The 57,129-nt window shown below is 71.9% G+C and carries 48 protein-coding genes, 2 pseudogenes and 1 riboswitch (2 of these 51 running past the window's edge); of the genes and pseudogenes, 19 read left to right on the top strand and 31 right to left on the bottom strand.

The features are described 5' to 3' along the window. The 5 genes in view from ACIP8W_RS01885 to ACIP8W_RS01865 are tightly spaced (at most 23 nt apart) and all read left to right on the top strand, a layout consistent with a single transcriptional unit that may run on beyond the window. Window positions 1-749: the 3' end of an ABC transporter substrate-binding protein gene (locus ACIP8W_RS01885; protein ID WP_402148314.1), read on the top strand. Its footprint begins 1,111 nt before the window's first position; 749 of the gene's 1,860 nt are visible here — the last part of the coding sequence; its start codon lies off the left edge, out of view; its stop codon occupies window positions 747-749. Window positions 750-759: 10 nt separating this feature from the next. Further along, window positions 760-1,845: an ABC transporter permease gene (locus ACIP8W_RS01880; protein ID WP_401957741.1), complete on the top strand. Its 1,086-nt coding sequence runs from the start codon at window positions 760-762 to the stop codon at window positions 1,843-1,845. Further along, window positions 1,842-2,753: an ABC transporter permease gene (locus ACIP8W_RS01875; RefSeq protein ID WP_402148316.1), complete on the top strand. Its 912-nt coding sequence runs from the start codon at window positions 1,842-1,844 to the stop codon at window positions 2,751-2,753. Before ACIP8W_RS01880 ends, ACIP8W_RS01875 begins: the two co-directional genes overlap by 4 nt. Continuing rightward, the gene (locus tag ACIP8W_RS01870) at window positions 2,750-3,724 is read left to right on the top strand and encodes an ABC transporter ATP-binding protein (RefSeq protein WP_401957736.1); all 975 of its coding nucleotides are present in this window, start codon (window positions 2,750-2,752) and stop codon (window positions 3,722-3,724) included. The genes ACIP8W_RS01875 and ACIP8W_RS01870 overlap by 4 nt, the downstream gene beginning before the upstream one ends. A gap of 23 nt (window positions 3,725-3,747) precedes the next feature. Further along, window positions 3,748-4,734 (top strand): ABC transporter ATP-binding protein, encoded by a 987-nt coding sequence (locus ACIP8W_RS01865; RefSeq protein WP_401957802.1) that lies wholly within the window; start codon window positions 3,748-3,750, stop codon window positions 4,732-4,734. On the opposite strand, the gene ACIP8W_RS01860 is transcribed toward ACIP8W_RS01865, so the two are convergent. From ACIP8W_RS01860 to rimP, 8 genes are all read right to left on the bottom strand, one after another. Then, the gene (locus ACIP8W_RS01860; RefSeq protein WP_401957734.1) at window positions 4,731-5,687 is read right to left on the bottom strand and encodes a bifunctional riboflavin kinase/FAD synthetase; all 957 of its coding nucleotides are present in this window, start codon (window positions 5,685-5,687) and stop codon (window positions 4,731-4,733) included. The two genes, ACIP8W_RS01865 and ACIP8W_RS01860, sit on opposite strands and share 4 nt — an antisense overlap. Before the next feature lie 318 nt (window positions 5,688-6,005). Continuing rightward, window positions 6,006-6,905, bottom strand: a complete 900-nt coding sequence (truB, locus tag ACIP8W_RS01855; RefSeq protein ID WP_401953567.1) for a tRNA pseudouridine(55) synthase TruB — start codon at window positions 6,903-6,905, stop codon at window positions 6,006-6,008. After that, entirely contained in the window at window positions 6,902-7,390 is a 489-nt protein-coding gene (gene rbfA, locus ACIP8W_RS01850; protein ID WP_401953570.1) for a 30S ribosome-binding factor RbfA, read from the bottom strand. Before rbfA ends, truB begins: the two co-directional genes overlap by 4 nt. 39 nt (window positions 7,391-7,429) lie before the next feature. After that, window positions 7,430-7,738 (bottom strand): DUF503 domain-containing protein, encoded by a 309-nt coding sequence (locus ACIP8W_RS01845; RefSeq protein WP_401953573.1) that lies wholly within the window; start codon window positions 7,736-7,738, stop codon window positions 7,430-7,432. 138 nt (window positions 7,739-7,876) lie between these two features. After that, entirely contained in the window at window positions 7,877-10,981 is a 3,105-nt protein-coding gene (gene infB, locus ACIP8W_RS01840) for a translation initiation factor IF-2 (protein ID WP_401953575.1), read from the bottom strand. Between the two features lie 149 nt (window positions 10,982-11,130). After that, entirely contained in the window at window positions 11,131-11,421 is a 291-nt protein-coding gene (locus tag ACIP8W_RS01835) for a YlxR family protein (RefSeq protein WP_401954078.1), read from the bottom strand. Window positions 11,422-11,504: 83 nt separating this feature from the next. Further along, a complete protein-coding gene (gene nusA / locus ACIP8W_RS01830; RefSeq protein ID WP_402148318.1) occupies window positions 11,505-12,587 on the bottom strand; it encodes a transcription termination factor NusA in 1,083 nt (360 codons plus the stop codon). Between the two features lie 2 nt (window positions 12,588-12,589). Continuing rightward, on the bottom strand, window positions 12,590-13,087 hold the full coding sequence (rimP, locus tag ACIP8W_RS01825; protein ID WP_401953580.1) for a ribosome maturation factor RimP: 498 nt from the start codon (window positions 13,085-13,087) through the stop codon (window positions 12,590-12,592). A gap of 153 nt (window positions 13,088-13,240) precedes the next feature. Between rimP and ACIP8W_RS01820 the strand changes: the two genes are divergently transcribed. Genes ACIP8W_RS01820 through ACIP8W_RS01810 form a run of 3 tightly spaced genes read left to right on the top strand, consistent with a single transcriptional unit; the run spans window position 13,241 to window position 15,206 of the window. Beyond that, window positions 13,241-13,822 carry a hypothetical protein gene (locus ACIP8W_RS01820; RefSeq protein WP_401953583.1) on the top strand — a complete coding sequence of 194 codons (582 nt, stop codon included), beginning with the start codon at window positions 13,241-13,243 and terminating at the stop codon, window positions 13,820-13,822. Further along, window positions 13,819-14,259 (top strand): ferritin-like domain-containing protein, encoded by a 441-nt coding sequence (locus ACIP8W_RS01815; RefSeq protein ID WP_401953585.1) that lies wholly within the window; start codon window positions 13,819-13,821, stop codon window positions 14,257-14,259. Before ACIP8W_RS01820 ends, ACIP8W_RS01815 begins: the two co-directional genes overlap by 4 nt. Window positions 14,260-14,291: 32 nt before the next feature. Further along, window positions 14,292-15,206 (top strand): aminoglycoside phosphotransferase family protein, encoded by a 915-nt coding sequence (locus tag ACIP8W_RS01810; protein ID WP_401953588.1) that lies wholly within the window; start codon window positions 14,292-14,294, stop codon window positions 15,204-15,206. Window positions 15,207-16,147: 941 nt separating this feature from the next. Here the strand turns inward: ACIP8W_RS01810 and ACIP8W_RS01805 are convergent. From ACIP8W_RS01805 to ACIP8W_RS01755, 11 genes are all read right to left on the bottom strand, one after another. Continuing rightward, on the bottom strand, window positions 16,148-17,839 hold the full coding sequence (locus ACIP8W_RS01805; protein WP_401953590.1) for a proline--tRNA ligase: 1,692 nt from the start codon (window positions 17,837-17,839) through the stop codon (window positions 16,148-16,150). 75 nt (window positions 17,840-17,914) lie between these two features. After that, a complete protein-coding gene (locus ACIP8W_RS01800) occupies window positions 17,915-18,496 on the bottom strand; it encodes a GNAT family N-acetyltransferase (RefSeq protein ID WP_401953593.1) in 582 nt (193 codons plus the stop codon). A 40-nt stretch (window positions 18,497-18,536) separates the two neighbouring features. Further along, window positions 18,537-19,382, bottom strand: coding sequence for a GNAT family N-acetyltransferase (locus ACIP8W_RS01795; RefSeq protein ID WP_401953595.1), 846 nt, complete (start codon window positions 19,380-19,382; stop codon window positions 18,537-18,539). Window positions 19,383-19,614: 232 nt separating this feature from the next. Continuing rightward, on the bottom strand, window positions 19,615-20,769 hold the full coding sequence (ispG, locus tag ACIP8W_RS01790) for a flavodoxin-dependent (E)-4-hydroxy-3-methylbut-2-enyl-diphosphate synthase (RefSeq protein ID WP_401953598.1): 1,155 nt from the start codon (window positions 20,767-20,769) through the stop codon (window positions 19,615-19,617). A 173-nt stretch (window positions 20,770-20,942) separates the two neighbouring features. Further along, window positions 20,943-22,244 carry a M50 family metallopeptidase gene (locus tag ACIP8W_RS01785; RefSeq protein WP_401953601.1) on the bottom strand — a complete coding sequence of 434 codons (1,302 nt, stop codon included), beginning with the start codon at window positions 22,242-22,244 and terminating at the stop codon, window positions 20,943-20,945. Next, window positions 22,241-23,515, bottom strand: coding sequence for a 1-deoxy-D-xylulose-5-phosphate reductoisomerase (gene dxr, locus ACIP8W_RS01780; protein ID WP_402152514.1), 1,275 nt, complete (start codon window positions 23,513-23,515; stop codon window positions 22,241-22,243). Before dxr ends, ACIP8W_RS01785 begins: the two co-directional genes overlap by 4 nt. A gap of 100 nt (window positions 23,516-23,615) precedes the next feature. Next, window positions 23,616-24,362 carry a hypothetical protein gene (locus tag ACIP8W_RS01775; protein ID WP_402152512.1) on the bottom strand — a complete coding sequence of 249 codons (747 nt, stop codon included), beginning with the start codon at window positions 24,360-24,362 and terminating at the stop codon, window positions 23,616-23,618. Between the two features lie 114 nt (window positions 24,363-24,476). Then, window positions 24,477-26,420, bottom strand: a complete 1,944-nt coding sequence (locus ACIP8W_RS01770; RefSeq protein WP_401953610.1) for an acyl-CoA dehydrogenase family protein — start codon at window positions 26,418-26,420, stop codon at window positions 24,477-24,479. Between the two features lie 294 nt (window positions 26,421-26,714). Continuing rightward, window positions 26,715-28,160, bottom strand: coding sequence for an aldehyde dehydrogenase family protein (locus tag ACIP8W_RS01765; RefSeq protein ID WP_401953612.1), 1,446 nt, complete (start codon window positions 28,158-28,160; stop codon window positions 26,715-26,717). A 204-nt stretch (window positions 28,161-28,364) separates the two neighbouring features. After that, window positions 28,365-29,996, bottom strand: coding sequence for a PucR family transcriptional regulator (locus ACIP8W_RS01760; RefSeq protein ID WP_402201596.1), 1,632 nt, complete (start codon window positions 29,994-29,996; stop codon window positions 28,365-28,367). Between the two features lie 209 nt (window positions 29,997-30,205). Further along, window positions 30,206-32,545: an ATP/GTP-binding protein gene (locus tag ACIP8W_RS01755; protein ID WP_402201595.1), complete on the bottom strand. Its 2,340-nt coding sequence runs from the start codon at window positions 32,543-32,545 to the stop codon at window positions 30,206-30,208. Between the two features lie 297 nt (window positions 32,546-32,842). Here ACIP8W_RS01755 and gabT point away from each other — a divergent pair, with 297 nt between their 5' ends. Further along, window positions 32,843-34,177, top strand: a complete 1,335-nt coding sequence (gene gabT, locus ACIP8W_RS01750) for a 4-aminobutyrate--2-oxoglutarate transaminase (RefSeq protein ID WP_402201594.1) — start codon at window positions 32,843-32,845, stop codon at window positions 34,175-34,177. Between the two features lie 475 nt (window positions 34,178-34,652). After that, window positions 34,653-35,285, top strand: coding sequence for a phosphatase PAP2 family protein (locus ACIP8W_RS01745; RefSeq protein WP_402153108.1), 633 nt, complete (start codon window positions 34,653-34,655; stop codon window positions 35,283-35,285). Window positions 35,286-35,363: 78 nt separating this feature from the next. On the opposite strand, the gene ACIP8W_RS01740 is transcribed toward ACIP8W_RS01745, so the two are convergent. Beyond that, window positions 35,364-35,822: a hypothetical protein gene (locus ACIP8W_RS01740; protein ID WP_401954080.1), complete on the bottom strand. Its 459-nt coding sequence runs from the start codon at window positions 35,820-35,822 to the stop codon at window positions 35,364-35,366. A gap of 193 nt (window positions 35,823-36,015) precedes the next feature. Between ACIP8W_RS01740 and ACIP8W_RS01735 the strand changes: the two genes are divergently transcribed. Next, the gene (locus ACIP8W_RS01735; protein WP_402201593.1) at window positions 36,016-36,543 is read left to right on the top strand and encodes an NADAR family protein; all 528 of its coding nucleotides are present in this window, start codon (window positions 36,016-36,018) and stop codon (window positions 36,541-36,543) included. Window positions 36,544-36,589: 46 nt separating this feature from the next. Here the strand turns inward: ACIP8W_RS01735 and ACIP8W_RS01730 are convergent, their stop codons facing one another. Continuing rightward, complete coding sequence (locus ACIP8W_RS01730; RefSeq protein WP_402153113.1) at window positions 36,590-37,336, bottom strand: DUF4190 domain-containing protein; 747 nt, start codon at window positions 37,334-37,336, stop codon at window positions 36,590-36,592. 163 nt (window positions 37,337-37,499) lie between these two features. Between ACIP8W_RS01730 and ACIP8W_RS01725 the strand changes: the two genes are divergently transcribed. Both ACIP8W_RS01725 and ACIP8W_RS01720 read left to right on the top strand, forming a co-directional pair. Then, window positions 37,500-38,525, top strand: coding sequence for an adenosine deaminase (locus ACIP8W_RS01725; RefSeq protein WP_402201592.1), 1,026 nt, complete (start codon window positions 37,500-37,502; stop codon window positions 38,523-38,525). A 2-nt stretch (window positions 38,526-38,527) separates the two neighbouring features. Continuing rightward, the gene (locus ACIP8W_RS01720; RefSeq protein WP_402201615.1) at window positions 38,528-39,256 is read left to right on the top strand and encodes a glycerophosphodiester phosphodiesterase; all 729 of its coding nucleotides are present in this window, start codon (window positions 38,528-38,530) and stop codon (window positions 39,254-39,256) included. A gap of 4 nt (window positions 39,257-39,260) precedes the next feature. Here the strand turns inward: ACIP8W_RS01720 and ACIP8W_RS01715 are convergent, their stop codons facing one another. From ACIP8W_RS01715 to ACIP8W_RS01705, 3 genes and pseudogenes are all read right to left on the bottom strand, one after another. Further along, on the bottom strand, window positions 39,261-41,717 hold the full coding sequence (locus ACIP8W_RS01715) for a SpoIIE family protein phosphatase (protein ID WP_401953635.1): 2,457 nt from the start codon (window positions 41,715-41,717) through the stop codon (window positions 39,261-39,263). A gap of 99 nt (window positions 41,718-41,816) precedes the next feature. Continuing rightward, a pseudogene (locus tag ACIP8W_RS01710) lies at window positions 41,817-42,298 on the bottom strand (HXXEE domain-containing protein). A gap of 188 nt (window positions 42,299-42,486) precedes the next feature. After that, entirely contained in the window at window positions 42,487-43,935 is a 1,449-nt protein-coding gene (locus ACIP8W_RS01705; protein WP_401953639.1) for a gamma-aminobutyraldehyde dehydrogenase, read from the bottom strand. 179 nt (window positions 43,936-44,114) lie between these two features. Here ACIP8W_RS01705 and ACIP8W_RS01700 point away from each other — a divergent pair, with 179 nt between their 5' ends. The 4 genes from ACIP8W_RS01700 (at window position 44,115) to ACIP8W_RS01685 (ending at window position 47,891) form a co-directional block, all read left to right on the top strand. Next, window positions 44,115-44,648 (top strand): Lrp/AsnC family transcriptional regulator, encoded by a 534-nt coding sequence (locus ACIP8W_RS01700; protein WP_402201591.1) that lies wholly within the window; start codon window positions 44,115-44,117, stop codon window positions 44,646-44,648. A gap of 180 nt (window positions 44,649-44,828) precedes the next feature. Further along, the gene (locus ACIP8W_RS01695) at window positions 44,829-45,557 is read left to right on the top strand and encodes an ABC transporter ATP-binding protein (protein WP_401953645.1); all 729 of its coding nucleotides are present in this window, start codon (window positions 44,829-44,831) and stop codon (window positions 45,555-45,557) included. Next, entirely contained in the window at window positions 45,539-46,708 is a 1,170-nt protein-coding gene (locus ACIP8W_RS01690) for a hypothetical protein (RefSeq protein WP_401953648.1), read from the top strand. The genes ACIP8W_RS01695 and ACIP8W_RS01690 overlap by 19 nt, the downstream gene beginning before the upstream one ends. Before the next feature lie 58 nt (window positions 46,709-46,766). Continuing rightward, a complete protein-coding gene (locus ACIP8W_RS01685) occupies window positions 46,767-47,891 on the top strand; it encodes an LOG family protein (protein WP_401953651.1) in 1,125 nt (374 codons plus the stop codon). Between the two features lie 42 nt (window positions 47,892-47,933). Here the strand turns inward: ACIP8W_RS01685 and ACIP8W_RS01680 are convergent. Continuing rightward, window positions 47,934-48,464: pseudogene (locus ACIP8W_RS01680) on the bottom strand (glycosyltransferase); the annotation flags it as partial. Window positions 48,465-48,505: 41 nt separating this feature from the next. Here ACIP8W_RS01680 and ACIP8W_RS01675 point away from each other — a divergent pair. Beyond that, window positions 48,506-48,697, top strand: a complete 192-nt coding sequence (locus ACIP8W_RS01675) for a hypothetical protein (protein WP_402201590.1) — start codon at window positions 48,506-48,508, stop codon at window positions 48,695-48,697. A 253-nt stretch (window positions 48,698-48,950) separates the two neighbouring features. Here the strand turns inward: ACIP8W_RS01675 and ACIP8W_RS01670 are convergent, their stop codons facing one another. From ACIP8W_RS01670 to ACIP8W_RS01645, 6 genes are all read right to left on the bottom strand, one after another. Beyond that, window positions 48,951-50,054: an ABC transporter ATP-binding protein gene (locus tag ACIP8W_RS01670; RefSeq protein WP_402154406.1), complete on the bottom strand. Its 1,104-nt coding sequence runs from the start codon at window positions 50,052-50,054 to the stop codon at window positions 48,951-48,953. Further along, window positions 50,054-51,667, bottom strand: a complete 1,614-nt coding sequence (locus tag ACIP8W_RS01665) for an ABC transporter permease (protein ID WP_402201614.1) — start codon at window positions 51,665-51,667, stop codon at window positions 50,054-50,056. Before ACIP8W_RS01665 ends, ACIP8W_RS01670 begins: the two co-directional genes overlap by 1 nt. A gap of 83 nt (window positions 51,668-51,750) precedes the next feature. After that, complete coding sequence (locus ACIP8W_RS01660) at window positions 51,751-52,860, bottom strand: thiamine ABC transporter substrate binding subunit (protein WP_402201589.1); 1,110 nt, start codon at window positions 52,858-52,860, stop codon at window positions 51,751-51,753. Window positions 52,861-52,943: 83 nt separating this feature from the next. After that, a riboswitch (TPP riboswitch) is annotated at window positions 52,944-53,068 on the bottom strand. Between the two features lie 89 nt (window positions 53,069-53,157). Beyond that, window positions 53,158-54,264, bottom strand: coding sequence for a 23S rRNA (adenine(2503)-C(2))-methyltransferase RlmN (rlmN, locus tag ACIP8W_RS01655; RefSeq protein ID WP_401953663.1), 1,107 nt, complete (start codon window positions 54,262-54,264; stop codon window positions 53,158-53,160). A gap of 482 nt (window positions 54,265-54,746) precedes the next feature. Continuing rightward, window positions 54,747-55,268 (bottom strand): hypothetical protein, encoded by a 522-nt coding sequence (locus ACIP8W_RS01650; RefSeq protein WP_402201588.1) that lies wholly within the window; start codon window positions 55,266-55,268, stop codon window positions 54,747-54,749. Between the two features lie 237 nt (window positions 55,269-55,505). Further along, complete coding sequence (locus ACIP8W_RS01645) at window positions 55,506-55,874, bottom strand: hypothetical protein (protein WP_401953669.1); 369 nt, start codon at window positions 55,872-55,874, stop codon at window positions 55,506-55,508. A gap of 484 nt (window positions 55,875-56,358) precedes the next feature. Here ACIP8W_RS01645 and ACIP8W_RS01640 point away from each other — a divergent pair, with 484 nt between their 5' ends. Continuing rightward, window positions 56,359-57,129 carry the 5' portion of a cysteine desulfurase-like protein gene (locus ACIP8W_RS01640; protein ID WP_401953672.1) on the top strand. 462 nt of this gene lie beyond the right edge of the window, so only the first 771 of its 1,233 coding nucleotides appear in the window; its start codon is at window positions 56,359-56,361; the stop codon falls past the right edge of the window.

The raw sequence follows: 57,129 nt of genomic DNA, 5'->3' as shown, positions 1-57,129 counted from the left end.
TCGCGTACGACCCCGACGCGGCCGCCGCCGCGCTGGAGCGGGCCGGCTACCGGACGAACGGCGCGGGCAAGCGGCTCGGCAAGGACGGCAGGCCGCTCGGCTTCCGGATCCTGTGTCACGCCACCGATCCCAAGGACAAGGCGATCGGCAAGTACCTCCAGGAGTGGTGGGGCAGGCTCGGCATCGGGCTGAAGGTCGACTGCCTCGACAACGTCTCCGACCCCTGGCAGGCGGGCGACTACGATCTGGCCTTCGACGGCTGGTCCGTCAACCCCGATCCCGACTATGTCCTCTTCATTCATACGTGCGACGCGCTCCCCGCCACGCCCCAGGACAGCGGCTCCACCGACAACTTCATCTGCGACAAGCGGTACGACGACCTCTACGCGCGCCAGGCCGTGGAGTACGACCCGGCCGAGCGCGCGGCCCTCGTCGAGCGGATGCAATCGCGGCTGTACGACACGGGGTACATGAACGTCATGGCGTACCCGAACGCGGTCGAGGCGTACCGTACCGACCAGATCAAGTCGATCACGACGATGCCCGAGGCCGCGGGCAACCTCTGGGGCCAGGACGGCTACTGGAGCTGGTGGTCCGCCGTCCCGGCCGAGGACGGTGGCGGCTCCGGTTCCGGTTCCGGTTCCTCGACCGGGGTACTGATCGGCGTCGGCGCCGTCGTGGCGGTCGCCGCCGTGCTGGGGGGCTTCGTCGTGATGCGGCGCCGTTCCACCGCGGAAGACCGTGAATGAGGTCTGACCCATGAGCAGCGCGAGCACCCCCGACGCGGTAGGGAGCGCGGTCGACGGCCCGGTGGAGAGCGGGCCGTCCGGTTCCGTGGTCCGCGCCGACTCCGTCTCCGCCGGCGCCCGGAGCGCGTATCCGCTCCATGTGGCGGGCAAGCTGGGCGGCGCGGTCATCTCCCTGTTCGCCGTCCTGGTCACCAGCTTCTTCCTCTTCCGGATCATCCCCGGCGACCCGGTCAAGGCCATGACCCATGGCGTTCCGACCTCCGCCGAACAACTGGCGACGCTGCGCAGGCAGTTCGGTCTCGATCTGCCGTTGTGGCAGCAGTTCACCGACTACTGTGCCAAGGCGCTGACCGGGGATCTCGGCATCTCGTACCAGTTCCACGCGCCGGTCGGCGAGCTGATCGTCGAGAAGCTGCCCGCGACCCTGCTGCTCACCGGGGTCGCCGTGGTCATCTACTCGACGCTCGGCCTCTGGCTCGGCACCCGCTCCGCCTGGCGCGCCGGCGGGCTCGGCGACCGGATCAGCACCGGTGTCGCGCTGACCCTCTGGTCGGTGCCGGCCTTCTGGCTGGGGCTGCTGCTGATCATCTTCTTCTCGGTGGGCACAGGGCCGGTCCCCGGCATGTTCCCCACCGGCGGTATGCAGTCGGGCGACTCGACCGGTTTCGGGTACGTCCTCGATGTCGCGCACCACATGGTGCTGCCGGTGCTCACCCTGGTCGCGGTGGGGTACGCGCAGACGCTGCTGGTCATGCGCTCCTCGCTGCTGGACGAGATGGGCGGCGACTATCTGACGACCGCGCGGGCGAAGGGGCTGCGGGACGCGTCCGTACGCCGTCGCCACGCCGTGCCCAACGCGATGCTGCCGACCGTGACCATGGTCTTCATCAATCTGGGCCATGTGGCGGCCGGTTCGATCCTCGTCGAGACGGTCTTCTCCTGGCCGGGGCTGGGCGGGCTGTTCTACTCGGCGCTGAGCGTGCCCGATCTGCCGCTCGTGCAGGGGCTGTTCGTCGTCTTCGCCGGGGCGATGATCCTGATGAACCTCCTCGCCGACCTCCTCTATCCGCTGCTCGATCCCAGGGTGGGCCGATGACCACGGAAACCGGCCCACGATCGGCTTCCTCGCTGGTGTGGGCCCGCCGGCGCGGCTCGGTCAGCCGTTTCTGGCAGCGCTACCGCGCCCATCGCGCCGGGCTGTTCGGGCTGGCCGGGCTCTCCTCCATCGCGCTGATCGCCCTGCTGGCGCCGGTGCTGGCCGGCGGCGACGTGCAGAACGTGACCGCCGCGCCGGGCAGGGCCCTGGAGGCGCCGAGCGGCCGATTCCCGCTCGGTACGGACCAGTTCGGGCGCCCGCTGCTCGCGCTGTTCGTCTGGGGCGCGCGGGTCTCGCTGACCGTGGGGCTGCTGGCCGCCGCGCTGTCGGTGGCGATCGGTACGCTCGTCGGCATCGTCGCCGGGCACTACGGCGGCTGGTTCGCCACCGTGGTCATGCGAATCACGGACTGGTTCCTGGTGATGCCGACACTCGTGCTGGCCATCGTGCTGGCCACGGTCATGTCGCGGTCCATCTGGACGGTGATCATCGCCATCGGCGTCACCAGCTGGCCGACGACCGCCCGGCTCGTACGGGCCCAGACGATCGCCGTCGAGTCGCGTCCGTACATCGAGCGCGCCCGAGCGCTCGGTGGCGGGCACCGGCACATCATGACGCGCCATGTGCTGCCCAACGTGCTGCCGCTGGTGCTCGCGCAGACGACGCTCGGCATCTCCAGCGCCATCCTGACCGAGGCGACGCTCGCCTTCCTCGGGCTCGGCGATCCGATGGTCGTCTCCTGGGGCGGCATGCTCCAGGACGCGCGCGAGGCGGGCGCCGTCTCCTCCGGGCACTGGTGGTATCTGGCGCCGCCGGGGATCGCCATCGCGTTCGTCGCCCTCTCCTTCACGCTCTGCGGGCGCGCCATCGAGTCCGTACTCAACCCGAAGCCGGGGGTGGCCCGATGAACGCGCTGGAGGTCAGGAACCTCCGGGTGACATACGGAGCGGGCGCGGGCGCCGTCCCCGCCGTCCGGGGGGTCGATCTGACCGTCGGACCGGGACAGAAGCTCGGCATCGCCGGGGAGTCCGGCTGCGGCAAGTCCACGCTGGCCCTCGCGCTGCTCCGGCTGCTGCCGCCCTCGGCGACGCTGTCCGGGGAGATCCTGCTCGACGGCGAGGACGTCCTCACCATGCGATGGGGGCGGCTGCGCGCGGTGCGGTGGGCCGGCGCCTCGATCGTCTTCCAGGGCGCGATGCACTCGCTCAACGCCGTCCACCGCATCGGGGACCAGATCGCCGAACCGGTCCTGCTCCACCGGCGTACCACCCCGAAGGCGGCCCGTTCGCTGGCCGCAGGGCTGCTGGAGCAGGTCGGTCTGTCGGCGGGCCGGGTGGACGCGTATCCGCACGAGCTGTCCGGCGGCCAGCGCCAGCGGGTGATGATCGCCATGGCGCTGGCCTGCGATCCGCGGCTGATCGTCGCGGACGAGCCCACCACCGCGCTGGATGTGATGATCCAGGCGCAGATCCTCCGGCTGATCGAACAGCTGGTCACGGAGCAGCACATCAGCCTGCTCATGATCAGTCACGATCTGGCCGTGCTCGCCGACACCTGCGACCGGCTCGCCGTGATGTACGCGGGCCGCGTCGTCGAGGAGGGCCCGGCCCGGAGCGTGTACGACGCGGCGGTCCACCCGTACGGACGGGCGCTCTCCGCCGCCTTCCCCCGGATCGGCGACCCCGCGTCGCGTCGCGCCCCGCGCGGACTGCCCGGCGATCCGCCCGACCCGTCCGCCCTGCCCTCCGGTTGTACGTTCCATCCGCGCTGCCCGGTCGTGTTGGATCTCTGCGCCGAGCAGGACCAGGCGCTGCGGGACGCCGGTCCCGGCCGGCGCGCGGCCTGTGTCAGGACCGGCGCGGCGGTGGAGCCGTCATGACCGCCGTCCACCGGGAGCCCGCCATGACGACCACGCCCCTGCTCTCCGCCGCCGGTCTGGAGGTCGTCTTCCCCGGGCGGCGCGGCGCCCCGCCGTCGCGTGCCGTCGACGGTGTCGACCTCGCCATCGGCACCGGGGAGATCGTCGCGCTCGTCGGGGAGTCGGGCTGCGGCAAGACGACCCTCGCGCGCGCCCTGCTGGGCCTGGTCCCGCCGACCGCCGGGCACGTCGCCTTCGCGGGCGAGCCGCTGTCGTACGGCGCGCGCGCCCTCAAGTCGTACCGCGAACGCGTCCAGTTGGTCCTCCAGGACCCGAGCGGCTCCCTCAACCCCCGTCATACCGTGTACGACGCGGTGGCCGAGGGCCCGCGCATCCACCGCCGTCCGGGCGACGAGCGCGCGGCCGTCGCCGAGGCGCTGTCCCGCGCCGGGCTGCGGCCGCCCGAGCGGTTCTTCCTCCGCTATCCGCACGAGCTGTCCGGCGGCCAGCGCCAGCGGGTCGTCATCGCGGGCGCGCTCGTCCTGAACCCCGAACTCATCGTCGCCGACGAGCCGGTGGCCTCCCTCGACGCGTCCGTACGGGGCGAGATCCTGGCCCTGCTGCTGCGGCTCCGCGCCGAACTCGGCCTGTCCGCGCTGGTCGTGACACACGATCTGGGGCTCGCCTGGAACATCGCGGACCGGGTCGCGGTCATGTATCTCGGCCGGATCGTGGAGACGGGCCCGGTCGAGGACGTCCTGACGGACCCTCGGCATCCCTACACCCGGGCCCTGTTGTCCGTGCTCCCCGAGTCCGAGGGCCCTCCGGTCGTCCTCTCGGGCGAGCCCCCCGACCCGTCCCGGATCCCGGCGGGCTGCCGCTTCCACGCCCGGTGCCAGGTGCTGGCGTCGGGCGAGGCGGAGCGGGCGGGGGTGGCGGAGCGCTGCCGTACGGACGCGCTGCCGGTGCTGCGGACGCGGGAGCGGGTGTCGTGCCACTGGGCGGACACCCGGGAGCCCGACGCGCCCTAGAACCGGGCGTCGTAGGACTCCGTGAGGGCCCGGGAGCGCTTGACGTCGTCGGCGATGGCTTCCAGCAGCGCGTCGATCGACTCGAACTTCCGCATGCCGCGTACGTACGACAGGAAGTCGACGGCCACATGAAGTCCGTACAGATCCAGCCCCACCCGGTCGATCGCGTACGCCTCGACCGTCCGTTCCGTGGCCTCGAACTGCGGGTTCGTACCGACGGAGATCGCTGCGGGCATGCGCTCGCCGTCGGCGGTGAGCCAGCCCGCGTAGACGCCGTCGGCGGGGATCGCGGTGTGCGGGAGCGTCTCCACGTTGGCGGTGGGGAAGCCCAGCTCACGGCCGCGCTGGGCGCCCCTGACCACCACGCCCTCGACGCGGTGCGGGCGGCCGAGGATCTCCGCGGCGCCCTCGACCTCGCCCTCGGCGACGAGCCGGCGGGTGAGGGTGGAGGAGAAGGGTTCGCCGCCGCCCGCTTCGCCGGTGACACGGAGGTCGACGACCTCGACGTCGTAGTCGTAGGTCGCGCCGAGGTCGGACAGGACGGCGACATTGCCCGCGGCCCGGTGGCCGAAGCGGAAGCTGGGGCCCTCGATGACGCTCCGGGCGTGCAACTTGTCGACCAGCACCTTGACGATGAAGTCGGCGGGCGAGAGCTGCGAGAACTCGACGGTGAACGGCAGGATCAGCAGCGCGTCCACCCCCAGCTCCGCCATCAGCTCGGCACGCCGGTGGTACGGGGCGAGCAGCGGCGGGTGGCTGCCGGGGCGTACGACCTCGCTGGGGTGCGGGTCGAAGGTGACGACGACCGCCGGTACGCCCAGCTCACGTGCCCGCTGCACGGCCCGGCCGATGATCAGCTGGTGTCCGCGGTGCACCCCGTCGTAGGAGCCGATGGTGACGACGCTGCGCCCCCAGTCCTGGGGGATGTCCTCCAAGCCACGCCAGCGTTGCACTGTGACCGCTCCTCACCCGAACCCATGTACGTGATTTCCAGATACGCAGCTCTAAGACTGCCATGCCCGGGGCGTGCGGTCCGCATCGGCACCGGCGAAGCCGGCCAACCGTCCACAGGCCGAACGCGCCCCCCGTGCACCCCGTGAAACACTCCGTGCGCCCGGCTGTTGGGGTGAATGAGGGGGACCGGATGGATAGACCCCTGTCGGAGGGGGATCGTGGAGCGGGCAGGCGTGCCTGCCCGCTCCACGGTGGAACAACCCTGAGGAGTCGGCCCGTCGGCCGTGCGGCCGTCAGCCCGTCAGCCCGTCAGCCCGTCAGGCGAAGACCGCGAGGCTCTTCGCCCGGCCGTTCTGGTTCTCGACGAGGACCAGGAAGCGCCCGTCGGGACCGAAGACGGCGACGGGCCCGGTGGCGAACTCCGGCATGTCGAGCCGTACGCCGTTGAGCAGCAGCCCGGCCCGCTTCTCGTCCACGTCCCAGCGCGCGAACGCGGCCGTGGCCGCCTCGGCGACCGGCATGACGGTCAGCTCCTCCTGGAGCTGGTCGAGCGTCCGCGCCGCGTCCAGCCCGTACGGGCCCACCCGGGTCCTGCGCAGCGCCGTGAGATGGCCGCCGACGCCCAGGCCGGCGCCGAGGTCACGGGCGATGGCGCGGATGTACGTACCGGAGGAGCAGACCACGGAGACGACCAGGTCGAGGACGGGGGTGCCGTCCTCGGCGACGGCCTCACGGACGTCGTACAGCCGGAACGAGGAAATCGTCACCGGCCGGGCCGGGATCTCGAACTCCTCGCCGCCGCGCACGCGCGCGTACGACCGCTTGCCGTCGATCTTGATGGCGCTGACCTTGGAGGGCACCTGCATGATCGGGCCGGTCAGGGCCTCGATCCCGGTGTCGATGGCCTCGCGCTTCACGGCGGAGGCGTCGGTGGAGGAGATGATCTCCCCCTCGGCGTCGTCCGTGATGGTGTTCTGGCCGAGCCGGATCGTACCGAGGTACTCCTTCTCGGTCAGCGCGAGGTGTCCGAGAAGTTTCGTGGCCCGCTCCACCCCGAGGACGAGAACGCCCGTCGCCATGGGGTCGAGGGTGCCCGCGTGGCCGACGCGCCGGGTCTTTGCGATCCCGCGCATCTTGGCGACGACATCGTGCGAAGTGAAGCCCGACGGCTTGTCCACGATGACAAGCCCGTCGGGCGTCGTGCTGTGCTGACTCATTCCGCGGCGGCACCGTTCGTACCGGTGGCACCGTCGGCGTCGTCGGGGGCGTCGTCCTCGGAGGCGTCGTCGTCCTTGCGGTACGGGTCGGCCCCGGCCGCGTACGACTTCCCGGTGGACACCTGACGTACCTCCGCGTCCTTGGCGCGCGCCTTGTCGAGGAGGTCCTCGATGGTGCGCGCGTTGTCCGGGAGGGCGTCGGGGACGAACGCCAGGGTGGGGGTGAAGCGGACGCCGGTCTGACGGCCCACTTCGGAGCGGAGGACGCCCTTGGCGCTCTCCAGGGCGGCGGCGGAGGCCGCGCGCTCCTCGTCGTCGCCGTAGACCGTGTAGAAGACCGTGGCCTCCCGCAGGTCACCGGTGACACGGGCGTCCGTGATGGTCACGAAGCCCAGTCGCGGGTCCTTGATACGCCGGTCCAGGGTCTCCGCGACCACGACCTGGATGCGATCGGCCAACTTGCGGGCCCGCGCGTTGTCGGTCACCGGTCCGTCACTCTTCCTTCTGGGTTCTTGTCGTACAGGTCATTCTGTCGCCGGTCGGTCCTCGTCGCTGTGGAGCCGCCGCCGTACCGACAGCAGCTCCACCTCGGGCCGTCCCGCGACCATGCGTTCGCACCGGTCGAGCACGTCCGTGAGGTGTTCCCACTCCCCGGACACCACCGCGAGACCGATCTCGGCCCTGCGGTGGAGGTCCTGGGCGCCGGTCTCCGCCACGCTCACCGCGAACTTCCGCTGGAGCTCGGCGACGATCGGCCGGACGACAGAGCGTTTCTCCTTCAACGACCGTACGTCGCCGAGGAGCAGGTCGAAGGACAGTGTCCCCACATACATGCGGATCCGGATGTCCCGCCGGTACGGGTTCGGAAGGTCTGCCGACAGGTGGCAGGAGCATCAGAACCGTACACGGAACGGCCGGGGCCGGTCGACGGAATTACGTCCCGTCGACCGGCCCCGGACGGCAGATGTGCGTCAGCCTCGCGGCTTCTCGCGCATCTCGTACGTCGCGATGACGTCGTCGATCTTGATGTCGTTGAAGTTGCCGAGGTTGATACCGCCCTCGAAGCCTTCGCGGATCTCGGTGACGTCGTCCTTGAAGCGGCGCAGACCCTGGATGTTGAGGTCCTCCGCGATGACCTTGCCATCGCGGACGAGCCGGGCCTTGGTGTTGCGCTTGACCTCGCCGGACCGGATGAGAACACCCGCGATGTTGCCCAGCTTGGACGAGCGGAAGACCTCGCGGATCTCCGCCGTACCCAGCTCGACCTCTTCGTACTCCGGCTTGAGCATGCCCTTGAGGGCCGCTTCGATCTCTTCGATCGCCTGGTAGATGACCGAGTAGTACCGGACGTCCACGCCTTCGCGCTCGGCCATCTGCGCGGCACGCCCCGCGGCGCGCACGTTGAAGCCGATGACGATGGCGTCGGAGCCCATGGCCAGGTCGATGTCCGACTCCGTGACCGCACCCACACCGCGGTGCAGGACGCGGATGTCGACCTCGTCGCCGACGTCGAGCTGGAGCAGCGAGGACTCGAGAGCCTCCACCGAACCGGACGCGTCGCCCTTGATGATGAGGTTGAGTTCCTGCACCAGACCGGCCTTGAGGGCCTCGTCCAGGTTCTCCAGGGAGAACCGGACGCCCCTGCGGGCGAACGCCGCGTTCCGCTCACGAGCGGCGCGCTTCTCGGCGATCTGCCGGGCGGTGCGGTCCTCGTCGACGACCAGGAAGTTGTCGCCGGCACCGGGGACGTTGGTGAGACCCAGGACCATGACGGGCGTCGAAGGCCCGGCCACGTCGACGTTGTTGCCGTTGTCGTCGAGCATCGCCCGGACTCGGCCGTACGCGTCACCGGCGACCATCGTGTCGCCGACGCGCAGCGTGCCGCGCTGGACGAGCACGGTGGCGACGGCGCCGCGACCACGGTCGAGGTGGGCCTCGATGGCGATACCCTGCGCGTCCTGTTCCGGGTTGGCCCGGAGGTCGAGCGAGGCGTCCGCGGTGAGGACCACGGCCTCCAGCAGGCTGTCGATGTTCAGGCCCTGCTTGGCGGAGATGTCGACGAACATGGTGTCGCCGCCGTACTCCTCGGCCACCAGCCCGAACTCGGTGAGCTGACCGCGCACCTTGGTCGGGTCGGCGCCCTCGACGTCGATCTTGTTGACCGCGACCACGATCGGCACGTCGGCCGCCTTGGCGTGGTTCAGCGCCTCGATCGTCTGGGGCATCACACCGTCGTTGGCCGCGACCACCAGGATCGCGATGTCGGTGGACTTGGCACCACGGGCACGCATGGCGGTGAACGCCTCGTGACCCGGGGTGTCGATGAAGGTGATCTTGCGCTCTTCACCGTTGACCTCGGTGGCGACCTGGTACGCGCCGATGTGCTGCGTGATACCGCCGGCCTCGTCCGCGACGACGTTCGTCTTGCGGATCGCGTCCAGCAGCCTGGTCTTACCGTGGTCGACGTGACCCATGACGGTGACGACCGGCGGACGGGAGACGAGTGCTTCCTCGCCGCCCTCGTCCTCGCCGAACTCGATGTCGAAGGACTCGAGAAGCTCGCGGTCCTCCTCCTCCGGGCTGACGATCTCGACGATGTAGTTCATCTCGCCGGCGAGGACCTGGAGGGTCTCGTCGGAGACGGACTGCGTGGCCGTGACCATTTCGCCGAGGTTCATCATCACGGCGACGAGCGACGCCGGGTTGGCGTTGATCTTCTCCGCGAAGTCGGTGAGGGACGCACCGCGCGACAGCCGGACCGTCTGGCCCTGGCCACGCGGCAGCATCACGCCGCCGACCGACGGGGCCTGCATGGCCTCGTACTCCTGGCGCCTCTGCCGCTTCGACTTACGGCCACGACGGGCGGGCCCGCCGGGACGGCCGAAGGCGCCCTGTGTGCCACCGCGGCCACCGGGACCACCCGGACGCCCGCCGAAGCCGGGACGGCCACCGCCGCCACCGAAACCGCCGCCACCGGGACGACCCGGGGCACCGCCGCCGCCACCGCCACCGGGACGACCGGCGAAACCGCCACCGCCGCCGCCACCCGGGCGACCGGCGAAGCCGCCGCCGCCACCGGGACGACCGCCGCCGCCGGCACCTGCCGGACGACCGGGACCACCGGGACCACGGCCACCGCCGGGGCCACCACCGGGACGCGGGCCGGCAGCGGGACGCTGCGGCATCATGCCCGGGTTGGGACGGTTACCGCCGGGGCCGGCTCCGGGACCCGCGGCGCGCGGCGCCTGCGGACGGGGCATGCCGCCGGGGGACGGACGTCCACCGGTCTGAGCGCCGGGACCGGCCTGGGGACGGGGGCCGCCACCCTGACCGGCGCCCTGCGGACGCGGACCACCCGGGGCACCGGCGCCACCGGGGCGCGGGGCGCCGCCGGGACGGGGCGCCTGCGGGCGCGCCATGCCGGTGGAACCACCCGAGGTGAAGGGGTTGTTGCCCGGACGCGGGCCCGCGGGACGGGCACCGGGACGCGGGGCCTGACCGGGACGCGCGCCGCCCTGGCGCTGACCGCCCTGACCCTGGCCCTGACGCTCGCCGCGCTGCTCGCCCTGGCCGCCGGTGGGGCGGGTGGACGGACGCGGGCCGGGGGTCGCACCGGGCCGGGGACCGGCGGCCGGGGCCGACGGAGGCGCGGTGAACTCCGGCACCGACGGCGCCACGGGCGCCGGCTTGGCCGGGGTGGCCGCGGCGGGCCGGGGGGCCGGACGCGGGCCGGGGCTCGGCGCCGCGGCGGCGGGGGTGCTCTTGGGTGCCTCGGCCACGGCCGGCTTGGGAGCCGGGAGGCCGGGCTTGGGGGCAGCCGGACGGGCCGCCTGCGCCGGGGACGGCGGGGCCGGCCTGGCGGGGGTCGCCTTGCGGGGCGCCCCGGGCTTCGCTGCGGACTTACCGGCGTTGCCGGCGGGGCCCTGCAGTGCATCGGTCAATTTGCGGACAACCGGCGCCTCGATCGTCGACGACGCCGAACGGACGAATTCACCGAGCTCTTGGAGCTTGGCCATGACGACCTTGCTCTCCACGCCGAACTCCTTGGCGAGTTCGTATACCCGGACCTTAGCCACTTCGCTCCTTTTAGGTCCGGGTTACCGCCGGACCGTCGCTACTTCATGGGCGTACTCATCGCGTACTCATCGAGTGCTCATCGCAATCTCGACCTACTTCCAACTCGCGAGGTACCTGAACCGCACGGGGACCCGTGCCGTACTTCTTCCTACAGCGCTGTCCGCGCTGTGATCGCCTCGACGGCCCGGCGCAGCTCCGCACTGTCGAGCGGACCCTGGAGCCGGAAGGCCCGTGGGAACGCCCGGCGGCGGACCGCCAGATCGAGGCAGTTCAAGGCGGGATGCGTGTACGCACCCCGGCCGGGCAGCGTACCGCGTGGATCGGGAACACAGTGTTCGCCGATCACCACGATGCGCAGCAGATCGCTCTTGGCCGCTCGCTTCCGACAGCCCAGGCAGGTGCGCTCAGGGCAGGCGCGGTCGCTCGTCCGGCCAGACACCTTCAAGTCTACCTCCCCACGCCGACCTCACCCCTTTGGGGTAAGGCTCGAACGCTCAAACGTCAACGATGACTCCCGGATCGTTACCGACGGGTACCGCCATCACGGTCACCACGGTGATCGTTACGGTCCCGGTCGCCCCGGTCGCCCCGGTCGCGGTCGTCGCCGCGGTCGCGCTCGCCCTCCGGCAGCTCCGTGTCCGGGCGGATGTCGATGCGCCAGCCGGTGAGCCGGGCGGCGAGCCGGGCGTTCTGCCCTTCCTTGCCGATCGCCAGCGACAGCTGGTAGTCCGGCACGGTCACCCGGGCGGAGCGGGTCGCCATGTCCACGACCTCGACCTTGCTGACCCGGGCGGGCGACAGCGCGTTCGCGACCATGTCGGCCGGGTCGTCCGACCAGTCGACGATGTCGATCTTCTCGCCGAGCAGCTCGGCCATGACATTGCGCACACGCGCGCCCATCGGGCCGATGCAGGCGCCCTTGGCGTTGAGCCCGGACCGCGTCGAACGGACGGCGATCTTGGTGCGGTGCCCCGCCTCACGGGCGATGGCCGTGATCTCGACGGAGCCGTCGGCGATCTCGGGGACCTCCAGCGCGAAGAGCTTCTTCACCAGGTTGGGGTGGGTACGGGACAGCGTCACCGAGGGCCCGCGCACCCCCCTGGCCACGCGCACCACGTACGTACGCAGCCGGAGCCCGTGCGTGTACTCCTCGCCCGGCACCTGCTCCTGGACGGGCAGGATGGCTTCCAGCTTGTCGTCCAGCCTGACCAGGACGTTCTTCGGGTCCTTGCCCTGCTGGACCATGCCGGCCACCACATCGCCCTCGCGGCGCGCGTACTCGCCGAAGGTGACGTCGTTCTCGGCGTCCCGCAGCCGCTGCTGGATGACCTGGCGGGCGGTGGTGGCGGCGATCCGGCCGAAGTCCGACGGGGTGTCGTCGAACTCCTTGGGCTCCTGTCCCTCCTCCAGATCGGCCGGGTCCTCCTTGGCCCAGACCGTCACGTGCCCGTTGTCCCGGCTGAGCACGGCACGGGCGCGCCGATGGCTGCCCTCCGTGCGGTGGTAGGCGATGAGGAGGGCCGATTCGATCGCCTCGACCAGCAGATCGAAGGGGATCTCCTTCTCTTGTGCCAAGCCCTTCAGGAGCTTCACATCGATGTCCACGGCTACGCCTCCTCTTCCTTCTTGTCCTTGCGGTTGAACTCGATCTCCACACGCGCCTTGGTGATCTCCGTGAACGCGATCCGGCGGGCGGTGGGCTTGCGCCCCTTCACACCCGGCACTTCGAGATCGAGTCCCTCGTCGTCCACGCCGAGGATCCGGGCCACCAGCTCGTCGCCCTCGGTGGGCTGGATCCTGGCCAGCCTGCCGAGGGCGCGCAGATAGTGGCGGTGCTCGGTCAGCGGGCGTTCGGCGCCGGGGGAGGTCACTTCGAGCTGGTACTCGTCCTCGCCCATCACGTCCGTCTCGTCGAGCTTCTCGGAGATGGAGCGGCTCAGTTCGGCGCACTCGTCGAGGTCGACGCCCTCGTCGGAGTCGACCACGATCCTCAGCACACGACGCCTGCCTGCCCGGGACACCTCGATCTCTTCCAGATCAAGGTCTTTGGCGCTGACGAGCGGTTCCAGCAGTCCGCGCAGCCTCTCGCTCTGGGTGGTGCTCATCCGGGTGACTCCTCGGCCGCGTGTGCTGTTGTGGGATCGTCGTGTCTCGGATCAAAGGGTATCCGGTCCCGAGGGGTGTTGCCGTCCACGCGTGGATGACCCGCGGGTACGCTCGCCTGCGGTGATGATCATCGCAAAGTCCAAGGAGAGCGCGTGAGACGCGTGGGGCGCACGGGGACAACACGGCGGCACGCCCTCATGGCCGCGGGCGCGGGGGTGGCCGGTTTACTGGCCGCCTGCTCCTCGACGGGCTCTCCGGACGGGGGTGCGGCGGCCGCCTCGGCCGCGCGGGCCGCCCGGCTGGAGAGCGCGTTGCGGCGGCGGGCCGCGAGCGCCGGCCGGGAACTGCTGGTGCTGTACGACGCCGTACGGGAACGGCATCCCGCCCAGGACGCGCGGCTGGCGCCGCTGCGGGCGGCGGTCGCGCGGCAGGTGACGGCGCTGGTGCCGGGGTCGCGTACGCCGTCCGGTACGACGGAACCGTCCGGGGAACCGGACACCCGTTCCGGCAGACCGGAAAAACCTTCCGCCTCCCCGGTGGCGGCGGCCCCCGACCCCGTACCGGCCGACCCCTCCGAGGCGCTCAGGGCGCTGGCGGCGGCCGAGCGGCGGACCGGTGACGCGCACACCGCCGCGCTGATGGAGGCTCCCCCCGAACTGGCCCGGCTGCTGGCCTCGCTGGCCGCCGCGAGCGCCGCCCACGCGTATCTGCTGACGGAAGGGTCCCGCTCATGACCGCCGCGTCCGCCGCGAGCAGTGGTGCGCTGACCGCCACGCAGGCCGCGCTCGCCGCCGAGCACGCCGCCGTGTACGGGTACGGGGTCGTCGGCGGCCGGGTCGCCGGCGACCGCCGGGCCGAGGCGACCGCCGCGTACACCGCGCATCGCTCCCGGCGGGACGCGCTGGCCAGGGCCGTACGCGACCTGGGCGGCCGGCCCGTCGTCGCGGCGGCCGCGTACGCGCTGCCCTTCCCGGTCCCGGACTCCGCCGCGGCCGTACGGCTCGCCGCCGATCTGGAGGACCGGATCGCGGGCGTCTACTCCGATCTCGTACGGGCCACCGAGGGCCCGAGGCGGCGCGAGGCGGCGGACGCGCTGCGGGAGGCGGCGGTACGCGCGGTGCGGTGGCGCGGGAGCGGCGTAGCCTTTCCTGGGCTCGCCGAGCGTGCGTGAGCCCACCGCACAGGGAAGGGAGCCCGCAGGTCATGGATGGTGAACCGCCGCGGCGCCTGGTCCGCGCCCTGGGTGAGAGGTACGGGGAGAGCGCCGCCGCCGGATGGCTCGGGCGGCTGCCCGGGGCCGTCGCGGAGGCGGTCGGCGCGCACGGTCTGGCGACCGAGCGGGTGATCGCGCCGGGCGGCAGGAGTTCGCTGCTGCTGCTCGTCCGCCGACCCGACGGCTCACCGGCCGCGCTGAAGATCGCCCCGCCGTTCGCGGCCCCCGCCGAGGAGTGCGCGGCGCTGGCCCACTGGAACGGCTGGGGCGCGGTGGAACTCCTCGACCGCGCCGAACCCCCTGTCGACGGCGCGCTGTTGCTGGAGCGCCTCCACCCCGAGATGTCGCTGCGTTCCCTGCCCGAGGCGAAGGCGCTGCTGGAGGCGGCGGGCACGGTCCGGCGGCTCTGGGTCGAGCCGCCCGGGGACCACCCCTTCGAGACGGTGGCCGAGCGGACCGCCCGCCGGGCCGAGCCCCTGCGGGCGGCGGCGACGGCGGACGGCACGCTGGCGCCGCTGGTCTCCGCCGCGCTCACCGCCCGCGAGGAGCTGTGCGGCGCCCCCTCCCCCGAGTCCTTCCTCCTGCACGGCGCCTTCACCCAGGGCAAGGTCCTCGCCGGTGACCGCGCGCCCTGGCTCGCGGTCGGCCCGTCCCCCCTGGTCGGCGAACGCGCCTACGATCTGGCCCGGCTGGTCCCCGACCGCGTGGAGGACCTGGTGGCATCCGCCTCGGGCCCGTCCTCGGCCCGCCGCCGCGTCACCAGACTGGCCGACTACCTGGATCTGGACGCGGAGCGACTGCGCGGCTGGACAGTGTTCCGCGCGGTGGAATCGGCGGTACGGAACGGGCACGCGGGCCGCCGCCAGGACGCGGAACTCCTGCTGGAGTTCGCAGGCTGGCTGTAGCCGGGCCGCCTGCGCGGGCCGTGTCCCCCACCCGCCCCTTCCCGAACCAGGGGACGCCCTGGGCCCCGAGGCTTCGCCCGGCGGACGCGGGCCCCGCCCACCACTCCAGGCACTGGCCAAGGCCCCCCGGGGGCTCCGCAACGCTCGGGCCTCGCCCGCTCGACACGAGCCCAAGGTTCCTGTGGGACAGAACCCCCGACGGTAGGGCCCACTCGGTCCCGGAACACTCCCGAGGCGGAACACGCACCAGTTGGTGCCCTCTCCTGCGCCGAAGCCCCGGCGGGAGGAGCCGTCCTGTGCCCCCCGGGGCCTCTCGGCTCGGGTACGAGCCGGGGCCAAGCCCTCGGCAATCAGGCCCGCCCCATGAGGTGAAACCTCCCGCCGTGGTCCAAGCCTGGGCGAAACCTCCGCTCTGGCCAGGGCCGAGGCGAAGCCCCCGGCGGTCAGGCCCCGCCCCCTGGGACGAAGCCCACCCATCCCGCCCCACGGGCAGTCGGGGGCGAAACCTCCCCGCTCGGGCACAAGCCAAGACCGAACCCCCGGCAAACAAGCCCACCCCCGTGGGACGAAGCCCCACCCATCCCGCCCCACGGACAGTCGGGGGCGAAACCTCCCGACCGGGCCGGAGCCTGGGCCGAAGCCCTCGGCAAACAGGCCCGCCCCGTGAGGCGAAGCCCCACCCCGTGGGCCCGACCCGGGGCCGGAGCCCCCGCTCCCGGGGTCCAGGGGCGAGCCCCTGGTTCGGGAAGGGGCGGGGTGGGGAAAAGCCCCCGGCAGGCCCACCCGGGCCCCCGCCTCACGGGGTGCCCTCGCGGACCGGAGCGGCCGAGACGTCGCCGCCAGAGCCATCAAGGCCCCGGCAGAGGCCGTCAAGGCCACCCGGGCCGCCAGAGCCAAGCGCGCCGTCAAGGCCACCCGGGCCGCCAAGGGCAAGCGTGGCGTCAGGCCGTCAGGCGGGTTACCGCTTCCGCTACCGTCAGCTCCTCGCGTTCGCCCGTACGACGGTCCTTCAGTTCCAGGACGCCCTCCGCCGAGCGCCGGCCCGCGACCAGGATCTGCGGGACGCCGATCAGCTCGGCGTCCGTGAACTTCACGCCCGGGGAGACCCCGGGGCGCTCGTCGACCAGGACGCGCAGGCCCGCCGCCGCGAGCTGCTCGGAGACGTCGAGCGCCAGCTCCGTCTGGAGCGCCTTGCCCGCCGCGACGACGTGTACGTCCGCCGGGGCGATCTCGCGGGGCCAGCACAGGCCCTGCGCGTCGGCGCTCTGCTCGGCCAGCGCGGCCACGGCGCGGGAGACGCCGATGCCGTACGAGCCCATCGTCACCCGGACCGGCTTGCCCTGCTGGCCGAGTACGTCGAGCTGGAAGGTGTCCGCGTACTTGCGGCCGAGCTGGAAGATGTGGCCGATCTCGATCGCGCGGTCGAGCCTGAGCCCGGTGCCGCAGGACGGACAGGGGTCGCCCGCCTCGACGACGACCACGTCGAGGTAGTCGTCGACCTCGAAGTCACGGCCGACGACCACGTCACGGGCGTGCGTGCCCGGCTTGTTGGCGCCGGTGATCCACGAGGTGCCGGGCGCGATGCGCGGGTCGGCGATGTAGCGGATCTTGAGGCCCTGGGGGCCGACGTAGCCGCGTACGAGATCGGGCCGGTCCACGAAGTCCTCGGCCGTGACCAGCTCCACCACCGCGGGGGCCAGGTGCTCGCCGAGCTTGCCGAGGTCCACCTCGCGGTCGCCGGGGACGCCCACCGCGGTGATCTCGCCGTCGACCTTGACCAGCAGGTTCTTCAGCGTGGCGGAGGCCGGGACGCCGAGGTGCGCGGCGAGGGTCTCGATGGTCGGGGTGTCGGGGGTGTCCAGCTCCTCGACGGGGCCGTGCTCGGTGGCGACGGCCTCCGGGGCCTGGAAGGTCACGGCCTCCGTGTTGGCCGCGTAGTCGCAGGCGGGGCAGTCCACGAAGGTGTCCTCGCCCGCCGCGGCGGGCGCGAGGAACTCCTCGGACGCCGAGCCGCCCATCGCGCCGGAGACCGCCGAGACGATACGGAAGTCGAGGCCGATGCGGGCGAAGATCTTCTGGTAGGCGGCGCGATGCAGCCCGTACGACTCGACCAGGCCCTCGTCCGTGGTGTCGAAGGAGTACGAGTCCTTCATCTGGAACTCACGGCCGCGCAGCACACCGGAGCGCGGACGGGCCTCGTCGCGGTACTTCGTCTGGATCTGGTAGAGCATCACCGGCAGGTCCTTGTAGGACGTGCACTGGTCCTTGACCAGCTGGGTGAAGATCTCCTCGTGCGTCGGGCCGAGCAGATAGTCCGCGCCCTTGCGGTCCTTGAGGCGGAACAGCAGGTCGCCGTACTCGTCCCAGCGCCCGCTCACCTCGTACGGCTCCTTGGGCAGGAGCGCGGGGAGCAGCACTTCCTGGGCGCCGATCGCGTCCATCTCCTCGCGGACGACGCGCGAGATGTTGTCGAGGACCTTCTTGCCCAGCGGCAGCCAGCTCCAGATGCCGGCGGACGTACGGCGGACGTATCCGGCGCGGACGAGCAGCTTGTGGCTGAGGGTCTCGGCGTCCGCCGGGTCGTCGCGCAATGTCTTGACCATCAAACGGGACATGCGCTGGACCTGGGACATGGGGAGCACTCCTGCGTTCTGCGTTCTCTGGCTGTTGTGTCAGGAGGTTAGCCGGGGCGTGCGGGCAGGCGGAAATCAGTTGGGTACGGGGCCGGGCCTGCGCAGCGGCAGAGCGGCCCCCATCACGACGTACGGCTTGGGCGCGCTGGGGAAGTGGACCTGGCGGGCGAGGTCCGCGTAACCGAGCGAGCGGTACATCCGGCGGGCCGGGCTCTCGATGTCGATCGCGGAGAGGATCGAGCGCGGCTGTACGGCGCTGTCCGTGATCGTGGTGATCAGGGCGCGGCCGATGCCCCGGGCCTGGAACTCGGGGTGGACGTGGAGTTCGGTGATGACGAAGGAGTCGTCGAGCCAGCCGTCCGAGGCCGTGGGGTGCAGATACGGTTCGACGACCGTGGACCACCAGTGGGCACGGTTGTTGGGCATGCCGTACACGAATCCGACGAGCCGCCCGGACCCGGTGGTGGCGCCGAGGGCGCGGCAGCCGTACTGGAGGACATGGCGCAGGACGATATGGCGGCGCACCCCGACCTCGTCGTCGCTCAGCCCGAAGGCGAGGGCCTGCACGGCGAGCGCCTCGTCGACGCGTGCGGCGAGATCGACGGGACCTACCTGTACGTCGGGGGTCCGGGGGCCGCCTCCGGAGATGCTCAGCATGGCCGAACCCTACTGGTCGCCGGTCGCCGGGCACGGTCCATCAGAAGAGCACGCTCATGAACGCGCCCACCTCACGGAAGCCCACGCGGCGGTACGCGGCCCTCGCGGGGGTGTTGTAGTCGTTCACGTACAGGCTGACGACAGGCGCGACATCGGCCAGCGCGTACCGTACGACGGCGGCCATGCCGGACTCGGACAGGCCCCGGCCCCGGTACGCGGGGTCGACCCAGACCCCCTGGATCTGGCAGGCCGCGCGGGTGGCCGCGCCGATCTCGGCCTTGAAGACGACCCGGCCGTCCTCGATACGCGCGAACGAGCGCCCCGAGCCGACCAGTTCGGCCACGCGGGCCTGGTAGAGCAGCCCGCCGTCGCCCGCGAGGGGCGAGACGCCGACCTCCTCGGTGAACATGGCGACGCAGGCGGGCATCACGATGTCCAGCTCGTCCTTGCGGATCCGGCGGACGAAGGGGTCGGGCGCGACCGTGGTGGACAGCTGCTCGGTGACCATCAGCGGCTGGCGGGCGCGGATCTCGCGGGCGGGGCCCCAGTTCGGCTCCAGCAGCCGCCACAGCTGGGCGGTGGCCTCGGCCGGGCCGACTATGGAGGAGCAGCGGCGGCCGGTTCTGCGGGCGCGGTCCGCGAAGGCGCGCACGGCTTCGGGGGTGGCGCAGACGGGGACGAGATTGGCGCCCGCGTAGCAGAGCGAGCGCAGCCGCCCGTCCGTGTACCAGCCCCACATCTCGCCGCCGAGGCGCCAGGGGTCGAGCCCCGCGACCTGCACGCGGGACGTGACGAATGCGTTGGCGACGGGCTCGCTCTCCAGGATGGCGAGCGCGGCGCCGAGTTCGCTGGGTTCGAGGACCCGGGTGGTGGTCTGCGTCAACACGAGGGGGCCTCACCGTACGGCTGCTGATCTCCGCACTGTACCCGGCGACTCTGTGGTACGCCGCCCCTGGCGTCCAGATCCGGTATCGCCGCAGGCCGGAGCGCGGTTACGGCCGGTTACAGTCCGTTATGGGGAGGGGTCGGGAGGTATACCGAAACGGCTCGGAACGTACGACAGGTCCCGTGGCTGCCGACGACCGCCGCGGGACCTGTCACACGTACACCTCCAGGGATCAGCTGATGGAGACCTGGGGCTCGCCCGAGGCGATGCCGTCCTTCTCCATCTGCTCCGCGATCTTCAGGGCCTCCTCGATGAGGGTCTCGACGATCTTGGATTCGGGGACGGTCTTGATGACCTCGCCCTTCACGAAGATCTGGCCCTTGCCGTTGCCGGACGCGACACCGAGGTCGGCCTCACGCGCCTCACCCGGACCGTTGACCACACAGCCCATCACCGCCACCCGCAGCGGGACCTCCATGCCCTCCAGCCCCGCGGACACCTGGTCCGCCAGCTTGTACACATCCACCTGCGCCCGCCCGCAGGACGGGCACGAGACGATCTCCAGCCGGCGCTGCTTCAGGTTCAGCGACTCCAGGATCTGGATGCCGACCTTGACCTCCTCCGCCGGAGGGGCGGAGAGGGACACCCGGATCGTGTCGCCGATGCCCTCGGCCAGCAGCGCGCCGAACGCGACGGCCGACTTGATCGTCCCCTGGAAGGCGGGACCGGCCTCGGTGACGCCCAGGTGGAGGGGGTAGTCCGACTGCGCGGCGAGCTGACGGTACGCGTTGACCATGATCACCGGGTCGTTGTGCTTCACCGAGATCTTGATGTCGCGGAACCCGTGCTCCTCGAACAGCGACGCCTCCCACAGCGCCGACTCCACCAGCGCCTCGGGCGTCGCCTTCCCGTACTTCCGCAGCAACCGCGCGTCCAGCGATCCCGCGTTCACCCCGATACGAATCGGCGTGCCCGCGTCCCCCGCCGCCTTCGCGATCTCCTTCACCTTGTCGTCGAACTGCTTGATGTTCCCCGGATTCACCCGAACCGCCGCACACCCCGCGTCAATCGCCGCGAACACGTACTTCGGCTGGAAATGAATATCCGCGATCACCGGAATCTGTGACTTCCGCGCAATCACCGACAACGCGTCCGCGTCGTCCTGCGTCGGACACGCCACCCGTACGATCTGACACCCCGACGCCGTCAGCTCCGCGATCTGCTGGAGGGTCGCGCCCACATCGGACGTACGCGTCGTCGTCATCGACTGCACCGATACCGGCGCGTCCCCACCGACCGCCACCGACCCGACCTGGATCTGGCGGCTGACCCTTCGATCTGCGAGCTTCGCCGGAACGGACGGCATTCCGAGAGAAATTGCGGTCATCTGCTGTGCAACCCCAAGGTGGTGGAATCGAGGTCCCGAGATCGGCGGGCTCCAGCACCCGAGATTACGCCACCGCGCACGGCCCGAGCACATCCACGGGGGAAACCCTCCAACGGTGAGCGGCCGGACACGAAAGGTGTCCGGCCGCCATGAGCACCGGGGAACGGGAGTGATCAGCTGATCTTGACGGGGTTGAAGACGTCCGCGACCAGCACCAGCAGGGTGAAGCAGATGAAGACGCCCGCGACCACGTACGCGACCGGCATCAGCTTCGCCACATCGAACGGCCCCGGGTCGGGGCGCTTGAACAGCCGGGCCAGCCTGCGCCGTACGGACTCCCACAGCGCACCCGCGATATGCCCGCCGTCCAGGGGCAGCAGCGGCAGCATGTTGAAGAGGAAGAGCGAGAGGTTGAAGCCCGCGAGCAGGAACAGCATCATCGCGATCTGATTCTGCGCCGGGATGTCCAGCGTCATCACCTCGCCGCCGATCCGGGCCGCGCCGACCACGCCGACCGGCGAGTCGTCCTTGCGCGGGCCGTTGCCGACGGCCGCGTTCCACAGGTCGGGGATCTTGGAGGGGAGGGAGACGATCGAGTCGACGCCGTTCTCGATCATGTCCCCCATCCGGCCCACGGAGTCGGTGAAGGAGAGCGGGACGATCTCGGTGGCGGCGGCGAAGCCCAGATAGCCGGCCGGGACGTACTTGTCGGGGACGATCTCGCCCTTGGAGTCCTTCTCCGCCACCATGTTCTTGGCGAGAGTGGCCTGGAGGACCTGCTCCGTGCCGTCGCGGTCGACGGTGATGGTGGCGGGACCGATCGTCCCGCGGATCAGGTTGGAGAGCGTGGCCCAGTCCGCGACACGCTGTCCGTTGAAGGCGACGATCTTGTCGCCCTTCTTCAGTCCGGCCGCCTGCGCGGGCGAGACCGGGTCGCCCTTCTCGCAGGCGTTACGCTGCTCGCTCTGCGAGATCACGCACTTCTGTACGCCCGCGACCTGGGTGGTCTGGGTCTGGAAACCGAAGCTCATCGCCACGCCCATGAAGATCACGGTGGCGAGGATCAGATTCATGAACGGGCCCGCGAACATCACGATCACGCGCTTCCACGGCTTGCGCGTGTAGAAGAGCCGCTTCTCGTCGCCGGGCTCCAGCTCCTCGTAGGCGGCGGAGCGCGCGTCCTCTATCATCCCGCGCCACGGCGAGGTGGACCGTGCCTCGATCCGGCCGTCCGCGCCCGGCGGGAACATCCCGATCATGCGGATGTAGCCGCCCATCGGGATCGCCTTGATCCCGTACTCCGTGTCGCCCTTCTTGCGCGACCAGAGGGTCGGCCCGAAGCCCACCATGTACTGCGGCACCCTGATGCCGAACATCTTGGCCGTGGAGAGATGGCCCAGTTCGTGCCAGGCGATGGAGAAGAGCAGCCCGGCGGCAAAGACAAGGATGCCGAGGACCGTCAACAGAATCGTCATGCGCGAGCCTCCGCTGGCTGTTCTTCACCGAATGTGGCTGCTGTCTCACGAGCGCGGGCGCGGGCCCAGCTCTCTGCTTCGAGGACGTCCGCCACGGTGAGCGAGGTTCCCTCGCCCACCCTCGATCCCGAGACATGTTCCGCGACGACCTCGGTGACCGTATCCATGATGCCGTTGAACGGCAGCCGACCCGCCAGGAACGCCTCGACGCACTCCTCGTTCGCGGCATTGAACACCGCGGGGGCCGTGCCGCCCAGGGTACCGACGTGCCGGGCGAGCCCCACCGACGGGAAGGCTTCGGTGTCGAGCGGGAAGAACTCCCAGGTCGAAGCCTTGGTCCAGTCGAAGGCCGGCGCCGCGTCCGGCACCCGCTGCGGCCAGCCGAGACCGATGGCGATCGGTCCGCGCATATCGGGCGGGGTCGCCTGGGCCAGGGTCGAGCCGTCGTTGAATTCCACCATCGAGTGAACATACGACTGAGGGTGGACGACCACCTCAATACGTTCGAAGGGAATGTCGTAGAGGAGGTGCGCCTCGATCACTTCGAGGCCCTTGTTCACCAGGGTCGCGGAGTTGACCGTGATCACCGGGCCCATGGCCCAGGTGGGGTGCGCGAGGGCGTCCTCCCTGGTGACCCCGGCCAGCTCGGCCCGCGTACGGCCGCGGAAGGGCCCACCCGACGCCGTCACCACGAGCTTGCGCACCTCGGAGCGGGTCCCGGCGGCCAGCGCCTGGAAGATCGCGGCGTGCTCGGAGTCGACGGGGATGATCTGGCCGGGCTTCGCCACGGCCTTGACCAGCGGCCCGCCGACGATCAACGACTCCTTGTTGGCGAGCGCGAGCGTCCGGCCCGCCGTGAGGGCGGCGAGGGTGGGGGCGAGCCCGATGGAGCCGGTGATGCCGTTGAGCACGGTGTGGCAGTCGGAGCCCGCCAGCTCGGTGGCCGCGTCGGGCCCGGCGAGGATCTCGGGGAGCGGCTCGCCCGTCCCGTACCGCGCGCCGAGTGCCTCCCGCAGCGCGGGGACCGTCTCCTCGCGCGCGACCGCGACGGTACGGACCCGCAGCCGCCGCGCCTGGTCGGCGAGCAGCTCGGGGCGTCCGCCCGCGGCGGAGAGCGCGGTGATGCGGAAGCGGTCGGGGTGACGGAGGACCAGGTCTATGGCCTGCGTGCCGATGGATCCGGTGGAGCCGAGGACGACGATGTCACGGCGACCTTCGAACGGATCGAAGGCGATGTGTGGATCGGCGAGAGGGGCTTGGCTGTCACTCATGCCCCCATTCTTGCCTCATCGGTGAGACCTTCCGACAACATTCCCTCCCCAGGAGCCTCCCCTCTGCGTCCGGGGCCCGCCCTGCGTCCGGGGCCCGCGCTCACCTCGCGGCCCGGAACTTCTGCCACTGGGCGCGGACGAGGTCGTCGGGGACTCCCCCGACATCCTCGGTACCGAGGATCTCGGCGCGGAAGGAGAGCGTGGTGGAGCCCGACCGTACGACGGTCAGATACTCGTACAGCTTGAGTACGCCTTTGACATCGCGCACCGTGAAGCGGTACGCCGTGGCCTCGTCCCCCACGTCCGGCGCCCGGTCCGGCTCCACCTTCAGATACGCCGCCCGCGCCGTCGCCCGCACCTCCGTGAACCCGTCCGCGCACTCCCGCCCGGCCTCGCGCAGCGCCGACATCACCCCGGCCGCGCCCCCGTCGGCGTACGAACGCAGTTGTACGGAGACGGTGACGCCCAGCGTCCCACCGGGGACCTCGGCCCTGCGGTGGACCTCGGCGGCGGGCTCGAACGCGGTGGCGCCCCCGGCCAGGCTGACGAGGGGCTGGCAGACGGCGGGCTCCGCGGTGTAGTCCTCGCCGAGGGGCGCGCCGAGGGCGTACTCGGAAACGGTGTACCGGCCGACCCGCTCGCCGTCGGTGAGGGACGCGGCGGTCAGCAGCGCCTGACCGAGGGGCGCGGGCGGGGCGGGGACTGCGGAGGCCGACGCCTTGCCGTCGACGGTGGCGCCGTCCCGGTCGCCCTCCCCGCTGCACCCGCCCGCCCCCACGAGCACCACCCCGGCCACCACCCACGCGCCCACGCCCCGCAGGCCCGCGGCCTTCCCGTACCTGAACACTCTTGCCCCCGTCGTGAGTTCATCGCGCTCGGCTACTGATTGTGCGCCATTTCGCGCCGGGGGCCGGGATGGGCGCGGCGGACACAGTCACCGGCCGGGGGACCGCACCGCCGTTCAGCGGATCGGGCGGTGCACGTTCTCCCGTGTCGAGGAACCCGGGGTCGCGTCCGCGATCCAGGGGCCGTCGTCGCTCGGGTCGATGATGCCCGCCTCCAGCCAGGTATACGTACCGGCCAGGACGCCGTCCACGACCTTGCGGTCGAGGTCGTCGGTGTTGGACCAGAGCCGGGTGAACAGTTCCTCGACGCGGATACGGGCCTGTCGGCAGAAGGCGTCGGCCAGTTGGTACGCCTCGCGGCCGTGGTCCCCTTGCGTGCGCAGCAGTTCGGCGCGGACGCAGGCCGCGCTCATCGCGAACAGTTCGGCGCCGATGTCGACGATCCGGCCGAGGAAACCCTGCTTGGTCTCCAGCCGGCCCTGCCAGCGCGACATGGCGTAGAAGGTGGAGCGGGCGAGTTTACGCGCGGCTCGTTCCACGTACCGCAGGTGTACGGCGAGATCCGGGTATCCCGTGGGGTGGAACTCCGCGTACGAGCCGGGCAGTTGGCCGGGGCCCGCGACCAGTTTCGGCAGCCAGCGGGCGTAGAACCCGCCCGCCCGCGCCCCCGCTCTCGCCTTGTCCGAGAGGGACTTGTCGGGGTCGATGATGTCCCCGGCCACCGCGAGATGCGCGTCCACGGCCTCGCGTGCGATCAGCAGGTGCATGATCTCCGTGGAGCCCTCGAAGATCCGGTTGATCCGCAGATCGCGGAGCATCTGCTCGGCGGGGACGGCCCGTTCGCCTCGGGCGGCCAGTGAATCGGCGGTCTCGAAGCCGCGGCCGCCCCGGATCTGGACGAGTTCGTCGGCCATCAGGCAGCCCATCTCGGAGCCGTACAGCTTGGCCAGGGCCGCTTCGATGCGGATGTCGTTGCGGTCCTCGTCGGCCATCTGGGAGGCCAGGTCCACGACCGCCTCCAGCGCGAACGTGGTGGCCGCGATGAACGAGATCTTCGCGCCCACCGCCTCGTGGCGGCCGACCGGCTTGCCCCACTGTTCGCGCGCCGCCGACCATTCGCGGGCGATCTTCAGGCACCACTTGCCCGAGCCGACGCACATCGCGGGCAGCGAGAGCCGTCCGGTGTTGAGGGTGGTCAGGGCGATCCTGAGACCGGCGCCCTCGGCGCCGATGCGGTTCGCCGCCGGGACCCTGACCCGGTGGAAGCGGGTCACACCGTTCTCCAGGCCGCGCAGCCCCATGAAGGCGTTGCGGTGTTCGACCGTGATCCCCGGGGAGTCCGCCTCGACGACGAACGCCGTGATGCCGCCCTTCCCGCCGTCCGTCTTCGGCACCCGGGCCATCACCACCAGCAGATCGGCGACGACCCCGTTGGTGGTCCACAGCTTCACCCCGTCGAGGATGTACGCGTCACCGTCCGGTACGGCCGTCGTCGCCAGCCTGGCCGGGTCGGAGCCCACATCCGGCTCGGTGAGCAGGAAGGCGGAGATGTCGGTACGGGCCAGCCGCGGCAGGAAGGTGTCCTTCTGCTCCTGGGTGCCGAAAATCTTGAGCGGCTGGGGTACGCCGATCGACTGATGTGCCGAGAGCAGCGCGCCGACGGCGGGACTGGCGGAACCGATCAGTGCGAGCGCCTTGTTGTAGTACACCTGGGTGAGGCCGAGCCCGCCGTACTTCGTATCGATCTTCATACCGAGCGCGCCCAGCTCCCTGAGGCCGTTGATCACCTCGTCGGGGATCCTGGCCTCGCGCTCGATCAGCGCGCCGTCGACACGCGTACGGCAGAACTCGCGCGCCTTCGCGAGGAACTCCTCACCCCTTCTGACATCCTCGGGCGCCGGCAGCGGGTGCGGATGGACGAGGTCGAGGCGGAAGCGGCCGAGGAACAGTTCCTTGGCGAAGCTCGGCTTGCGCCAGCCCTGCTCACGAGCGGCCTCGGCGACCTGACGCGCCTCCCGCTCGGAGACCTTGGGCGATGTCCCGGGTGGGGGATCACCCATGGAGGAGGACGGTGCTGAAGAGGCTGATGGGGCGGACATGAGGAGCTCACCTCGCCGCGGCGTCGGGGTCCGGTGATGTTTTCACCGGTTGATCCAATTGATCCGGTTGATCGGGTTGATCGGGTTGATTTCGACGGGCACCACATCATCGGCGCCACGCATCGGCACTACTCGTCCGTATTTACCCGATCCCCGCCGCCCGCACCAGTCGTGGGGCCCGTACCGGCTGTGGAGCCCCCTACCGGCCGTGGAGCCTCCGGCGCGTACCGGAGGCTCCGCACAACCGGACGGCTTCTACAGGTCCAGGCCCGTCAGCACCAGCACGCGCTCGTACGTGTAGTCCTCCATCGCGAACCGGACGCCCTCGCGCCCCACCCCGGACTGCTTGGCGCCGCCGTACGGCATCTGGTCGGCGCGGTACGACGGGACGTCACCGATGATCACACCGCCGACCTCCAGCGCGCGGTGGGCGCGGAACGCGGTCTGCAGGTCATGGGTGAACACCCCGGCCTGGAGCCCGTACTTCGACTCGTTCACCGCGCGGAACGCCTCCGCCTCGCCCGCCACCCGGCGGAGCGTGAGGACCGGTCCGAAGACCTCCTCGCGGGCGAGGCTGGTGGCGTCGGGAACCTCGGACAGGACGGTCGGCGTGTAGGACGCCCCGTCCCGCTTGCCTCCGGTGAGCAGCCGGGCACCCGCCCGTACCGCCTCCTCCACCCACGACTCGACCCGCTTGGCCGCGTCCTCGCTGACCAGCGGCCCCACATCGGTGGTGGCGTCGGCGGGGTCGCCGGTGCGCTGTGCCTCGACGGCGGCGACGATCTTCGGTACCAGCCGGTCGTACACCGAGGCGTCCGCGATCACGCGCTGTACGGAGATGCAGGACTGGCCGCCCTGGTAGTTCGAGAACGTGGCGATCCTGGTCGCCGCCCGGTCCAGGTCCTGCTCGCTCGCGTAGTCCGCGAGGACGACGGCCGCGCCGTTGCCGCCCAGCTCCAGCGTGCAGTGCTTGCGCGGGACGGAGTCCATGATCGCGTAACCGACCTTGTCGGAGCCGGTGAAGGAGATCACCGGCAGCCGCTCGTCCTGGACGAGCGCGGGCATCCGGTCGTTCGGCACCGGCAGTACGGACCAGGAGCCGGCCGGCAGGTCGGTCTCGCCCAGCAGCTCGCCGAGGAGCAGCCCGGACAGCGGGGTCGCCGGGGCGGGCTTGAGGATGATCGGGGCGCCCGCCGCGATGGCCGGGGCGATCTTGTGGGCGCAGAGGTTGAGCGGGAAGTTGAACGGCGCGATCCCGAGGACGGCGCCGCGCGGGAAGCGGCGCGTCAGCGCGAGCCGGCCGGCGCCGCCCGCGTCGGTGTCGAGGCGCTGGGCGTCGCCGCCGTTGAACCGGCGCGCCTCCTCGGCGGCGAACCGGAAGACGGAGACGGCGCGGCCGACCTCGCCGCGGGCCCACTTCATCGGCTTGCCGTTCTCCGCCGAGATCAGCAGGGCGATCTCCTCGGTGCGCTCGGCGAGCCTGCGCGAGACATGGTCGAGGGCCGCGGCCCGTACGTGCGCGGGCGTCCCGGCGAACTCCTCCAGCACGGCGTGCGCCGCCGCGACGGCCTCCTCGATCTGGGCGTCGGTCGGTACGGAGACGGTGCCGACGAGCCTGCCGTCCCAGGGCGAGGTGACCTCGAAGGTGTCCTCACCGGTGGCCTGGCGGCCGGCCAGCCAGAAAGCGTGGGTGGAAGTCATGGTGAGTCCGGGCCCTTCGAAAGAGACGGGGGTGTCGGTACCCACGGTAGGCGTGCGGGGGCGGCTGGGGTTTTGTCCGGGGTGGAGTGGTGGGGCGCGGTGTCTGCTACATGATGGTGCTGTCGCTGTACGGGACGGGGGCTGCCTCCCTCCCGTACGGGCGACCGGGCCGCTCCCGTACGGCGACGGGCCGGGCTCCCCGCCTCAGGCCGGGCCGCCCGTCGTCTTCAGGGCCAGCCACAGCTCCATCCGTACATCCGGATCGTCCAGCGAGCGCCCCAGGATCTCCTCGACGCGGCGCATCCGGTAGCGGAGGGTGTGCCGGTGGACGCCCAGGTCGGCGGCGGCCGCGTCCCACTGGCCGTGGTGGGAGAGCCAGGCGCGCAGGGAGGCGACGAGGTCACCGCGGCCCTTGGCGTCGTGTTCGTGGAGGGCGCGGAGCATGCCGTCGGCGAAGGCGCGGACGGCGTCGTCGGCGAGGAGGGGAACGATGGATCCGGCGGCGAGTTCCTCGTGTTCGACCAGGGCGCGGCCCCGGCGGCGGGCCACGGTCAGGGACTGTTCGGCCTGTCTGTAGGCGCCCGCGGTGGCGATGGGGCCGGTCGGCGCGGAGAGGCCGATGGCGACGCCCGCCTCGGCGGCGTCCCGGCGGGCGTAGCCCTCGCAGGCGGTGACCACCGCGCCGCCGTCCACGGCCAGCACCACCAGCCGTTCGTCGCTCTCGGGGACCACGAGCAGCGACTCGCCCACCCGCGCGCCCGCCGCCTCCAGCGCTTCGGTGAGCAGGTGGAGGGGGTGCTCGGCGAGGGGGCCGGGCGGCGCCGGTACGGCCTCGGCGATCAGCAGCCGGAAGGGCGCGTCGAGCAGACCGCCGTACAGATCGCCCGCCACCGCCCGCGCGTGGTCGGGCTGCCCGGACAGGAGCATCCGCAGGACCGCCGCGCCGAGGCGCTGCTCCGCGAGCTGGAGGGCGCGGGAGCGCTCGGTGGTCAGGGTCAGCAGGGCGATGGCGGACTGTACGGCGTACCGCTCGGCGGTGCCCAGGGCCGCGCCCGTACCGATGGCGAGGGCTCCGCGTACGCGCCGGCCGGTGCCCAGGGACTGGAGTTCGACGCGGTCGTCGGCGTTGTCGGCATTGTCGGTGTTGTCGGTGTTGTCGGTACCGGCGTCGGCCGCTTCGTCGGCGTCGGCCGGGGAGCCCGCGCCGACCACCGCGCTCGCGGGCGCGGGCCGCTCGCGCAGCCGCTCGACCTCGGCGGTGAGCCGGGCGGCGCGGCGGGCGGCCCACTCGGGCGCGGCGGCGACGACGGTGCCGGACGCGTCGTACAGGGCGGCCCAGCCGTCGATGTGCGCGGCGAGCCTGGCCAGCAGGGCGGCGGGCCCTTCGGTGAGCGCCGCGCGGGTCAGTTCGCGCTGGGCCTCGAAGCCCTCGGTCACCGCGCGGTACTGGTCGGCGGCGAGGGCGCCCGACACGGCTTTGCCGATGGCGAGGAAGGGCGTGCGCCGGGGTACGCCCAGCAGGGGCAGCGCCGCCTCGCGCGCCGCCTCGACGAGCGCGTCCGGGATGGCCTCGTAGTTCACCCCGATGGCGAAGCCGAGCCCGACGACCCCGGCGTCCACCAGCCTGCGTACGTACCGCCGCATCTCCTCGCGGTCCTCGGCGGCCAGGGTCGTGGCGGTGACGAGGAGCAGCTCGCCGCCTTCCATGTACGGCACGGGGTCGGCCAGTTCACTGGCGTGGACCCAGCGCACGGGCGTACGCAGCCGGTCCTCCCCCGCGTGCACGGAGAGGTTGAGCGCCGAGTGCTGGAGGAGCCAGGCGAGGGTGGGCGGCATGGGGGAACCGTAGGGCCTTCGGAGATGGCGGGGCGGGGCGGTCCGGCCCGTGGGCGAATGCGCCGTCCCGCAGGAACGGCGTACCCCGAATTCTGCCATCGCGTCCGACCGGAATGGTGCGCTTGTACGATTGACCCGGGCGCGCCTGTACGGCCAGGTCCCCGCGCCCACACCTGCGCGCCCCGGCCCCGCGCCGGTCGTACGGGCGGTCAGCCGTCCAGGTCCACCAGCAGCGGTGGCGTGTGCTCGCCACGTACCGTCCGCAGGGAGAGCACCGCGTGGCCCGCCGGGACGGAGTTCGCCAGTTCGGATGCGGACCACCGCTCGCGCTCGACCTGGCGCACGGTCACGGCGTCGGTGGTGACGGCCCTGCCGGTGACGAGCTTGCGCAGGGCATGCAGGGCCCGGGTGAACGGCTGGTCGGCGAAGACGGTGTGCCGGGCGACCTCGCGGGTCTCCACCCACTCCTTGCCCCAGGACTCGGCGAAGCGCTTGCCGTCCCAGGTGGTGACGCCGGGGAAGGACATGTGGCAGCCGACCGCGCCGAGGAGCGCGGTGTGCAGCCCCTCCGCCACATCGTCGATGGTCCGCAGCGCGAGCACGGCGCCCGCGTTCACGGACCGGAGCCGGCGTACGCCCCTGACGGTCTCCGGGGTGAGGGTGTGCGTGGCGTCGTCGAGGACCAGGCAGACGAAGAGCGAACGGTCCGTACGGGCCGCCGCGACCGCCGTGAACTGCGCGAGGATCAGCCGGGCGAGCAGCCGGGACGCCTCCGCCTGACCGCGCTCGGGCAGATCGATCCGTACCCGTACGGGCGCCTGCTCCACGGAGCGCAGCGAGAAGGCGCGGGTGTCCGGTCCGGTCCGGAAGAACCCGGCGAACGCGGGCCGGTCGAGCAGCGCGATCCGGTCGGAGAGCAGCGGTCCCGGATCGCCCGCGCTGCCCGCCTGCCGGGCGCGCGCGTCCAGCTCGCGGAGCATCGGCCGCTGACCGGCCGCCCCGAGCGCCGCCCGCAGTGCCGCGAGCGCCGCGGGCGCGCCGTCGAGCAGTTCCCGCAGGTCGGGTACGGCGGGGAAGCGGCCGTGGGCCGCGTGGTACGGGCCGAGCAGCTGGGCCAGCGCGGCGGCCGCGCGCCTGCTGTCCACGGTGGCGAGGTCGCCGACCAGGCCCTCCGCGAGGACGGAGGCCGCCTCGTCCGGGTCGGTGGTCCCCGCGTACAGGTCGAAGTCGTGGCGTGATCCCGGATCACCGATCCGGATGACGACGTCGTACGCGTTGTCGTGACCCAGCGGGGTGCCCGTCGCGCCGACCGCGACGACGGCGGCCTGTCCGGCGAGCGCCTGGAGGGCGAGGGACTCGACGACGGGCCCCACCAGCCTCCCCGACTTGCCGGTCCCCGGGGGACCGACCGCCAGCAGGGAGGTGCCCAGCAGCGCGGGGTCGAGGGCGAGCCCGGAGCCCCGGCGCTCGTAGGGGTTGTGCGGGTCGTCGGCACAGCGGCCGATCCGGACCTGGCCGGTCAGCAGATCGTGCCGGGCGGCCCGCCGGGGCAGGTCGCGGGCGCCGGAGGGGTGGGTGAGGGCGGCGGCGCCCTGGCGCAGGACCGCGTCGGTGAAGGGGCGGATACGTTCGGGGCGGTCCCGCGCGCCGGCCCAGGCGTGGCGCAGCCGTACGCAGTCCACGTCGTTCATCCGGCCGGTCCTGGCCTCGGCGGTCAGCGTGTCGGCGGCGTCCGTCTCGCCCGCCGCCCGCAGCTCGGGCCACTCGGCGGGGGACGGCCCGGGGGCCGGGGCGCCGGCGGGCAGCGGGGCCGCGCGGAACCGGGCCGCCCACAGCCCGCGCCAGTTGCCCAGCCGGGCGAACGGCCACAGAACGGCCGCGCTGATCAGTACGTAGATCACATTCACCACGCCCTGGCTCTGGAACAGCTCACCGCCCGCGATCCAGACCACCACGATCAGGACGGGCCTGGCGACCGGCACCGTCTCCTTCCACACCAGCAGCAGCGCCAGCGCGCCCAGCAGCGCGGTGACCCCGGCGAGGAAGGGCTGTCCCCGGCTCACGACATGGCGCCGGAACAGCTCGGCCCAGTTGCCCATCCGGGCGCAGAAGTAGACCAGCACACCGAAGAGGAGCGCCTCGTACACGACGACGGCTTCGCCGGCCTCGCGCGTCCTCGGTCCGCCGAAGCTGCCCGCGTACCACCAGTCGCCCGGGGTGAAGAGCTTCAGGGGGACCAGCCGGTACGGGATGTAGCCGTTGCGCCAGAGCGCCCAGATCAACGTGGTGATCAGCGCGGAGATCAGCACACCGACGATCAGCGCTCGGTCGGGAACCCCTTCGGGCTTCTCCGGCGGACGCGGCGTGTGGCCGTACCGCCACACGCCGGGCTCGCGCGCCGGGCGCGGGGCGCGCAGCCACTCGACGAACGAGGAGGACGCGCCGGGGGCGTACGCGGGCCGGGGCGGCGGCTGCGGCGGGGGCGCGGCGGGGCGCGGCACCGGGTTGGCCCGTGTACCCCGCGAGTCGTGCGTGCCGTCGGTGTCCATTGGTACTCCTGCCCCCTGCGCCGTCACCCGTTGTCCGCCCTCAATGTATTGCCATACCAACGGCGTTCACGGGGTACGCACCGGCTCGCACGCCCCGGGACGCCACCGCACTCCCGCCCGCCCTGTCCACCACGGACAACGACACGCGGCGAGCACTCCCGAACGGCGCATGCCCGGTCCCCCTCCGCCGCCCTAGCCTGCGATAAAACCCCGATGACCCCCGGATCCCCCCGGGGCTGTCCCCGAGCCCGCCCGGACACACCCCGGACCACCCCCCTGCCTACCCAGGAGCCCTTCATGACCGCTGTTCCGCAGGAGCGCCGACTCGTCACCGCCATCCCCGGTCCCAAGTCCCAGCAGCTCCAGGCCCGCCGTGCCGCCGTGGTCGCCGCCGGGGTGGGATCCGTACTGCCCGTCTTCACCGCGCGCGCGGGCGGCGGGATCCTGGAGGACGTGGACGGCAACCGGCTGATCGACTTCGGTTCCGGTATCGCCGTGACCTCGGTGGGCGCCAGCGCCGAGGCCGTCGTGCGCCGGGCCGCCGCCCAGCTCGCGGACTTCACCCACACCTGTTTCATGGTCACGCCGTACGAGGGGTACGTCGAGGTCTGCGAGCAGCTCGCGGAGCTGACCCCGGGCGACCACGCCAAGAAGTCCGCGCTGTTCAACTCGGGCGCCGAGGCCGTCGAGAACGCCGTGAAGATCGCCCGCGCGTACACCAAGCGCCAGGCGGTCGTGGTCTTCGACCACGGCTATCACGGCCGTACGAATCTGACGATGGCGCTGACCTCGAAGAACATGCCGTACAAGAACGGCTTCGGCCCGTTCGCGCCGGAGGTCTACCGGATGCCGATGGCCTACGGCTACCGCTGGCCGACCGGTCCCGAGAACTGCGGCCCGGAGGCGTCCGCGCAGGCCATCGACCAGATCAGCAAGCAGATCGGTGCCGCGAACGTCGCCGCGATCATCGTCGAGCCGGTGCTCGGCGAGGGCGGGTTCATCGAGCCGGCCAAGGGCTTCCTGCCGGCTCTGGCGACGTTCGCGAAGGACAACGGGATCGTGTTCGTGGCGGACGAGATCCAGTCCGGCTTCTGCCGCACCGGCCAGTGGTTCGCGTGCGAGGACGAGGGCGTCGTACCCGATCTGATCACCACGGCCAAGGGCATCGCGGGCGGTCTGCCGCTCGCCGCCGTCACCGGCCGCGCCGAGATGATGGACGCGGCGCACGCCGGCGGACTCGGTGGTACGTACGGCGGGAACCCGGTGGCCTGTGCCGGCGCGCTCGGCTCCATCGAGACGATGAAGGAGCTGGACCTCGCCGCGAAGGCCCGCCGTATCGAGACGGTCATGAAGACGCGGCTCTCCGCCCTCCAGGAGAAGTACGACGTGATCGGCGACGTCCGGGGCCGTGGCGCGATGATCGCGATCGAGCTGGTGAGGGACCGGTCCACCAAGGAGCCCGCCCCGGAGGCGACGGCCGCACTGGCCAAGGCGTGCCACGCGGCGGGGCTGCTGGTCCTGACCTGCGGTACGTACGGCAATGTGCTGCGCTTCCTGCCGCCGCTGGTGATCGGGGAGGACCTGCTGAACGAGGGCCTGGACATCATCGAGGAGGGACTCGCCGGACTCTGATCACCACCGGCGTACGCCGGGGTGGCGAAGGAGCGATCCCGGTCCGTGGCGGCCCTTCCCCGGTTCACGTCGGCCGAATCGGCCGGTGAACCGGGGGAATGGTGAATCCCACCGACACACCCGTCAGGCACTGTGAAGAACGTGTGCGAGGGCGATGGCGGGAGGCCGTTGTGGCTGTTGGCCGCTCCTCCCCTGACGTACGGTTTTCCCAGATGAGAGATACACCCCGCTCGCAGGAGACTGCGGGCGAAACCGATGCGGGGCATCCCCAGCGCCGCTTCGGTTGTGCCTTCGCGCACACTGTTGGAGCCTCTGGCTCCGGATCTCCTCACCGATCGGATGGCCGCCCGCCCCAAACCCCCCGGGGCGCGCGGGTCCCGGTCAGCACGGCCGCCCCGGAACTACCCCCCCTGTTCCCGGGCGGCCGACTTCTTTTCCCCCGAGGTCGTACTCGATTCTCCCGAGGTCGCACACGATGATCCTCGCCCCTGCCCTCTGCGCGGTGCTCTTCGCCCTGGTCACCTGGCAGGTCGCGGACGGCGGACCGGTGCGCGCCGCCGACGAGCGCCTCGGTCTCGCGCTCGCCGGGCACGGCCCCCGGCCCCTCACGGAGTTCCTCGCCGATCTCGGCGGCACGGCGGTGGCGCTGCCCGTCCTGGCCGTCGCCATCGGGTACGCGCTGTGGCGCGGCCCATGGGCACGGGCGCTGGCGGCCGGGGCCGCGATGGCCGCGGTGCCCGTCCTGGTCGTACCGCTCAAGCTCTGGATCGACCGGCCGGGCCCGCTCACCGACGCCACCGGCTACTACCCGTCGGGGCACACGGCCACGGCGATGGTCGCGTACGGGGCCGCCGCCCTGCTGCTCGCCCCGTACGCGGGAGCGCGCAGGACGGTGCCCGTCGCCGCCCTGCTGACCGTGGCGACGGGCATCGGGCTGGTCCTGCGCGGCTACCACTGGCCGCTGGACGTCCTCGGCAGCGTGCCGCTGTGCGCGATGGTGCTGATCGCGCTGGAACGGACGCTGCGCGCACTGGACTTCCGGCAGCGGCGGGCCGCCGGCCGGGATCTCCCCGAGGACTCCCGGGGCACGTTCCCGGCGGACTCCTAGCCGGCCCTGCCCCCGGCGGACTTCCAGCCGGCCCCCGTCCCCGGCGGACTCCTGGTCAGGCCCCTCCCGGCGGGCTCCTCAGACCCCGTCCCCGGCCGCCATCACCGCCGCCGCCTCGTGCATCGCCAGCTCCAGCAGCGTCGCGTCCGTGAGCGTGCCCGAGCCGTCCGGCGGGACCAGCCAGCGCACACCGCCGCAGGCCCGGCCCGGGTACGGGACCACGATCCAGGTGCCGGCGCCCGCGCCCCGCACCCCCGTACCGATCCACCGCTCCACCGTGCCCGGCTGCACGAAGAAGCCCATCCGGGAGTCGCCGAAGTCGGCGAGCACCGGCCCCGGGCGGTCGACGAGCCCGCTCAGCACGTCCAGCGTCGGATAGCCCAGCACCCCGGGCAGGATCAGCACGTCCCAGAGCTTGCCCGCCGGCAGGAGCGCCACCCCCAGGGTGCCGCGCTCCCACTCCCACCGGCAGACGTCCGGATCCGGCGCCACCGAGACCAGCCACTCCACCGCACTCTTTACCCCCGCGCCCGCCATCGGCCCGGCCTCCCGTTCCTGTGGTGGGACCGTCGCCCTGCTGGACAGTCCGTCCATGGGGAGAAGGGGAAGAGGCCCGTCGATGACGCGGGTTCCGCCACCACTCGAGGTGATCCGCATCACAGCACGGGCGGCGGGGTGGGGACGGCCTATATCGATGGTGACTGTCAGTGATGGATGTCAGACTGCGGGCATGAAGAAAACCACGGGGGACCAGAGGGCCAAATATCTGCATTTCTGGGGGCACGCCCCCCGGAGGGACGGCTCGCTCGACGCGAGCTGTCTCAGTCAGTGGTGGCCCGCGCCCTTCACCGTCGACGGCGTCGAGTACGCGACGGCGGAGCACTGGATGATGGCCCGCAAGGCGCGGCTCTTCGAGGACGGGGAGGCGGAGCGGCGCGCGGTGGGCGCGGCGAATCCGGCGCTGGCCAAGAAGGCGGGGCGGCTGGTGCGCGGCTTCGACGAGACGGTCTGGGAGCGCGAGCGCTTCGGCATCGTCGTCGAGGGCAGCGTCCACAAATTCGGCCAGGACCCCGGGCTGCGCGGATTCCTGCTGGCCACGGGCGAGCGCATACTCGTCGAGGCCAGCCCACTGGACCGGATCTGGGGCATCGGCCTGGCCGCGGACGACGCGCGGGCCGGGGATCCCGCGCGCTGGCGCGGGCTCAATCTGCTGGGTTACGCGCTGATGGAGGCCCGTGAACGGCTCCGGGCGGACTGAGAACAGCCCGCCCGGTGCTTGTGGTCACTGCCCTGGCCACACGGTTCTAACGGCCGGCGCTCACCGAGAACGAGGTGGCGAAGGGATCGTCATAGGTCGCGTTCCCGCTCTCGCCATAGGCGATCGCGAAGACCAGGAAGGCGAGGAACGCGGCGCTGAGCACGGCACCGATGGCACCGAGAATGATGCCCGCCAGCGCCATCCCGCCGTTCGTGGCCTCGCCCCGGGTGGCCCGGCGGCGGCCGACGATCCCGAAGATCAGGGCGAGGACCCCGAGAATGACGCCCAGACCCCAGAAACAGAAGGTGACCATGGCGATGATCCCGAGCACCAGCGCGGCGACGCCCATACCGTTGGCCGGGCTCTGCTGCCAGCCGGTCTGGCCGTATCCCGGATATCCGGACGCGGCGGGGGCGGGGGCCGTATAGCCGGGGTAGCCGTAGCCGGGCCCCGTCCCGGCGCCCGTCGGCGCGCCGAAGGGCGAGGCGGACTGCTGGGCGCCCGGGGTGGACTGGGGCGGCACGCCCGGGTAGCCGTACGGACCCGTCGCGCCCTGGGCCGGTCCCCCGGGGGCGGTGGGCGGTGGCGGTACGGAGCCGGACGCGGCCGGCATGCCGATGACGGTCGGCTGGTCGTGCACGGAGCCGGCCGGCGGCTGCGGTGACTGCGGTTGTGGTGGCTGCGGCGGCTGCTGCGGTGACGCCGACTTGTCCAGCGACGTTCTGTGCTCCGGCGGAGCCCAGGGATCGCTCGGCTCGTAGCCACCCGCCGACTGCTCGCTCTTGTCAGACATGGGCCTCCCCCATCGTGATTCCGTCATGCTACGGCCTCCGCCCGGCCCGGAACCGGCCCGGCCTACGATGACCCACGCCCGTACCACCACACAGCGCCCACCACCCGCGCCGTGCTCCACGCACACAACCGGACAACCGCGCCTCAGTACCCGGAGGATCCCGATGACCGATCTGCACCCCTTCGCCGCGGGGCTGCCCAAGGCCGAGCTGCATGTCCACCATGTCGGCTCCGCCTCGCCCCGCATCGTGGCCGAACTGGCCGCCCGGCACCCGGACTCCAAGGTGCCCACCGACCCCGAGGCGGTCTCCGACTACTTCACCTTCACCGACTTCGCACACTTCATCGATGTCTATCTCTCCGTCGTCGATCTGGTCCGCACCCCGGAGGACGTCCGGCTGCTGACCTTCGAGGTCGCCCGCGACATGGCGCGGCAGAACATCCGCTACGCCGAGCTGACGGTCACTCCGTTCAGCTCGACCAGCCGCGGCATCCCCGAGCAGGGCTTCATGGAGGCGATCGAGGACGCCAGGAAGGCGGCGGAGGCCGAGCTGGGGGTCGTGCTGCGCTGGTGCTTCGACATCCCGGGCGAGGCCGGGCTGAAGGCCGCCGAGGAGACCGCCCGGCTCGCGGTGGACCTGCGCCCCGAGGGGCTGGTCTCCTTCGGTCTCGGCGGCCCCGAGATCGGGGTGCCGAGGCCGCAGTTCAAGCCGTATTTCGACCGGGCGATCGACGCGGGTCTGCACTCCGTGCCGCACGCCGGGGAGACCACCGGTCCCGGGACGATCTGGGACGCGCTGCGCGAGCTGCGCGCGGAGCGCATCGGCCACGGCACCAGCGCCGTCCAGGACCCGGAGCTGCTGGCGTACCTCGCGGAGCGCCGTATCCCGCTGGAGGTCTGCCCCACCTCCAACATCGCCACCCGCGCGGTCACCGACCTCGACCGGCACCCGATCAAGGAGATGGTCGCGGCCGGGGTGCTGGTGACGGTCAACAGCGACGATCCGCCGATGTTCGGCACGGACCTCAACCAGGAGTACGCGGTCGCCGCCCGGCTGCTCGGCCTGGACGAGCGGGGTCTCGCCGATCTCGCGAAGAACGCGGTAGAGGCGTCCTTCCTCGACCCGGCGGGCAAGCGGCGGATCGCCGCCGAGATCGACGCGTACACCGCCGCGTGGCTCGCCCGCTGACCATGGCCGGCCACCTCGGCGAACCGCCGCGCGCCGTCGTCGCCGTGGGGCATCGCGGCGATCCGTACCGCCTCCGCGAGAACACCCTGCCGTCGGTGCGCTCCGCGCGCGAGCGCGGGGCGGACGCGGTCGAGATCGATGTCCGGCTCACCCGGGACGGTGTCCCCGTACTGCTGCACGACTCCTCGCTGGGACGGCTGTGGGGGCATGACCGGCGGGTCGCGGAGCTGACCTACGACGAGCTGCGCGCCCTGACCCGGGGCGGGGTGCCGGCGCTCCGTGATGTCCTCGGCGCGGAGGCGGCGGGCGGGGGGTCCGCCCGGCTGATGATCGATCTGCCGGGCGCCTCCGCGTCCTCGGTACGGACGGTCGTCGGCACGGTGCGCGCGTGCGGGGCCGCCGAGCGGGTGTACTACTGCGCGGGCCCGGCCGCCATGCTCGCCGTCCGCGCCGCCGACCCGGCCGCCGAGATCGCGCTGACCTGGACCAGCCTGGCGCCCCCGCGTCCCGTGCTGCTCGCGGCGGTCCGTCCCCGCTGGCTCAACTACCGCTTCGGGCTGGTCGGCCGGGAGCTGACCGACCGCGCCCACCGGGACGGACTGCTGGTCTCGGCCTGGACCGTGGACACCCGGCGCTCGATGCGACGGCTGATCGCGCGCGGCGTCGACTCGATCACCACCAACCGGATCGATGTCCTGTCCCGGCTGCTGCGGACCCCCGGCAGCCGCTGAGCGGTTACGACTCCGCGAGAGGGGAGAGCACCTGTTCGGCCCAGATGGTCTTGCCGTTGGCGGACTGGCGGGTGCCCCAGCTCTGGGTGAGCTGGGCGACCAGCAGCAGCCCGCGGCCGCCCTCGTCGAAGGCGTGGGAGCGGCGCAGATGGGGTGCTGTGTTACTGCCGTCCGAGACTTCGCAGATGAGCGTACGGTCGCGGATCAGCCGGAGCCTGATGGGTTCGGCTCCGTACCGGATCGCGTTGGTGACCAGCTCGCTGACCACGAGTTCGGTGACGAACGCGGCGTCGTCGAGGCCCCAGGCGGTGAGCTGGGCCGAGGCGTTCAGCCGGGCGCCCGCCACCTGCGCCGGGTCGCCGGTCAGGTCCCAGGAGGCCACCTGGTCGGAGTGGAGCGCGCGGGTGCGGGTGACGAGGAGGGCGGTGTCGTCGGAGGGGCGGTCGGGCAGGAGCGTCGAGATCAGACGGTCGCAGAGGTTCTCCAGCGACAGGTCCGACGGTTCGTCGGGCGCCGCGCGGGGTTCGGGCGCCGTGGCGAGCGCGGTGCGCAGCCGTTCCAGTCCCTCGTCGATGTCGTGGTCCCGGCTCTCGATCAGCCCGTCGGTGTACAGGGCGAGCACGCTGCCTTCCGGCAGTTCGCGTTCGGTGATCTCGAAGGGCACTCCGCCGACGCCCAGCGGTGGCCCGGTGGAGATCTCGATGATCTCGACCGTGCCGTCGGGAAGGCGTACGGCGGGCGGGACGTGCCCGGCCGAGGCCAGGGCGCAGTACCGGGAGACCGGGTCGTAGACCGCGTACAGACAGGTGGCGCCGAACTCCCCGGTGGCCTCCGCCGCCGAGACGGCCGCGTCGTTGTCCTCCGCGATGAGATGGCTGACCAGGTCGTCGAGGTGGGTGAGCAGTTCGTCGGGCGGCAGGTCCACATCGGCGAGGGTGCGGACGGCGGTACGCAGTCGGCCCATGGCCGCGGAGGCGTGGATGCCGTGGCCGACGACATCGCCGACGACCAGGGCGACGCGATTGCCGGAGAGCGGGATCACGTCGAACCAGTCGCCGCCGACCCCGGCGCGGGAGCCCGCGGGCAGATAGCGGGAGGCGACCTCCACGGCCGCCTGGTCGGGCATGCGCTGGGTGAGCAGGCTGCGTTGGAGGGCCAGCGCGGTGGTGTGCTCGCGGGTGTAGCGGCGGGCGTTGTCGATGCAGACGGCGGCCCGCCCGGCGAGTTCCTGGGCGAGGACCACATCGTCCGGTTCGAAGGGTTCGAGGCGGGGGCCCCGGGTGAAGACGGCCACGCCGAGCGTGATGCCGCGCGCCTTCAACGGCACGGCCATCAGGGAGTGCACCCCGTGGTCGCGGACCATCCTCGCCCTGGCCTCGTTGTCCCCGAGCCACAGGGTGAAGTCGGGGTCGCCCCGGCTGCTCAGCGCGGGACCGCCGGTCGCCAGACAGCGGGCGGGCGGTGAGGATTCGGGGTAGGTTTCGAGGCCGCCGAGATCGACCGCCCCGGTGGTGATGTGCGGGTCGGCGGCCTTCTGGGCGACGCGCCGCAGCCGTACCGCCGTGTCGATCGGGCCCTCGGCCGGTTCTTCGCCGCGCAGGACGGAGTCGAGCAGATCGATGGTGCCGAAGTCGGACAGGATCGGTACGGTCAGCGCGACCAGTTCCTCCGCGGTGCGGACGACGTTGAGGGTGGTCCCGATGGCGGTGCCCGCCTCGGTGAGCAGGATCAGCCGCTGCCGGGCCCAGTACTGCTCGCTGCTGTCGAACGCCAGCATGGCGACCCCGTGCTGGCGCTGTTCCGCGTCCCGCACGGGCCACATGTGGACGTTCCAGGCGTGCACCCGGGTCGAGGCGATGGCCCGGGTGTAGCTCTCGTAGTGCACGGCCTTTCCGGTACGGGAGACCTCCTGGAGGCGGTCCAGGAAGTTACGGCTGTCCGGGTCGTCGGGGAGGGTGTCGGAGAAGACCCGGCCGCGCAGCTCCTCCTCCGTGGAGCCCAGGATCCGGCAGGCCGCGTCGTTGAGCCTGATGTACCGCTGGTCGTTGTCGAAGGCCGACATGGCGACCGGCGCCTGGGCGACCGATGCCTCCACCGTCAGCGGGGAGGCGTCCCGCGGCGGCGCCACCGCGGTCACCACCAGCCCCTGGGCTCTGCCGTCGCCGTCCAGTACGGGACAGGACAGCACCCCGAGGTCGAGGAGGTGGCCGTCCTTGTGGCGTACGGCGGCGGTGCCGCTCCATTCCGCGCCGCGTCGCAGCGCGTCGGCCGCCGGGCCCGGCGCGAGGAGGCCGGCCGCCGGGCGGCCGACCGTCTCCGCCGCCGTGTAACCCAGAAGCCGGGTCGCGCCCTTGCTCCATCCGGTGGCCAGCCCGCGCGCGTCCACGGTGACCACGGCCGCGGTATCCCGCTCCCGGCGACCGTCCGACCCGTCGTGAGAAGTGCTGCCACCAGTGCTCATTGCTCTCGATTCGCCTCCGCGCGCCCCCCGCACCTCCCAGGATGCCCGCTGGGGCGATCACCAACAAACGCGGCGGTCCCTATCAAACGGGGCGTCCCGTCAGCGGGCGGCGACGATCCGGCGCGCGACAGCGTGCGAGAGGAACGTGACGCCCGCCGTGAGCGCCGTACCCACGACGGCGTCGCGCGCCCGCGCGGGCTTGAGCACTCCGGCGCGCCGGAGTCGCCCGCGCGCCCGGAGCGTGAAGGGCACCACGATCAGCGGCGAGGTCACGGAGCCGAGGATGTAGCCGCGTACGGCGGCGGGATGGACGAGGCCGTGCAGGCCGAAGCCGTCCAGCGTGCCCTGGTAGAAGACGGACCAGCCGCCGGTACGCGGCCCGGCGGCGGACGCGGCGCCCATCACCCCGACGGCCACGGCGAACTCGCGCCGGTCGATCCCCTCCAGGGAACGCCAGACCCGTTCGGGGCCTGGGGCAGGCGGGTGCGCAGCGCGGGCAGGTTCGCCCTGATCCAGCGGGGTCCGGCGGCCGGTTCCTCGGCGTCGTGCAGGATCCGGGCGCTCGGCAGGCCGAGGGTCACCGCCGCGTCCGTACGCGGCGGTGATCGCTCATACGGTCGATTCTGGCCCAACGCTGATGCGTGGAGGCCCCGTTCCGGCACGGCGGTGCCCGGAGGCCCCGTTCGGACGGCGGTGCCCGGAAGCCCCGTTCGGACGGCGGGCCGCGCCCCGGGGGGACACGGCCCACGTACGCGCGAAGGCTCTCGCGTCAGCTGTCGAGCGAGGTCATCACGTGCTTGATGCGGGTGTAGTCCTCGAAGCCGTACGCCGAGAGGTCCTTGCCGTATCCGGACTTCTTGAAGCCGCCGTGCGGCATCTCCGCGACCAGCGGAATGTGGGTGTTGATCCACACGCAGCCGAAGTCCAGCGCCTTCGACATCCGCATCGCGCGCCCGTGGTCCTTGGTCCAGACGGAGGAGGCGAGCGCGAAGTCGACGCCGTTGGCGTACTCCAGGGCCTGCGCCTCGTCCGTGAAGGACTGGACGGTGATGACCGGGCCGAAGACCTCGTTCTGGATGATCTCGTCGTCCTGTTCGAGCCCGGAGACGACGGTCGGCGCGTAGAAGTAGCCCCGGTCGCCGACGCGGTGGCCGCCCGCCTCGACCTTGGCGTGGGCGGGCAGCCGCTCGATGAAGCCGGAGACCTGTGCCAGCTGGTTGGCGTTGTTGAGCGGGCCGTACAGCACGTCCTCGTCGTCGGCGGCGCCGGTCTTCGTACCGGCGGCGGCCTTCGCGAGCGCCGCCACGAACTCGTCGTGGACCGACTCGTGGACGATGACCCGGGTGGCGGCCGTACAGTCCTGGCCCGCGTTGAAGTAGCCCGCGACCGCGATGTCCTCGGCGGCCTTGGTGAGGGCGGCGCTGTCGAGGTCGTCGAAGACGACGACCGGTGCCTTGCCTCCCAGCTCCAGGTGGACGCGCTTGAGGTCCCTGGCCGCCGACCCGGCGACCTCCATGCCCGCCCGTACGGAACCGGTGATGGAGGCCATCGCCGGGATCGGGTGCTCGACCATCGCGCGGCCGGTGTCGCGGTCGCCGCAGATGATGTTGAAGACGCCCTTGGGGACGATCGCCCCGATGATCTCGGCCATCAGCGTGGTCGAGGCGGGGGTGGTGTCCGACGGCTTCAGCACCACGGTGTTCCCGGCGGCGAGGGCCGGCGCGAACTTCCAGACGGCCATCATCATCGGGTAGTTCCACGGCGCGACCTGGGCGCAGACGCCGACCGGCTCGCGGCGGACGATGGAGGTGTGGCCCTCCATGTACTCCCCGGCGGAGCGGCCTTCGAGCATCCGGGCGGCGCCCGCGAAGAAGCGGATCTGGTCCACCATCGGCGGGATCTCTTCGGTGCGGGTCAGTTCGAGGGGCTTGCCGGTGTTCTCGGACTCGACGGCGATCAGGTCCTCCGCCCGCTCCTCGAAGGCGTCCGCGATCTTGAGCAGTACGCGCTGGCGCTCGGCCGGGGTGGCGTCCCGCCAGGCCGGGAAGGCAGCGGCGGCCGCCTTCATCGCGGCGTCGACATCGGCCTGTCCCGAAAGCGGGGACGTGGCGTACACCTCGCCGGTGGCCGGGTTGACCACCTCGATGGTCCGCCCGTCCGCGGCGTCCCGGAACTCTCCGTCGATGTAGTTGCGCAACCGGCGCGGTTCGGTGGTCACTGCCACCCCTCCCTAGTCAGATGTCCAATGGGTGAGACACCCACCTTAATCATTCGACCTTCGCTTTCAATAGAGCCTCCGTTCTATTACTTCGGATTCAGCGAAATCCAGGCGCCTGAACAACGGATTCCATCGGTGAACGGTTGCGGTACGGACGAGGAGCGGTGCACAGTAACCGCGTGGCAAGTAGCGCAGAGTCCAAGGCGGAGAGCGGGCCCACCCCGCAGGCCGGCCCCCCGGCCGGTCCGAGGCCCTGTTCCCGGCCCGGTGGCGCGGCGGCGCCCGCCGTCGATTCCGTATCCCTCGGGATCATCGAACAGCTCCAGCAGGACGGGCGCCGCCCGTACGCCGCGATCGGCAGGGCCGTCGGTCTCTCCGAAGCGGCCGTGCGCCAGCGCGTCCAGAAGCTGATCGACCAGGGCGTGATGCGGATCGTCGCCGTCACCGATCCGGTCACCGCCGGTTTCCGGCGGCAGGCGATGGTCGGCGTCAAAGTCGAGGGCGACACGGAAGCGGTCGCGGACGCGCTGTCCGCGCTGGACGAGTGCGCGCACGTGGTGATGACCGCGGGCTCCTTCGACCTCATGGTCGAGATCGTCTGCGTGGACGACGACCATCTGCTGCACGTCATCAACAAACGGATCCGCGCGCTCCCCGGCGTGCGTTCCACCGAGAGCTTCGTCTACCTCAAGGTCGGCTCGGACCGGCCCTGAGGGACCGGCCGCGCGCAGGTCCTGGTGCCCCCTTTCGGGTGAGAAGGGCGGCATCCGGGCCACGTGCTGTCCGCCCACCCCGCCCGGCCACCCCTACCGTGCCTGTGACCGACCGTCCCCGTCTCCGCTCCCTGAACGGGGACGGGGACGGTACGTCAGATCAGAACCGAGGTGTACGCCATGGTGGCCCCGCCGGACAACGACGTGCTCTGGGCGCGTTCCCTGAGCTGCTTCCACAACGGATCGCCCGCCCTCGACGGAGTCTCGCTCGGTGTCCGCGAGGGCGAGATCCTCGCCGTCAACGGCCCGCGCGGCTCCGGCAAGACGACCCTGCTGCGCTGTCTGTCGGGCCAGCTCGTCCCCCGCCAGGGCGAGGTCTGGTTCAACAGCTCGCCGGTCCACACCATGAGCGCCGCCCTGCGCGAACGGCTGCGCCGCGACCGCTTCGGCTGGATCGGCCCCGAGCCGTCCCTCGTCCCCGAGCTGAACGCCTGGGAGAACGCGGCCCTGCCGCTGCTGATGCGCGGCGCGTCCCACCGCGCCGCCAAGGCGACCGCGCTGGAGTGGCTGGAGCGCCTGGACATCGGCACGGTCGCCAGGAAACGGCCGTACGCCCTGCTCCGGGCGCAGCAGCAGCGCGTCGCGGTCGCGCGCGCCCTGGTCACCACGCCGACGGTGCTTTTCGCCGACGAGCCGACCGCGCCGCTGCACCGCACGGACCGGGCGCAGGTGCTGCGCACGCTGACCACGGCGGCCCGCTCGCACCACATCACCGTCGTGCTGGCCACCCTGGACACCGAGGCCGCGACGCTGGCGGACCGTGCGGTCACACTGGTCGACGGCCGTCGGGTCGGCTCGCTCCTGCCGTCCGAGGCGGAAGGGCGGGATGCGTGCTCGCTCTCCGTCTAGGCCGTGGCACCGGCCCCCTGGTCCTGCTGCGCAGGCTGCTGGTCGCGGCCGCCTCCGCCGGGGTCGGTTTCCTGCTGCTGTGCACCCTGGGCCGGGCGATGGGCCACCCGGCCGGGGCCACGGTGCGGCTGCTGTGGTGTCTGGTCCCGCTGGCGGCGGCCGTGCAGTTCGCGGTCGCGGTGGCCCGTGCGGACCCGGGCACCCGGCCGCGCCCCGGACTCTCGGCGGTGGGGCTCGGCCCGGCCCGGCTGACCCTGCTGGCCGCCATCTCGACCGCGGTCTCCTGCACGCTGGGCAGCTCGCTGGCGCTGCTGTTCTTCCTGCATCTGCGCGGCGATCTGACCGGCCTGCCGTTCGACGGCAAGGGCGCCGAGCTGCTCGCCGCCGACCGGCCACTGCCGCTGGGCGCGGCGCTGACGCTGCTGGCGGTGGTGCCCGTCCTGGCGACCACGGCGACGGGGCTGGCGCTGCGCGCACGCGGCCGCGCCGACGCCCCGGGGGGTACGGCCCCGGCGCCGCCCGTTCCCGTACCGAACCCGGCGCCCACGCCCACCGGGCTGCCCTGGGGGGTCGCGCTCCTCGCGGCGGGGCTGGCCGTCGAGACGTACGCGAGCCGGGGCGGGGGCGGTTCGGTGCTGCCGCTGCCCGGTCGGTTCGACGGCAGTCCCGCGGGGGTCCTGGCCGGCTGGTCGCTGACCGCTCTCGGGCTCGCCCTCGCCGGTCCCGGCATCACCCATCTCTGCGGCTGGCTGCTCCAGATCCTGCGCCCCGGCGCGGTCCGGCTGCTGGCGGGCCGCACGCTGATGGCCGAGGCCCGCCGGATCGGCCGCCCGCTGGGCGTGCTGTGCGCGGTGCTCTCGGGCGCCTTCGCCGCGACGTCCCTCCACGGCCCCGGCGACGAGCGCCCCTTCGGCCCGCTCACCGCGCTCGGCGCGGCCCTGGTCATCGGTTGTACGGCGGCCACGCTCCTGACGGCGGTCCTGGAGTCGCGGCACGCCCGCGCCTCGACCACCCGCTCGCTGCGGCTCTCGGGCGCCCCCGCCGGGCTCCTGCGTACGGCGACGGCGGTGCGGGCGGCCACGGTCCTGGCCGTGTTCACCCCGCTGACCTGGGCGGTGGCGGCCCTGGCGGCGGTGCCCCTGACCACCTGAGCGGTCTGTCGTACGGGCCGGGGAGCCGCCTCCCCGGCCCACCGCCTATCGTGACCGCATGGCGAACCCCACCCCGTCCACAGCCCCCGGCCAGGACCGCGAGATCGAGAGCCTCGACGAGTTCGACCGGACCGTCTCCGCCGGAACGCTCGGCGGATACCGGGTGCAGTCCGTCGATCTGACGGGCCGTACGCCCGAGCTGCTCCGCACCGACACCGCCGGGGCCGTCTTCCTCGGCTGCCCGATGGAGCCGGGCGCGGAGGACAAGGTACGGGCCGATGGCGCCATGGTGTTCCCGCCCGTACCGAACCTTCCGTTCGATCCCTACCGGGGGCTGCTCTACTCCCCCGACCAGCTCTTCGAGGGCCTCGCGGACGGCGGTTACGAGGCCACCCCGGACGCCCGCGCCTACGACTGGTTCCGGCGGACCCGGGCCGACGGCGACATATTCGCCTCCATGCTGCGCTCGGTCCACGACGACGCGATGTCGGACGCCCTGGACGAACTCGTCGTCGGCGCGCGGATCGTGGGCGTCATGGGCGGACACGCGATGGAGCGCGGCACCCCCGCGTACGCGGGCGCGGCGCGGCTGGGCCGCGCCCTGACCCGTACCGGACTGACCGTCGCCACCGGCGGCGGGCCGGGGGCGATGGAGGCCGCGAACCTCGGCGCGTACGCCGCGGCCCATCCGGACGGGATGCTGGACGAGGCGCTGGACGTCCTCGCCGGGGCGCCCTCCTTCACCCCTTCCGTCTCCGCCTGGGCGCTCACCGCCTTCGACGTACGGAGCCGCTGGCCCAAGGGCGACGACTCGATCGCCATCCCCACCTGGTTCTACGGCCACGAGCCGCCGAACGCCTTCGCGTCGCACATCGCCAAGTACTTCGCCAACGCGACCCGGGAGGACGGGCTGCTGGCCCGCTCCAACTCCGGGGTGATCTTCCTGCCCGGCGCGGCGGGCACGGTCCAGGAGATCTTCGACAACGCGACCCCGAACTACTACGGATCGCGCGGCGAACCCACCCCGATGGTCCTGGTCGACCGCGCGCACTGGACGGAACGGCTGCCGGCCTGGCCGCTGCTGCGGGCACTGGCGAAGGAGCGGCGGATGGAGTCCCGGATCGCGCTCGTCGACAGCGTGGACGAGGCTCCGGCGGCGCTCGCCCGGCTGACCGCGTCCTGATCGCGGCGGCGCCCCGGTCCCCGGAAACCACCGGAATCGCCCTCACCGCAGCAGCGCGGCCAGTCGTTCGTACGACCGGTCCCAGTCCCATTCCGTACGCACCCATGCGCGCCCCTTCCTCCCCATCCCGCGTGCTCCTTCGCGGTCTTCCAGCAGCTGGACCAGCCGGTCCGCGATGTCCGCCGGGCGGCGGCCGTCCACGACATGTCCCGTCTCCCCGTCGCGCACGGCGTCGGGCGCCCCTCCCGAGTCCCCCACCAGGACCGGCAGCCCGGCGGCCGCCGCCTCGATCGGCCCGCGTGTGCTCGCCCCGAGGCAGGTCAGGGCGTCGACGCCCGCGCCGATCCGGCGCAGCAGCCCGCGTGCACCGGGTGTGCGTGCCCACCACACCTCGTGGCCGTGCGTGGTGGCGACCATCCGCCGTATCCCGGCCTCCTGCCGCAGCCGTCCCGCCATCAGCCCGAGCGGCGCCGCCGCGCCGAACCAGACGGTGCCGCAGCCGTACCGGCCGGCGAGTTCCACCGCGCGGCCGGTGGCCCGGGGCGTCGGCAGCAGCGTGGAGGCGCGGTCGCGCGTACGACGGTTTCTACACCGAGACCCTCGTCCTGACCGCGGTGATCCTGGGCGCGGTCAGCGCCGGGGACGCCGTACGCGCCCGTGAGGAGACGCGACGCGAGCGGGACTCGGCGCAGCGGCTGCTGTTCGCGAAGATGCGCCTGCGGCACCGGGCGCAGGCGGTGATCCTGGCGTACGAACTCGGTCTGGTACGGGCGGGGGAGCCACCCGCCCCGGGCGATGACCTGTGAGGTCTCGACGCCGTCGCCGCCGCTCGGCAGGGGATCAGGCCGCGCTCGACCCGCGCCGAGGTCGCGGACCACTTCCGGGAGCCGGCCGAGGGCCAGACGCCCGATCCGGCGGGGACGGCGGTCGACGCGGTCAGCGCGGACGGCACGCGGGCGCTGGTCAGCGGGTGGCTCGCCGGGACCGTACGGGCGACGGGCCGGAGGTTCGTATCGCCCTTCGCGATGCGGCCGGCGTCGAGAACGGGCTGATCACCGGCTACCGCGTCCGGGAGGACGGCTTCGCCGCCGCCTGTACGGGCCGAGCCGGCCGCCCGTCGCCCGCCAGGACCACCACGTCCTCGACGGCGAAGGTCACCCCGACCGTCGCGCCCTCGTCCGGGGCGTCGCGCAGCCCGCACTCGGCCTCCAGGACGGGCCCGCTGTCCGGCCGCAGCAGCAGCGCCACCCGGCTGCCCCGGAACGTACGCGCCTCGACCGTGCAGCGCAGCCCCTCGGCGGGGTCCGTCAGCCGCACCCCGGCGGGCCGTACGAGTACGGTGTGCTCGCCCCCGGCCGAGCCCGCGGGCACCGGGAGCCGGCCCCAGACGGTGTCGGCGAACCCGTCGGCCCCTCCTTGCACGGTTGCCGCCACGACGTTGTCGAAGCCGAGGAAGCGCGCCACGAACGCGGAGGCGGGGCGCTGCCAGACCTCCAGCGGGGTGCCGGTCTGGGCGATCCGGCCGTCGCGCATCACCACGACCCGGTCGGCGAGCGCGAACGCCTCGCCCTGGTCGTGGGTGACGGCGAGCACGGTCGTACCGAGCCGTCCGAACAGGCCGCGCAGCTCGACGACGAGCCGTTCGCGCAGGCCCCGGTCGAGCTGGCCGAGGGGCTCGTCCAGCATCAGCAGCCGGGGCCGGGGGGCGAGGGCGCGCGCCAGGGCGACGCGCTGCTGCTCGCCGCCGGAGAGCGCGGCGATGGCGCGCGGCTCGGCGCCCGGCAGCCCGACGAGGTCGAGCAGCTCCGCCACCCGGCGCGCGCGCTCCTCGCGCGGCAGGCCTCGCATCCGCAGCCCGAAGGCGACGTTGCCGCCCACGTCGTGCTGCGGGAAGAGCTGGTGGTCCTGGAACATCAGCCCGACCCCGCGCCGGTGGACCGGTGTCCCCGACTGGTCGGCGCCGTCGAGCAGCACCCGGCCGCCGGCCGGTTCCAGCAGCCCGGCGACGACCCGCAGGAGCGTCGACTTGCCGCTGCCGCTGGGCCCCAGCACACAGACGATCTCGTGCTCGGCGATCTCCAGGTCCACCGCGTCGAGCGCGGTGCGCGCGGCCTCGCGGTTCCCGAAGCGCACGGTCACGTCCGACAGGGTCAGCAGGGCCATCAGAATTCTCCGGAACGGTCGGTACGGATACGTTCGAGCGCCAGCAGCGACACCGCGCACACCACCATCAGGACCGTGGCCAGGGCCATCGCCTGCCCGTAGTTGAGTTCACCGGGCCGCCCCAGCAACCGGGCCACGGCCACCGGCAGCGTCGGCCGGTCCGGGCGCGCGATGAAGACCGTCGCACCGAACTCGCCGAGCGAGACGGCGAACGCGAACCCGGCCGCCACCAGCACCGCCCGGCGCACCAGCGGCAGATCCACCTCCCGCCAGACCCGCAGCGGCGACGCCCCGAGGACCGCGGCGGCCTCGCGCAGCCGCCCGTCGACCGCGCGCAGGACGGGCAGCATGGTCCGTACGACGAAGGGGACGCCCACCAGCGCCTGCGCGAGCGGTACGAGGATCCAGGAGGCCCGCAGATCCAGCGGCGGCCGGTCGAGGGTGATCAGGAAGCCGAAGCCGACGGTGACGGCGGAGACGCCCAGCGGCAGCATCAGCAGCGCGTCGAAGCCCCGCACGAGCCGGCCCGCCCGCCGGGCCAGCGCGGCGGCTGCCAGCCCGCCCACGACCAGGGCGATGCCGGTCGCGGCCAGCGCGTACCACAGCGAGTTCCCGACCGCCTCCAGCGGCGGCACCAGAAACGTTCCCCCACTGGCCTCGACCGATCCGAGCGCCCGGTAGAAACCGAACCCGTACCCGCCGGGCCCGTCGAGGGAGCGCTCGACCAGCACCCCCAGCGGCAGCACGATCAGCAGGATCACGGTGGTGAGAACCCCGCCCAGCAGCGCCCACTGCCCGGCGCCGCGCGGTCTGCTCGCGGTCCGCCCGGGATCCACCAGCCGCAGCGCGGTCTCCCGTTTCCGTACGGTCCACGCGTGCACCGCCAGGATCCCGCCGACGGCCACGAACTGGATCAGGGTCAGCACGGCGGCGGTCGGCAGGTCCAGCAGCTGCGCGGTCTGCCGGTAGATCTCCACCTCCAGGGTGGAGTAGCCGGGTCCGCCGAGGATCTGTACGACGCCGAAGGAGGTGAAGGTGAACAGGAACACCATCAGCGCCGCCGCCGCCACGGCGGGCGCGAGCGCGGGCAGCGTCACCCGCCACCAGGCCGTGAACCGTCCCGCGCCGAGCACCCGCGCGGCCTGCTCCTGGCGCGGGTCGAGCTGTGCCCAGAGGCCGCCCACGGTACGTACGACCACCGCGTAGTTGAAGAAGACATGGGCGAGGAGGATCGCCCAGACAGTGGTGTCGAGCCGTACGCCCCCCAGCTCGTCCAGCAGTCCGCCGCGCCCGAGCAGCGCCAGGAACGCCGTACCGACGACAACGGTCGGCAGGACGAACGGCACGGTGACCACCGCGCGCAGCAGCTGCTTCCCGGGGAAGTCCAGGCGCGCGAAGACATAGGCGCCGGGCAGCGCCACCAGCAGGGTCAGCGCGGTGGAGGCGAGCGCCTGCCAGCCGGTGAACCACAGCACGTCGAGGATGTCCCGGCGGCCCAGGACATCGGCGATCCGGCCGAGCTGCCAGCCGCCGCCGGTCTTCAGCCCGCGCCCGACGATCGCGGCCACCGGGTAGGCGAAGAAGACCGCGAAGAAGGCGACGGGCCCGGCCATGAGGGCGAGCCGCAGCGCGGTGGCGCGCACGGCCCGCCCCTTCATGGACTTCCCCGTGGGCTTCCTCGGGGGCTTCTGCCGTGCTACTTCACTACGAGTGAGGACCACGACTGGATCCACTGCTCACGGTTGGCGGCGATCTTCGCCGGGGCGACGGTTTCCGGCTTGTCGACGGTCGCGCCGAACTCCGTGAACAGCTTCGGCAGCGCGACATCCTTGACCACGGGGTTCACGAACATGCTGAGCGGCATGTCCGCCTGGAACTTCCCGCTGATCAGGAAGTCCAGCAGGGCCTTGCCCCCGGCCTCGTTCTTCGCACCCTTGAGCAGCCCGGCGAACTCGGTCTGCCGGAAGCAGGTGCCGGTGGCGACCCCGGTCGGGGCGGTCTTCGGCCGCGGCTCGGCGTACAGCACCTCGGCCGGCGGGCTGGAGGCGTACGAGACGACGAGGGGCCGGTTCCCCTTGGCCTTCCTGCCGCCCGCGGAGCCCGAGAAGGACTCGTTGTACGCCTGCTCCCAGCCGTCGACGACCTGGACGCCGTTGGCCTTCAGCTTCTTCCAGTAGTCCTGCCAGCCGTCGTCGCCGTACCGCGCGACGGTGCCGAGGAGGAAGCCGAGACCGGGCGACGAGGTGGCGGCGTTCTCGGTGACCAGCAGGTTCTTGTAGGCGGGCTTGACCAGATCGTCGAAGGACTGCGGCGGCGCCAACTTTCTGTCCGCGAAATACTTCTTGTCGTAGTTGATGCAGATATCCCCGGTGTCGATCGGGGTGACCCGGTACTCACCCTTGTCGGGCCGCGCCGCCGTGTCGACCCGCCCGAGCCCCTTCGCCTCGTACGGCGTGAAGATGCCGTTGCCGAGGGCCCGGGAGAGCAGCGTGTTGTCGACGCCGAAGAAAACGTCGCCCTGCGGGGACCCCTTGGTCAGGATCTCCTTGTTGAGGGCCTCGCCCGCGTCCCCGCTCTTCAGCACCCTGACCGTGTAGCCGGTCTCCTTGGTGAACTCCTTGAGCACGGCGGGCGAAGCGTTGAACGAGTCATGGCTGACGAGGGTGACGGTCTTGGACGGGGTCCCTCCGTCGGCCTTCCCCCCGTCGTCGCCACCGCAGGCGGCGAGGAGGGAGACCCCGAGCGCGGCGGCCAGAGCGGCGGCCGCGGCCCTTCCGACTCCGGCGGTGGTGCTGGTGATACTCACTGGTTTTCCTCCTGGGATATCCAGGAGAAGACGCGGCCCTGCCCGGACTCCGGACGGACCGGAACCCGGGCAGGGCGCAACAGCTTGAGTGGTGTCCGAACTTCCTACCCAGAATGACCTGGGCAAGGTTCAGAGGGTCTGCGACCGTTGTCCGCTCTCACGGACCATGCCGCACTCTCAGCGCTGTGGCGCTCCCCTGTCGGAAATTACGATGTATTCAGGTATCGAAAAATTGAAAATGCGATGTTTCAGGAAATCTAACGGTTTCCGGCCAAGATTACCCCGGCGATTCCGCTGCTAGCGCTCCGAAGCCGCCAGCTGCCCGCACGCTCCGTCGATCTCCTGGCCACGGGTGTCCCGTACGGTCACGGGCACCCCGTGCGCGGCGATCGCCTCGACGAACTTCTTCTCGTCCTCGGGGCGCGACGCCGTCCACTTCGAGCCCGGCGTGGGGTTGAGCGGGATCAGGTTGACATGCACCCGCTTCCCCTTCAGTAGCCGGCCCAGCCGGTCGCCGCGCCATGCCTGGTCGTTGATGTCCCTGATCAGGGCGTACTCGATGGAGATCCGGCGGCCGGACTTCTCCGCGTACTCCCAGGCGGCGTCCAGTACCTCCCGGACGTTCCAGCGCGTATTGACCGGGACGAGGGTGTCGCGCAGCTCGTCGTCGGGCGCGTGCAGCGAGACCGCGAGACGGCACTTGAAGCCCTCGTCCGCGAACCGCAGCATCGCCGGGACCAGACCGACCGTCGAAACGGTGATCCCCCGCTGCGAGAGCCCGAGCCCGTCCGGCTCCGGGTCGGTCAGCCGACGGATCGCCCCGACCACCCGCTTGTAGTTGGCGAGGGGCTCACCCATCCCCATGAACACGATGTTCGACAGCCGCGAGGCCCCACCGGGAACCTCCCCGTCACGCAGCGCGCGCATCCCGTCGACGATCTGGTGCACGATCTCCGCGGTCGAGAGATTCCGGTCGAGCCCCGCCTGCCCGGTCGCACAGAACGGACAGTTCATCCCGCACCCGGCCTGGGACGAGATGCACATCGTGACCCTGTCCGGGTAGCGCATCAGCACGGACTCGACGAGCGTGCCGTCGTGCAGCCGCCAGAGCGTCTTGCGGGTGGCGTCGTCGTCGCACGAGATGTGCCGTACCACCGACATCAGATCGGGCAGCAGCTCGGTCGCGAGCCTCTGACGCGCGGCGGCCGGAATGTCCGTCCACTGCTCGGGGTCGTGTGCGTACCGCGCGAAGTAGTGCTGCGACAGCTGCTTGGCACGGAACGCCTTCTCCCCGATCGCGACAACAGCCTCGCGGCGCTCGTCGGGTGTGAGGTCGGCGAGATGCCTCGGGGGCTTCTTGGCTCCGCGGGGCGCGACGAAAGTGAGTTCTCCGGGTACAGGCATGGTCCCCCCAGTGTCGCAGACGGGGCGTGGTGACCAGCCTGACCGCGGACCCACCCCCTCGGAGGCCCGGGGAGGGACGGCGGGGCGGGCTCCCACCCGCACGCCGGCGAGGCAGATGGGCGGCCTCTCCCCCGCTCCGTACCCGCCGAAACGACGGTACGGACGGAGCCCCATGAGCTTTCCCGCACACGCCGGCGTAGCGGGTCGTGGAGATGTTCGGCCGAAACACCTCATGCCCCCGTTCGAGGCACGCGGCAGTGCGCCCGCCGGCAGCGGGGACCTCGTTACGGTCGTTACGAGGTCCCCCTGCGTGGTCGACGGCTGGGCCCTGTCCAGTGCTCCAGCCATGAGCCTGGCGTGGAGGGGCACCCGATGACGGGTCGACGCCCCGGGACAGACCCGGGATACAGACCCGGGATATGGATTCATCGGACCGGGAAACCGGTGTCATCGGCGCAGAGCCCATCGCGCGTGGGACGCTGTCAGATGAGGTCGTCCCGCAAGTTGAGGCAGCCGCCGAGTACGGCCCGGTGCGATCCGTCGGCGACGTCCACGTGGCCCGTGAAGAAGACCAGTTGGTGGCTCTCGTACTTGTCGGTGACGTCCTCGAAGGTGAACGTAACGGGCACGCTGCGCTCGAACACGGGCTTGTGGAGGCGGAGGTCCACCGACGTGATCAGGAAACGCCGCCGCGCCTCCTCCCAGGACATCCTGGGGATGTGCGACAACGCTTCGTGATGGCCGTTGTAGTAGGAGAACAAACACGCGCTCAACGCGTGGTACTCGGCGATCTGGTACAGCGTGGAACCATGTACGAGCAGCTTGTGGGGCGCCCTGGGGTCCGCGTCATGCTCCAGATCGACGTCGTAGAGACCCGTGTAGCGGCCGTCGTGGTAGTCGGCGTGCACCGGCTTCCACGGTGTCGTCGTGAAGGTGTCGGACAGACAGCCCATCACTGCCCCGAAAGCCGGCGCGGTAATGTCCATGACAGAATCAGTGTGCATGGTCGACATCTTTCCCCCACGGCCACACCGCCGCTCAAGGCGTAGATCGTGATCTTCATCTCCCACTCGCGACTTGCCGGCGGTGACGACCCACCCGGTCCCGGGTCCGGTGGCCGCGCTGTCGGACCGGGCGGACCAGCCGGACCAGAGACGGTCCGGGAGGCGAGGCGGCGGACTTCGCGGCCGGGGCATCCGCGCGGAACTTCCCCGTACCTCCGTCGCGTCCCGTCACCGGGCTCAGGTCATGTCGGCCCAGAAGTTGTTCTCGCTGGTCTCGGCCGGCAGCGTGAAGTCGCGGGAGGTCAGGAAGCCGGCGGTGCAGTTCGCGCTGGTGAAGGTGATCAGCTTGACGTTCTTGCCCAGGAAGAGATCCTGGTGGCCGTCCTTCCAGCCCGCGCCGCCGCTCAGCGTCCGGCAGGCCGTGAAGCTCTCACCGAACGGCTTTGAGGTGCTGACGTAAACCGAACGGGCGTCGGAGTTGGTCTTGACCATGAGGTGCAGGAGGCCGCCCGTGGAAGCCGAGGCGGGCGCTGCGGTCACGCTCAGCGCCAGCCCGGCTGCGGCGAGGGCGGTGGCGACGGACAGTCCTCGGCGGATCGTGGGCATAGGGGCTCCCTTGGGTGAGGTAGCGCCGAAACGGCACAGAACGATGCTTTCATCACTTTAAATTAGATTAGGGAGCGCCGCGTCAGCGGGAGTGGCTGCACCGGCACACCATGGTCATACGTGATTCCGGCGCCGGCCATCCAGGCTCGCCCGACCGCGAAACGGCCTTCTCCCGACCGCGAGGCGGGCTGCCGAAACCGGGTCATCGTCGATGCCGTCCTCCTCGGCGGAGCCGTGTCCCAGGAGCGGTGGCGGAAGACTCTGGACGGGCTGGACGTGCTGTGGCGTGGTCTACGACCTGGAGGTGGACCAGGAACGTGGACAGGAGCTTCAGGTCGGGCCGAGGCTTCACCGCACGCGAAATTTCTCTTCCCGATCCATCGCTTTACGTATTCTGCCGCCGGTGCCAGAGTCCAGGCATCCTGCCGGAAGGACGCGTCCCGCCGTCGGGACCTGTCCCCCCACTTCGCAGAAAGCCGAGGCCATGACCATCGATCCGACCGCTCTCCGGGCCCACTTCCCCTCCCTCGACCACGGCCTCGCCTTCTTCGACGGTCCTGGCGGGACCCAGACGCCCCGTCCCGTCGCCGAGGCCATCACCGCGACGCTGACCGGCCCCCTCTCCAACCGGGGTCTCGTCAGCCCGTCCGAACTGAACGCGGAGCGCGCCGTCGCGGAGTTCCGCGCCGCCTGCGCCGACCTGCTCCACATGCCCGCCGACGGCATCGTCCACGGGCGCAGCGCCACCCAGCTCACATTCGATTTCTCCCGCCACCTGGCCAAGGGCTGGCAGGCGGGCGACGAGATCGTCCTCAGCCGGCTGGACCACGACTGCAACGTCCGCCCCTGGGTCCAGGCCGCCGAGCGCGCCGGGGTGACGGTCCGCTGGATCGAGATCGACGCCGGGACAACGGAGTTGGACCTCGATTCGTTCGAGCGGGCGCTGTCGCCCCGGACCCGGCTGGTCGCGGTCACCGCGGCCTCGAACGTGCTGGGCACCAAGCCGCCCGTACGCCGCATAGCCGACCGGGCGCACGAGGTCGGCGCCCTGGTGTACGTGGACGGAGTCCACTACACCGCCCACCATCTGGTGGACGTGGCCGCGATGGGCGCTGACCTGTTCGTCTGCTCGCCGTACAAGTTCCTCGGCCCGCACTGCGGGGTGCTCGCGGGAGCGCCCGCGCTCCTCGAAACCCTCCGGCCCGACAAGCTCCTGCCGTCCACCGACACCGTTCCCGAGCGCTTCGAACTCGGC

This window comes from Streptomyces sp. NPDC088554 (assembly GCF_044752945.1).
Taxonomy (GTDB): Bacteria; Actinomycetota; Actinomycetes; order Streptomycetales; family Streptomycetaceae; genus Streptomyces.
This window is presented reverse-complemented; position numbering and strand designations above follow the sequence as displayed.

Coding starts and splice junctions, on each gene's coding strand:
- ACIP8W_RS01770 (WP_401953610.1), bottom strand. CDS start 26,420: ATGGGTGATCCCCCACCCGGGACATCGCCCAAGGTCTCCGAGCGGGAG.
- ACIP8W_RS01785 (WP_401953601.1), bottom strand. CDS start 22,244: ATGACGATTCTGTTGACGGTCCTCGGCATCCTTGTCTTTGCCGCCGGG.
- gabT (WP_402201594.1), top strand. CDS start 32,843: ATGACCGCTGTTCCGCAGGAGCGCCGACTCGTCACCGCCATCCCCGGT.
- ACIP8W_RS01760 (WP_402201596.1), bottom strand. CDS start 29,996: ATGCCGCCCACCCTCGCCTGGCTCCTCCAGCACTCGGCGCTCAACCTC.
- ACIP8W_RS01695 (WP_401953645.1), top strand. CDS start 44,829: ATGGTGGCCCCGCCGGACAACGACGTGCTCTGGGCGCGTTCCCTGAGC.
- ACIP8W_RS01810 (WP_401953588.1), top strand. CDS start 14,292: ATGGATGGTGAACCGCCGCGGCGCCTGGTCCGCGCCCTGGGTGAGAGG.
- ACIP8W_RS01800 (WP_401953593.1), bottom strand. CDS start 18,496: ATGCTGAGCATCTCCGGAGGCGGCCCCCGGACCCCCGACGTACAGGTA.
- ACIP8W_RS01740 (WP_401954080.1), bottom strand. CDS start 35,822: ATGGCGGGCGCGGGGGTAAAGAGTGCGGTGGAGTGGCTGGTCTCGGTG.
- ACIP8W_RS01665 (WP_402201614.1), bottom strand. CDS start 51,667: ATGGCCGGGCCCGTCGCCTTCTTCGCGGTCTTCTTCGCCTACCCGGTG.
- rimP (WP_401953580.1), bottom strand. CDS start 13,087: ATGAGCACCACCCAGAGCGAGAGGCTGCGCGGACTGCTGGAACCGCTC.
- ACIP8W_RS01745 (WP_402153108.1), top strand. CDS start 34,653: ATGATCCTCGCCCCTGCCCTCTGCGCGGTGCTCTTCGCCCTGGTCACC.
- ACIP8W_RS01755 (WP_402201595.1), bottom strand. CDS start 32,545: ATGGACACCGACGGCACGCACGACTCGCGGGGTACACGGGCCAACCCG.
- ACIP8W_RS01685 (WP_401953651.1), top strand. CDS start 46,767: ATGGCGAACCCCACCCCGTCCACAGCCCCCGGCCAGGACCGCGAGATC.
- ACIP8W_RS01650 (WP_402201588.1), bottom strand. CDS start 55,268: ATGCACACTGATTCTGTCATGGACATTACCGCGCCGGCTTTCGGGGCA.
- ACIP8W_RS01720 (WP_402201615.1), top strand. CDS start 38,528: ATGGCCGGCCACCTCGGCGAACCGCCGCGCGCCGTCGTCGCCGTGGGG.
- dxr (WP_402152514.1), bottom strand. CDS start 23,515: ATGAGTGACAGCCAAGCCCCTCTCGCCGATCCACACATCGCCTTCGAT.
- ACIP8W_RS01670 (WP_402154406.1), bottom strand. CDS start 50,054: ATGGCCCTGCTGACCCTGTCGGACGTGACCGTGCGCTTCGGGAACCGC.
- ispG (WP_401953598.1), bottom strand. CDS start 20,769: ATGACCGCAATTTCTCTCGGAATGCCGTCCGTTCCGGCGAAGCTCGCA.
- ACIP8W_RS01730 (WP_402153113.1), bottom strand. CDS start 37,336: ATGTCTGACAAGAGCGAGCAGTCGGCGGGTGGCTACGAGCCGAGCGAT.
- ACIP8W_RS01870 (WP_401957736.1), top strand. CDS start 2,750: ATGAACGCGCTGGAGGTCAGGAACCTCCGGGTGACATACGGAGCGGGC.
- ACIP8W_RS01865 (WP_401957802.1), top strand. CDS start 3,748: ATGACGACCACGCCCCTGCTCTCCGCCGCCGGTCTGGAGGTCGTCTTC.
- ACIP8W_RS01735 (WP_402201593.1), top strand. CDS start 36,016: ATGAAGAAAACCACGGGGGACCAGAGGGCCAAATATCTGCATTTCTGG.
- ACIP8W_RS01875 (WP_402148316.1), top strand. CDS start 1,842: ATGACCACGGAAACCGGCCCACGATCGGCTTCCTCGCTGGTGTGGGCC.
- ACIP8W_RS01765 (WP_401953612.1), bottom strand. CDS start 28,160: ATGACTTCCACCCACGCTTTCTGGCTGGCCGGCCGCCAGGCCACCGGT.
- ACIP8W_RS01805 (WP_401953590.1), bottom strand. CDS start 17,839: ATGTCCCAGGTCCAGCGCATGTCCCGTTTGATGGTCAAGACATTGCGC.
- rlmN (WP_401953663.1), bottom strand. CDS start 54,264: ATGCCTGTACCCGGAGAACTCACTTTCGTCGCGCCCCGCGGAGCCAAG.
- ACIP8W_RS01645 (WP_401953669.1), bottom strand. CDS start 55,874: ATGCCCACGATCCGCCGAGGACTGTCCGTCGCCACCGCCCTCGCCGCA.
- truB (WP_401953567.1), bottom strand. CDS start 6,905: ATGAGTCAGCACAGCACGACGCCCGACGGGCTTGTCATCGTGGACAAG.
- ACIP8W_RS01880 (WP_401957741.1), top strand. CDS start 760: ATGAGCAGCGCGAGCACCCCCGACGCGGTAGGGAGCGCGGTCGACGGC.
- ACIP8W_RS01815 (WP_401953585.1), top strand. CDS start 13,819: ATGACCGCCGCGTCCGCCGCGAGCAGTGGTGCGCTGACCGCCACGCAG.
- ACIP8W_RS01845 (WP_401953573.1), bottom strand. CDS start 7,738: ATGTATGTGGGGACACTGTCCTTCGACCTGCTCCTCGGCGACGTACGG.
- ACIP8W_RS01715 (WP_401953635.1), bottom strand. CDS start 41,717: ATGAGCACTGGTGGCAGCACTTCTCACGACGGGTCGGACGGTCGCCGG.
- ACIP8W_RS01725 (WP_402201592.1), top strand. CDS start 37,500: ATGACCGATCTGCACCCCTTCGCCGCGGGGCTGCCCAAGGCCGAGCTG.